Source organism: Neobacillus bataviensis LMG 21833, from assembly GCF_000307875.1.
GTDB lineage: Bacteria > Bacillota > Bacilli > Bacillales > Cytobacillaceae > Neobacillus > Neobacillus bataviensis.
In genome coordinates this window covers 1-57,671 of record NZ_AJLS01000058.1, presented here as the reverse complement: position 1 = coordinate 57,671, position 57,671 = coordinate 1, and the positions used below count along the sequence as shown (strand labels likewise).

Here is a 57,671-nt window from a genome sequence, read left to right as displayed (position 1 = left end):
GTGCCGGTAAATCAACGACCATCAGAACGTTATTGTCGCTCATTTATCCAACCAGCGGCAGTGCCGCCATTTTTGGCAAGGACTGCATCCAATTTGCCCCGGAAATAAAAAGGGAAATTGGCTACCTGCCGTCTGAGGTTTTTTATTATGACAATATGAAGGTAAAGGATTTATTAAAATACTCTGCGAGTTTTTATAAAAAGGATTGCAGCAAGCGAATCAAGGAATTGGCGGAGATTATGGATCTCGACCTTACTAAAAAAATTGATGACCTTTCACTGGGAAATAAAAAGAAGGTCGGAATTGTCCAGGGGCTGCTTCATGAACCGAAGTTGATCATTCTCGATGAACCTACGAGCGGGCTTGATCCGTTGATGCAGCAGAAATTCTTTGAATTACTTGAAGCGGAGAATAAGAAAGGTGCGACGATTCTCTTTTCCTCGCATATCCTTAGCGAGGTGCAGCGCTTATGTAACCGTGTTGCCATTATTAAAGAAGGTAAGATTGTTACCGTTGAAAAGATCAGTACCTTACAAGAAAACAACTATAAAAAGTTCAAGATTGAAACGAAGTCACCGCTTGACCCTAACCACTTCAACCTCAGCGGTGTTAATAATTTAGCGGTGAGCAACAACGTCACAAGCTTTATTTTTAAAGGAAATATTAATGAGGTGATGAAGCGGATTGCCGAGATTGAGATCGCCAATCTGTGGATTGAGGAGCCGGACCTTGAGGAGATCTTTATGCACTATTACGAAAAGGAGGACTAGGAAGCTATGAATATCTTTTTACATGAATTGAAGGCTTATCGGAAGTCGACGGTCATCTGGTCCATCTCCTTAGTGCTGATCATTGTTCTGTTTATGTCCTTTTATCCTTCATTTGCAAAGGATGCAGACGAATTCAACAAAATTATGGAGGGGTATCCAGAGCCGATTAGGGATGCTTTCAACCTGGGGGATTTATCTACACTCACTGGATTCTATTGCTTTCCCTTATCGTTTATTACCCTTTGCGGTGCGATTCAGGCGATGAATCTGGGAACCGGCATCGTAAGTAAGGAAGTTCGGGAAAAAACGGCTGACTTTCTGTTAACAAAGCCTGTTACCAGGTCAACTGTTTTGACTGCAAAGCTCCTTGCGGCTTTCGCCTCAATCGTGATCACGAATATTGTTTATATGGCGGCTGCGAGTATCATGGCATTTCAAGTGGAGCCGGATAATTTTAGCCTCAAACTATTTATCATGCTGTCACTGACGATGTTTTTTATTCAGCTGATTTTTCTGGCCGTGGGCATCATTATTTCGGTCATTGTGCCGAAGATTAAATCTGTATTAACTGTGTCACTTGCGACTGTTTTTGCGTTTTACTTTATTGGAATGCTCAGCAGTACGTCTGGCGAAGATGTGAAACGTTATTTTTCGCCATTTAAATATTTTGACACTGCCTATATCATTAAACACTCCGGCTTCGAAGCGTCCTTTTTGATAGCAGGAGCGATTGTGATGATGCTTGCGATTGCTGCGAGTTATTTCTTTTATACCAAAAAGGATATTCATGCCGTTTAAAAATGGAGGTATTCAACCGTGAATATATTTTTAAAAGAATTGAAGTCCCATCGAAAATCGCTCATCTTTTGGAGTATTGGTGTTTTCTTTATGGTAGTTTCAGGAATGGCCAAATATGATGCCTATTCTTCATCTGGTCAATCAATTAATGATCTGGTGGCGGATATGCCCCAATCACTGAGAGCCGTATTGGGGTTTGGTGCCGTGGATTTATCGAAGGTCAGCGGCTATTATTCCTTACTGTTTCTTTATTTATTATTGATGGCGACCATCCACGCAGCGATGCTGGGCGCCACTATCATCGCGAAAGAAGAGCGGGATAAAACATTTGAGTTTCTATTTGTAAAGCCTGTTTCCAGGACGACGATCATTACGGCAAAGCTATCAGCAGCCTTCGTCAATATCGTTGTTTTTAATCTCGTCACCTATGTTTCATCGATCAGCTTAATCGCTAGATACAACACCGGTGAAGCGGTGAATGGAGACATTGGCCTGCTAATGGTAGGAATGTTCATTTTACAGCTGTTGTTTATGGTAATAGGCAGCGCCCTTGCTGCAGTGAAAAAGAAGGCAAAAGCAGCGGCGTCAGCAGCCACAGGCATCCTATTACTAACGTATATGCTATCCATTGCAATCGATATAAATGAACAGATTGAAGGCTTGAAATACTTGACGCCCTTTAAATATTTTGAAGCAAAAGATGTGATGTTTGGCGGCGGTTTGGATGTCGTTTTTGTGATCCTATCCGCCGTCTTGATTACCGTACTTTCATTTGTGACCTATTCGTTTTATAAAAAGAGAGATTTACATGTGTAAAAAAGGGACCGGGCTATGCAGCTCGGTCTTTATTTTTCCCTCGACATCTTAACCAGTGTAAGGATATCGCTAGATAAAGAAGAATAGTTCGGTGTAGCCGATTTAATGTTTGCTTTAATACCGTCAATGAGCGGCAATGCCTGTGGATTGGTGATTGTTAAGATTTGAACCTGTCCGTTAAAGGCCTTGCCCATTACTTCTTTCGCCTTATCCAAATTATCATCCGTATTCAACTTCGCTGGGTCAACCCCATCAAGATCGCCTTTGCCGGAAGCCCCGGCCGTATTATTCAAAACCTTGTTTTGCAATTCATCATAGCTGGTGGAGGTAACTTCCTGCTTTGCCCGTGCCAGAATAATGGTGTCATCGATAACAAAAACCTTAATTCCAGGAATGCCTTCTCCTGATAACCTTGATTCTAAGTGGGAAGAAATTCCGCCGTCATGGAGGCTGGAGCTGCCAATTAAACTATAGACATTTGTTCCAACCCCACTGGTGGTTTGGTTATTTCGGTTGGTTGTTTTCTTCTTAGCCCGATCAACACTCGGAATGACGTTTGCACTATCCGTTTGCCCATGGACATTTCCGTTTCCTTTTTGATTGATGGACTGGTCATGATAACCCAGGTTTTCTGCTGTCCCTACCTTTGGTTCCTTCATCCCTTGTTGACCAGAACATGCCGATAGAACGAAAAACGCTCCAATTAAAGGCAAGCCCCAGATTTTCCATTTTTGTTTAAACATAAAGTACGCCTCCTTTTTAAAATTAATTTCCCCATTTCCTTTTCTAAGTATGAATGGATTATTTTGGGAACATAATAAGGTGGAAAAATCTCTAGTTGAATCAACTGAGGAGGTACAAAAATGGCTGAAGAAAATAAAGAAAATCCAGAATCATTATCACGAAGGAAGTTTATTCGTAATACCGGTTTTACTGTTGGCGGACTAGCAGTTGGCGGTATCTTGGGCAGTCTCCTCCCCTTAAATCGTGACAAGGGCAAAAAAGGAACACCTACAAAGGCAGAAAACTTTAATCAGGCGTTAATGTATTTTACACCTGAACAATTTCGGATTACCGAGGCAGCAACTGAGCGGATTTTTCCTCAGGATGACCTTGGTCCAGGTGCAAAGGCTCTTGGTGTGGCCTTTTATATTGACCATCAGTTAGCTGGTGATTGGGGCTTTAATGCAAGGGAATATATGCAGGCGCCCTTTTTTAAAGGTGAAAAGGTTCAAGGCTACCAAGGCCGGCTAAAGCGCCGGGATATTTTTGATATCGGCCTCAGGGAAATTCAAAATCACAGTATGGCGGTTCATAAAGCGGATTTCACAAAGTTAAAAGAAGAGGAACAAGATGCGATCCTTAAGGACTTTGAAGAGGATAAAGTGAATTTAACAACCATTTCCGCAAGCGGTTTTTTTCAAATGCTGAGAAGTGCGACATTAGAAGGGGCCTACAGTGACCCGCTATATGGCGGAAATAAAAATATGGAAGGCTGGAAAATGCGGAATTATCCGGGCAGTCAAATGGCCTATACAGACATTATTGATAAGGATTTTAAGAAAATTAATCCACAAAGTTTAGAATCGCATATGAATCACTAAGAAAAGCGCTTGCGCTGGATCATTCTCAAGTTCAAAGTTTTTACTTTTCACAAATCAAGGAGGCCGCAGACATGGCAAGGAAATTACCAAAAGTGGATGTTGTAATCATTGGCGTCGGTTGGGCAGGCGGAATCATTGCCTCTGAGCTAACTAAAAAGGGGCTTAAGGTGGTTGGGTTGGAACGAGGCAAGGAACGGAAAACGGAAGATTACTTCATGGTTCATGATGAGCTGCGCTATGCCTTGCGTTATGAGATGATGCAGGACTTGTCAAAAGAAACGATCACCTTCCGCAGCAATGAAAATATCCGGGCATTGCCAATGAGGCAATACGGCTCATTTTTGATCGGTGATGGATTAGGCGGTTCCGGTGTCCATTGGAATGGACAAACCTTCCGCTTCCTGCCCTATGATTTTCAAATTCGCAGCCAAACGATTGCAAAATATGGGGAAAAGAAAATCCCTGCTGAAATGAGCATTCAGGATTGGGGAATTACCTATGATGAACTGGAGCCTTATTATGATACTTTTGAAAAAATGGCTGGTATTTCCGGGGAGGAAAACCCGCTTGCTGGGAAGCGGTCGAGCAAATACCCTACCCCGGCGTTGAAAAAAACGAAGGCGATGGAGCTATTTACGGAATCGGCAAAAAAGCTGAAGCTCCATCCCTATGTCCAACCGGCAGCTAATTTATCGGAATCGTATAAAAATCCTGATGGGATCTCGAGGGCAGCCTGCCAATATTGCGGGTATTGTGAACGGTTTGGCTGTGAATACGGTGCAAAGGCGGATCCTGTTGTAACGGTTATTCCGGTAGCCCAGAAGACAGGAAACTTTGAAATTAGAACCCATTCGAATGTTAGAAGAATCCTAAAAACGGGAAATAAGGCAACAGGTGTGTTATATACCGATGTAACAACTGGCGAGGAAATTGAACAGCCTGCAGATATTGTTGTTTTAACTGGATTTGTGTTCAATAATGTCCGCCTTTTGTTATTATCAAATATCGGCAATCCATATAATCCTGCGACCGGTACGGGCTCAATCGGTAAAAATTACGCATATCAAGTGCGAAAAGGGAATGCTGTTGGATTTTTTGATAAGAAAAATTTCAACAATTTTGCTGGAGCGGGCGCGCTGGGGATGATTTTAGACGATTATAATGGCGATAACTTTGACCATTCAAATCTGGATTTCATTCATGGCGGTATGATTATCTTGGGGCAGACAGGTCAACGGCCAATCCAAAACAATGTGGTGCCAAAGGGAACACCTGCATGGGGGGCGGAGTTTAAAAAGACGTCGCTTAAATATGCGAATAGCACCTTGACGGTTGGCGGCGAGGGTTCATCAATGGCCTTTCGTCATCACTTTTTAGACTTGGACCCAACCTACAAAGATGCTTACGGTGACCCCTTGATTCGAATTACTTTTGACTTTGAGGATCAGGACAGGAGTATGTCAAAATTCCTTGCTAGTAAATGTGCCGATATCTTAAAGGAAATGGGCGCCGATCATGTGGATTATATGCAGGAATTGGGGCCATATGATGTTGCGACCTACCAATCCACCCATAATACAGGCGGCGTCATTATGGGAGCCGACCCGAATACATCTGCGGTAAATAGCTACTTGCAGATGTGGGATGTTGATAACTTATTTGTGGTCGGTGCATCCGCCTTCCCGCAAAATGCGGGCTATAATCCGACGGGGACTGTGGGCGCATTATCCTACCGTGCGGCGGAAGGAATTTTGAAGTATCATGAGTCAGGCGGCCAGGTCGTGTAAGTTATTTATCTCTAAGAATCGTTCTTGGAATTGGATTTTACTATACCACTAGTGTTAATATGGAAAAATAAACCGCACGAGGAGGAGAATATAAATGACAACGCAAAATGAAAATAATACGCTGCCGCCAAAAACCTGTTCTGTTGAGCGTTTGGTAACAGTGGAAGCGGATGTTAAAAAGGTTCTTTCAGGAGAAAAAACAGCGACACGTAGAAATGGCAGATATGCGGATCCAGGCGAAATCATGACGCTTGAAGGCCGTCAGTTCGTGGTCGACAAGGTTTACTCACAAAGCTTAGGTGAGCTGACTGATGATGATGCCCGCCGCGAGGGCTTCGAAACGGTGGAAGAGTATAAACAATCAATCCTTTCCTACCACCCGGGAATGCCGTGGCTGCCGCAAATGCGCGTCTGGGTTCACGAATTCCGCCCGGTAGAAGCTTAATAGAGATGCAATGCAAATGGTCCATTTTTTATGAATGGTCCATTTTTTTTTGGCTATGTGGTGTGGTTACTGTCGGAAGACGCTTTACTGTCGGATAAGCCGCCGTTACTGTCGGATAGCGCAGGGTTACTGGCGGATAAGACACTTTTACTGTCGGATAACGCAACCTTACTGTCGGAAGCCACTTTTACAGGTAAATCATTTGTTTAATCGCAGAAAACAAAATTATAATGGAAGTAGCTGACATGTAAAGGTGGGTTCCTCCTATGAAATTTCTCTCAAAATACATAAAGAAGTATTGGAAGTCATTTAGTATTGCCGTTTTATTTCTCACCTTTGAGGCAATTTGCGATTTGATGCAGCCAACGATTATGGCAAAAATAATCGATCAGGGGGTTGCCAATCGGGACATCCGCTATGTGTTACAAATGGGAGGTCTGATGCTCGCCATTACCGCTTTTGGTGCTGTGAGTGCGTCAACTAGAAGCATTATGGCAAGCATTGTTTCACAAAACTTTGGCACCGAGCTAAGGAGCGATTTGTTTAAAAAGGTGCAAACCCTTTCGTTCAAAAACCTCGATAAGTTTGACCGTGCGTCGTTAATCACGCGTCTGACAAACGATGTTACCCAAGTGCAAGTCTTTGTCAATGGCACGATGCGCATCTTCGTCAAGGCTCCACTCCTGGCATTGGGCGGGCTGGTGATGGCGGTGCGGCTGAACCTGCATTTATCAGTTGTATTAGCGGTGGTGGTGCCGATTGTAGCGCTGTTCATCATCCTAAATTTACGTTTAGGGTTTCCCCTTTTCTCGAAGGTACAGCAGGCATTGGACCGGGTGAACGGGGTGATGCGTGAATACCTGTCAGGCGTCCGTGTGGTCAAGGCGTTCAATCGCTTTGATGTCGAGATTGGCAAATTTACCAAGGCAAATGATCATTTTAAAAATCAATCCATCGCCGCAGGGCGACTTATGTCTGTTTTTAGCCCGGCGATTATGCTTACGGTTAATCTTGGCATCGTGGTCGTCCTGTGGATCGGCGGCATCGGTGTCGAACACGGAACTATTCAAGTGGGGCATATCATTGCCTTTACCAACTATATGACGCAGATTCTTTTTTCCCTGATGATGATTTCGATGGTCTTCAATATGTTTGTTAGGGCAAAGGCTTCGGCCGGGAGAATTGATGAAGTATTTATGCAAAAGGACGGTATTACCTGGGAAAATGGGATCGCCGAGCGGCCGCAGGCTGAAAAGGGAAGAATTGATTTTGAGAACGTCACCTTCTCCTACGAGGGGACAAGCGGCGAGCCTATCTTAAAAAATATTAATCTTACCATCCTTCCTGGGGAAACCGTCGGTGTGATAGGCTCAACCGGTTCGGGAAAAAGCACGTTAGTCGGGCTGATCCCCCGCTTCTATGATGTCACGAGCGGTACGATTAAAGTGGATGGGCAAGATAGTAAACTGGTGAATCCGAAAAAACTGCGTGAAGGAATCGCCATGGTGCCGCAAAAGAATATCTTGTTTACCGGAAGCGTGGCGGAGAATATCCGCTGGGGAAAAGAAACAGCCACACAGGAAGAAGTCATCGCCGCGGCAGCCATTGCCGGTGCCCATGATTTTATTGCGGCGGCACCGGAAGGCTATGAAACGCAAATTGGCCAAGGAGGCGTTAATTTTTCCGGCGGGCAAAAGCAGCGGATCTCGATCGCCAGAGCCTTAGTGAAAAAGCCGGAGATATTAATCTTAGATGATAGTACCAGCGCGGTTGACGTCGCGACGGAGGCAAAAATTAAAGAGGGCTTGAAGAAATATGCAAATGGGCTTACATGTATACTGATTGCCCAGCGGATTACCTCGATTATGGATGCAGATAAGATTGTAGTCCTTGACAAAGGCGAACTTGTTGGGGTCGGCACCCATGGACAATTAATGGCGGAATGTACGGTTTATAAAGAAATCTACCACTCACAGATCGGTAAGGAGGTCGTGTAAAATGGCAAAGCAAACTGCAACGACAGGCAACACCGCCTCCCCTACCCCTCCGCCATTACGGCCTGGCGGTGCCCACCGTCTTCGCGGCCCAGTTGTTAAACCAAAAAACTTTAAAGGGACATTAAAGCGCCTTTGGTCTTATTTTGGCAATGAGCGAAAAATGCTTACCCTGATCTTTTTCTTTATTATTATTGATTCAGTACTCATGCTGATTGCCCCGTTTTTAATCGGGAAGGCCGTGGATGCGATGAGTCTGCAGAATGGAAAGGTCAATTTTCATTTTCTTGAAATCGTGATGATTGTTCTGACCACCGCTTATGTGGCGGATGCCGTTCTTACTTTTTTACAAGGCTGGCTGATGGCCGGTGTCGCCGGGAGGGTTGTCAAGCGCCTCAGGGATGCCTTGTTTGCAAAACTGCAAAAGCTGTCCGTTTCCTTTTTCGATTCCCGAACACACGGGGAACTGATGAGCCGGCTATCAAATGATGTGGATAACGTCAGTAACACCATTTCGCAGTCCACCACGCAATTAATGTCCGGATTGATGGTTCTCACTGGATCCCTGATCATGATGCTGATTCTAAGTCCTGTCCTAACAGTCGCAAGTTTACTAACGGTACCGCTCGTTTTTTTACTGACGCGGACGATTGCGAAACGGACAAGTGTGTTATTTAAAAATCAACAAATTGAGCTTGGCAAATTGAATGGTCATATTGAGGAGACGATTTCTGGAATTGAGGTTGTTAAAGCCTTTAATCATGAAGATAAAGTGATTGAAGAGTTTGAAGCGGTGAATAGTAAGCTACGCGATGTCGGCCTCAAGGCGCAAATTTGGTCAGGCTTTTTAATGCCGATTATGAACGTGATTAATAATCTCAGCTTCGCGATAGTGGCAGTCATCGGCGGCATCCTTGCTGTAAAGAGTCTAATCACCGTGGGGGCGATTGCCAGCTTTCTAACCTACTCAAGGCAGTTTGGCAGACCGCTTAATGATCTTGCTAATATTTTTAATATCCTGCAGTCAGGTGTGGCTGGAGCGGAGCGCGTGTTTGAGGTTATGGATGAACAGGAGGAGCCGGCAGATGCGGCAAAGGCTACTGCTTTGGAAAAACCTAAAGGTCATGTCGTCTTTGAAAATGTCAGCTTTGGTTACCGACCGGATGTTCTTATTTTAAAAAATGTCAGTTTCGAAGCGAGTGTGGGCAGCAGTATAGCCCTTGTCGGCCCAACAGGTGCCGGGAAAACGACAATCGTCAACCTGCTGACGAGATTTTACGATGTGACAGAAGGAAGAATTCTGCTCGATGGCCGTGATATTCGCGATTACACAAGGGACAGCCTACGGAATTGCTTTGGCTTTGTGCTTCAGGATACGTATTTATTTTCAGGAACGATTAAGGAGAACATTAAATACGGGAAACCGGATGCCAGTGATGAAGAGGTAGAGCAAGCTGCCAAACTGGCGAATGCGGATGTGTTTATTAAACGGCTGCCGAACCAGTATGAAACGGTTCTATCAGAAAATGGCGGCAATATAAGTCAAGGTCAGCGCCAGCTATTAGCGATTGCCAGGGTCATCTTAGCAAAGCCGTCGTTGCTTATTTTAGATGAGGCCACGAGCAGCATTGACACCAGAACAGAGCTGCATATTCAAGAGGCTTTGCTAAAATTGATGGAGAAGCGGACGAGTTTTATCATTGCCCACCGGTTAAATACGATTCGCGATGCCGATACCATCATGGTAATTGACAATGGGCAAATCATTGAAAAAGGCAGCCATGATTTGTTAATGAGTGCAAAAGGCCGTTATTATCAGATGTTTTTTAACCAGTTTAAAAATGTCGAAGCGGCACTTGATTAGGAAGATGCCAGGGTCAACTTATATGCTTGGAAGAGAGAGTGCAATTTGCATTCTCTCTTTTTTGGGCTGGGGGTGGGTAAAATCCCACAAATAGTAAAAAAATGAAATTCGACATTATTAGTTCTTTACTAAGAACAAACAATTCTTTATAATAAATTCCAATGGGAAATAGGACCTAATTTTAGGAGGTTAAATATGCTGGGAACTCAGATTCAAAATTTAAGAAGGGGAAAAAGGCTGACATTAACTCAACTTGCTGAAAAGACTGGAATCTCAAAATCATACTTAAGTCATATTGAGAGAGATATACAGAAGAACCCATCAATTGATATTTTGATGAAGCTCTCACTTGCACTAGATGTAAATATTCAAACCTTAATTAAGTCAAATAATTCCTCCATTAATTTGGAGGAATCATCGGATATAAAAGGGTGGTGTCAACTAATAGAAAATGCACTTGAATCAGGAATTGTTGATGATACATTTTGGCTGCAAATACTTCAAGCAATTCGAAATTCTAAAACAGTGAAGTAAAAAGGGCAAAAATAAAACACAGAGGTGGAAACATGAAGATTCTTGTTACTGGTGGTTATGGATTTATTGGTTCTTTTGTTGCTGAGACATTTTTTAGAGAAGGTCATGAAGTTTACATAATCGATAACCTTTCAACTGGAAATAAGGAAAATGTAACGTTCAAACATAAGTTTTATCAAGTAAACGTAGAGGATCCATCTTGTGGAGATATTTTCCGATCCAATCGATTTGATGTTGTCATTCATCTGGCAGCACAAGTCAATGTCGGAACATCTATGGAAAATCCCTACTTAGATTCACAATCGAACGTATTAGGTCTGGCGAATATTCTCCAATTATCAAACAAATATGGAGTAAAAAAAGTAGTATTTGCCTCTTCAGCAGCAGTCTATGGTCTTAATGAAGATATTCCATTAAAGGAGGATGCTGTATGTGATCCTCTATCACCCTACGGAATCAATAAATTAGTGGGAGAGCTATACTGCAAAAAATGGAATGAATTGTTTGGGGTTGAAACGCTGTGCTGCCGGTTTTCAAATGTGTACGGCCCTAAGCAAGGAACAGTCGGTGAAGGCGGAGTAATTTCCATTTTTATTAACAATGTTTTAGACGGAAAGCCCTTACAGGTATTTGGTGATGGTGAGCAAACTAGGGACTTTATATTTGTTGAAGATGTTGCTTATGCCATTTATCGTGGTGTCGAATATGATCTGAAAGGTGTTTATAATTTATCAACTAATACAGAGACAAGCGTTAACGATTTTATTAATACTCTTGAAAACCTAGATGTGGTAAAGGACATCATCTATAAAGAGCCAAAGCAAGGGGATATCAAATATTCTAGATTAGATAATACAAAGATTAAACAGGATTTAGATTGGGTGCCGCTTCACAATTTCCAGGAGGGCTTAGCGAAAACACATGAATGGTTTAAAAATAATCGGGTTAAAAAAAAAAAGGACAGCACTGCTCAGACTAAATCAGGATGGGTTACAAAAATAAGACCATTCATTCCATACCTCGAAAATCTAGCTATTTTAACTCTAGCCATTTTGGTCAGTATGTTATTGGAAAATTCACTGAATTTAATAGATTATCGACTCTTCTACATTGTTACTGCCTCCGTTCTATTTGGGAGAAGCCAATCGATTCTATCAATCGGTTTAGCTACGTTCTGGTATCTATTTCAGAATGTTCTTAATGGTCGGGAAGTTATTTCCCAACTGATTGACCATAACACCCTTGTTCATGTTGGCCTTTATATCTTTATGGGTCTCACGATTGGCTATATTATGGACAAAAAAGAAAAGCTAATCCAAAGCTCTCGCGCTGAAGTTGATACGGCCCAGGAAAAGTTTCAATCGTTATCATCCATATACAAAGATACATTGATTGTTAAGGATGAACTACAGGAGCAAGTGCTCTACACCAATAATAGTATTGGTACGGTATACAGTATTATGAAGGAATTGGATAGTCTTGATTCAAATGATATTTACTCTGCATCTATCAATATAGTGGAAAGTGTCATGAAATCAAATGGAGCAGCATTATATCTGCTTGATGATTCACAAAAAAAGTTACTATTACAAGCTAAGACAAACATGCTGGTCATTCCAAGTTCCATGCAAATAAGCGAGTATAGAACGTTGTGGGAAGTGATGAAAACAAATACGGTTCAGGTAAACAAAGACTTAGATCCTAACCAGCCAACAATGCTGGCACCTATTTCAATTGGCGAAGATATTATTGGAGTAATATCCATGTATCATCCCGAATTTGAGTACCTGACATTATCGTATCAAAACTTGTTTCTCGTCACAGCCAATCTTATTTCTTCAGCATTAACTCGTGCATATGAACATGAAAGTCTACTAATATCTAAAGATATCAGTAGAGATAAACTCTTCAAAAATAAGGAAGAAGCATATGTTTAAACTATTTATCCTTTTGTATTATGTATTCTCTGCTGTATACAGCTTTAGTTTACTAAGAAGGAAAAAAGAGAATGGATTAATAAAAGTCTTACTAATTAACTTTCTGCCCGTAGCAGGTGTTGTCCTTACTCTTTATTTATTTAAACCAGTAAAGTCATCGGCATCTCATCAAGCGGTGGAAACGGGGGGAGCACTTTCACCAATTGATTTGGAGGAAACCGCAAGCGTATACCATTCCATTGATATTGAAAGTGAAATTAATTTAGTACCAATTCAAGATGCATTACTTCTAAATGAAAACAGGGTAAAAAGAAAGCTATTGATCCATAGCTTAAAAGAAAACTCAATCCAAAACCCAATGGTACTCGAAAAGGCATTGCAATCTGATGATTCAGAAACATCCCATTACGCTGCTACAGCAATAATGGAAATGAAGCGTAAACTGATGAATTCCATTCAGGAACTGGCTGCACAGCTAGAGGAAAATCCAGAGGATGCCCAAATATTGATGTCCTATGAAGAGGTGATCAATAGGTATCTAAGGAGTGGTTTTTTGGATGAAGGGACATATAAGCAATACCAGTACCTTCACTCCGAAATTTTAGAAAAAATACTCTTAAGCGGTCAAAGCCAAAAACAACATTACATCGATAAAATAAATTGTGATTTAGCTTTGAAGGAATATGAAACAGCGAAGTACCACAGTGAGAAATTTATAAATGAGTATCCGTATGAGGAAAAGGCTTATATTTTGGCAATGAAGCTGCATTACAATTTACGCAATTCAGGTCAATTACAAAGCATTCTTACAACGCTAAGAAAACAACCAGTTAGATTATCTGCAGATGGATTAAGAGTTATACGCTTCTGGTTGCAGGAGGAAAAAAGTGGGTTATGAATTTAAAATCAACAAAACCATTATGATCATTATCGGTTTCTTATTTCTTTTTGGAATCGTCATTCAACTATCAAGGTCTAACTATGTACTGCAATTGAACACTGGAAATGAACCGCTTCATAATAAGATAATTGAACGAACTTCTGCACTCTCAGCAAAGGAAGTGAAGGCGTTTAACGAAGATAAGTTCCTTTTGATTTATGATCCGGAAGACTCAGAAAGTATGGCATTAAAAGACAATAATGTAAAAACATTTGAGTATCTGAGAAAAGCATTAGAAGTGGTTCCAGTGTCGAACATACCCGATGATTTTACGGAATATAAGAATGTCATCATTGCTTTTTCATCTTTGGAAAAAGTGAGCGATATGAATAGGTTAACAAATTATGTGGATCAAGGCGGCAAAGTCTTTTTTGAAATCCGCCCTGAATTAACGGATGGTTTATTTGCAATCTATCGGAAACTCGGAATTTACGAGCTGGGGCATGATTTTGAAAAAATAAAAGGAATTCAGATGGATTCAGATCTTCTATTAAAAGGCAATCAGTTAAAAATCGAAGAAGGCTTTATTGTAAACAATTCCTTGTCAGTTCAAATAAATGAAGCATGCAAAGTGTATGCATCTTCTCTAAAGGGGTTACCACTGCTATGGAGTACACCATATGGAAAGGGTACTTTCATGGTACTAAACGGGACGATGTTGGGTGATAAGCTTAACCGCGGTTTGATTGTTGGGTCTCTTAGTTATCTAAATGAAGATTTTATTTATCCTATTATGAATTCCAAAGTTGTCTATATTGATGATTTCCCTGCACCATTTCCGGAAGGGCATAATGATGACATCTATAATGATTACAAACGGAATATAGCGAGTTTCTTCCGCGAAATTTGGTGGCCGGATATTGCGAAAGTAGCAGTCAAAGATGATGTGAAATATACAGGTGTTCTGATTGAGTCCTATAACGATCGCGTGAACGGCCCCTTTGAGGACCGTATTGGCAAAGAAACGTTAAAAATCTTTGGCCGGGAACTAATAAAATCTGGCGGAGAAATAGGAATTCATGGATATAACCATCAATCACTTACGAAAGATCAAAATCAAGTAAAGGAACTAGGTTATCGGGCATGGGGCAGTGAAAAGGATATGGCTGAATCCCTAAAAGAAGCGAAAAAATATTTTGATGAAATTTTCCCCAATTACACCCTTCGTACTTACGTACCGCCTTCAAATATATTAAGTGAGGAAGGGAAAAAGGCGATTAAAGAGGCTATTCCGTCGATTGATATTCTTGCTTCGTTATATGTAGATGATGAAGCTAAGGTCTCCTATATTCAAGAATATGAAGTGGGTAAACAATTTATTGAACTGCCGCGTTTATCATCTGATTATCATTATTCGGATATTAATAAATGGACGATTGCAAGTTCAGCAACCATGTTCGGGTCATTTTCACATTTCATTCATCCAGATGATGTTCTTGATGAGGAGCGAAATCGTGGTGACCACTGGAATGTGCTGTCCAAGCAATTTAGTCAAATGATGCATGATGTAAAGAAAAACTATCCATGGATGAGCAGTATGACCGCTTCGGAGAGCGCCGAAATACTGAAAGACTATTCTAGTGCACAGGTGTTTATTTCCGAGAAAAATAGTAAATTGAATGTTTATATTAATCATTTTTCGGGGAATCTCGACTTTTTACTTCGAACAGATAAAAAAATAAAGACGGCAAAGAATTGCGATGTTGAAAAAGTTAGTGAGGATCGTTATTTAGTCCATGCAAAGGCTAACAAGCTTGTCATTCAATTGGAGGGTAAGTAATGAGGATATGTATCATTGCAGAAGGCTCCTACCCTTACGTAACTGGAGGTGTATCGAGCTGGATTCAAACGCTGGTTTCGTGTATGCCTGAACACGAGTTTATCCTCTATGCAATCGGTGCACACGAAAAAACACGGGGGAAATTCAAATACAAGCTGCCTCCCAATCTAATAGAGGTAAAGGAAATCTTTTTGGATTCTTATTTATCTGAAACTGGAGAACCTGGGAAGGATTATCGCTTGAATCCCCTCCAAAAAAGGGCCATTAAATCCTTATTGGATAGTGGGACTACAGACTGGGATTTGTTATTTTCCTTATTTAGAAGCAGGAAAATGGATTCCGTTTCAAACTTTATCATGAGCCGGGATCTTTTTGATATCATCCATGAGCTATGTGTTGAGCGATATTCCCAAATTCCGTTCACAGAACTATTTTGGTCAGTGAGGGCAATGCTCCTGCCGTTATTCTGGCTATTAAGTAACCCTGTACCAGAGGCGGATCTGTATCATAGTGTATCGACTGGTTATGCAGGTGTTGTAGCAGGATACGGAAAATACCTAAATAAAAGACCTTATTTATTAACGGAGCATGGTATTTATACAAGGGAGCGGGAAGAGGAAATCATTAAGTCTGATTGGATCAAAGGGTATTTTAAGGACCTATGGATCCGATATTTTTATAGTTTATCTCAATGTGCTTATTCGAGTACTGACGGGGTTATCAGTTTATTTAATAAGAATAAAGAAATTCAGACCGAGATTGGCTGCGATGATGAGAAAATTAAAATCATCCCAAATGGAGTGGATCCCGAAGGTTTTGCTAACCTGCCCCAAAAGAGTCAAGAAGAAGAGGCTTATATTAATATTGGTGCAGTTGTCAGGGTTGTACCAATAAAAGATATCAAGACAATGATTCAAAGCTTTGCCATCGTAAAAAGGACAGTGACCCAAGCGAGGTTCTATATTTTCGGTCCATTTGAAGAAGATCTGGAATACTATGAAGAATGTTTGCAATTACTAGAATCACTCGGGACTAAAGATATTTATTTTACCGGCGCGGTAAATATAAAAGATTATATTGGAAGGATGGACATTCTTGTTTTATCAAGTATTAGTGAAGGTCAGCCATTAGCACTTTTAGAAGGAATGGCAAGCGGGAAACCGTTCGTCAGTACAAATGTAGGAAGCTGCAGTGAATTATTAAATGGTGTCAATGATGGAATTGGGCCAGCAGGTATTATTGTCCCTGTTATGCATTATGTTGAAATGGCAGAGGCAATTATTCAGTTAGCCGAAAATCCAGATATGTGCAAAGAAATGGGTGCTAATGGAGAGCTGAGAGTAAGAGAAATCTATACGAGAGAAAGATTTATCGAACAATATAAACAAATCTATGAAAGCATGGGGTTTTTACAATGGCAGGAATTGGCTTCCAACTAAAACATTTATTTAAGGACAATAGCTTTTTTTGGGGAATAAAAGCCTTCGCCTTTTCTTCCATTGTCATTGCAGGGCCGATGATTCTATGCATTTTACTAATTACCCTATCCCAATTCTTTCTTGAGTTAATGTATACGCCCTATTACGAGAAGGAAATATTTCTTGGAGGAACATTATATAGCTTTGTTTTTTCACAGCTGCTTACTGGCGGATTTACCATGTTACTCTCCCGCTATTTGGCCGATCAAATTTATGCTGACAAGGAAGAGAACATCTTAGCTTCTCTATATGGAATTCTAGCTATCTGCCTCTCTTTGGGCGGCTTGGCTGGGATTGTTTTCTACTCCTTTTCACCCTTGTCAATTGTCTTCAAGGTCTCTTCCTATTTTTTTTATCTTGAGTTAATGATGATCTGGCTGCTCTCGATTTATATTTCAGCATTAAAAAAGTACCTGCAGATCATAATGGGGTTTGTAATCGGTGTTGTCCTTTCAGCTGTCCTCATTTGGTTTAGCTTTATGTGGCTAAATATTAATACAGCTGCAAGTATCTTTGTTTGTATGGATATTGGGTTTTTCGTGATCATTATGCTTTTCTTTAGAAGTATTAAGGAGCATTTTCCAAAAAACAATCAACGCTATTTTGATTTTCTTACCTATATCGAAAAGTACCCTTCATTATTTCTAATTGGTTTATTCTACACCTTAGGTTTGTACGGCCATAGTTTTATCATCTGGGGCAGTGGGCTAAGGACGTTTGTGGGTGATACATTTGCTATGTCAATCATTTATGATACCCCAGTTTTTTATGCTTACTTAACCATCCTTCCAGCCATGGTCATGTTTGTTGTTTCAGTAGAAACGTCATTTTATGAAAAATATAAAAACTTTTATTCATTACTTATGGGACGCTCATCCTTAAATGAAATAAAGGATGCCCAGGCAAAAATGTTTAATGTTCTTTCCCGAGAGTTTGCCTTTATTATGGAGTTTCAGTTGTTTTTTACTATATGTGCCATTTCTCTTGGAACAAGATTATTACCTTTATCAAACGACCAAGTAGATATCTTTAATATTGTTACAGTGGGAAATTATTTTTTTATCATGATGTTTATCATCATCCAAATTTTGTTGTATTTTGATGATCGGAAAGGAGCTCTCTTTGTCATATCCAGTTATTGTGTATCTAGCCTATTGATAACAGTGATTACAGCAAGCATTGAAAGCTACGGGGTATCATGCTTTTTCGCAGGCTTTATTGGCTTAATACTAGCACTTAGCCGTATATCCCATTTCAGCAAAAACTTTGGCTATTATACCTTTTGTTCACAGCCAATTATGGTTAAAGAAGAAAAACTAGTTATTACAAGATTTATAGACAAATTAAATTTATTAAATGGTGTAGGAGGCAAATATGAAACAAAAGAATAAAAGCGGTCTTCTATTGCTCGCTTTAGCCATTACACTCACAGGTTGTTCTTTTCCGTTAGGGGCTTCAGATACAGTCAAGTCAGCAAATAGTGCAAAGGAACCTAAGCAGTCGATTAATGCAGAACCTCGTGTAGACCAATTAATGGAAGATAGAAGGGTATATGACAACGATAAAATGGATAGTGTTATAGATTTATATGTAACTGTTCTTAATAACGAAAGTAATGATACCTTTTATACAATTAATCATTGGTACGATAACGGTGGAAAAGGTGATCCACCGAAATTAAATGCGATTGTGCAAGAAGGCAGCCCGTCTGGACCACAAAAGGGGGATTGGGGTTACGGAACGGATATACCTAATTCAGTTATTAAAATCCGTGGCAATTCCAGCAGGTTTGTCCCGCAAAAATCCTATCAACTTAAGTTAGCCGAAAGTGCTGGTTTATGGCATGGTCAAACGGTAATTAATCTTAATAAACACCAATATGATGTGACAAGAGTGCGACAAAAACTAAGCTTTGATTTGTTTAGGGAAATACCTGATTTTACAAGCCTAAGAACTCAATTTGTACACCTGCATGTTAAGGATTTATCAGGACAAACGCCCGACCAGCAATTTATTGATTACGGATTATTTACCCAAGTTGAACAACCTAATAAGCGTTTTCTTTACGCCCATGGGCTTGACCCGAATGGCAACCTTTATAAAGCAAACTTCTTTGAGTTCCAACGTTATCCAGACCAATTAAAATTGGCAACAGATCCAAGTTACAATAAGGAGGAATTTGAAAGTATCCTGCAAATTAAAGGGAGCGAGGATCACGATAAACTGTTAAAAATGTTGGATGCAGTCAATAATTATAAGTTAAATATTAATGATGTAATCGACCAATATTTTAATCGCGAAAATTACATAACCTGGCTGGCTGTGAATTTATTATTGGGAAATATGGATACGGATGCCCAGAATTTTTATTTATATAATCCATTAAATTCAGAAAAGTTTTACTTCCTGCCGTGGGATTATGATGCCGCTTGGGGGCAGCAAGCCGAAGAGAATGAAAGGATTAAGGGCTTTACGGCAAAATGGCAGCTAGGAATCAGCAATTATTGGGGAGCAGTTTTACATCAACGATTTTTCAAAGATCCGAAAAACATTGATGACTTAAACAAAAAAATTGAGGTAGTGTCAAAAATCCTCAACAAACAGAAAATCCAAGAATATGTTGACCAGTATTACCCTATTGCCAGCTCTTATATCAAAACATCACCTGATTTACAAGGCTTGCCATATAAAATTGAAGATCTTGATAAGAGCTTTAAAAACTTAATCAATGTACCCGAACAGAATAAAGAATTTTATTATGCCAGTTTAGAAAATCCAATGCCAATCTACCTAGGTGATTTAGTGCAGAAGGATGATTCATATGAATTTACTTGGGATCCATCCTATGACTTCCAGGCGGACGATTTAACCTATGATTTCCAAGTCAGTCAATCGGCAGACTTTAGTTCCGTGTATATCGAACAGAAGGACCTTACAAACACAACATTAAAAGTCGAAGCCAATCAATTGAAACAAGGTAAGAACTATTGGAGAGTTACTGTGAAGGACTCCAAGGGAAATACGCAGATTGCATTTGATCGATTAAAGGGTGAAGACGACAGCTGGCATAATGGCGAGAGGGAATTTTATGTTAAATAAGGAAGATAGACAATGAATCAATTAAAGAAAATAAAAATACCAGCATTTATTATCGCCAGTCTACTGCTGGTAGTGGCAATTTTTAGATTAGACCCTGGAGGACAGGCTCAAAAGAAGGATCATAAAGTCAAGCAGGAAGAAAACGCTAAAGTGGTCTCTAAAAAGGGGAATAATAAGGCCGTTATTGAAAATGCTGCGTTACCAGCCTTTTCAATAACAACCGATCCAGATAATCTTTGGTCAAAGGAAAAAGGAATATACATTCTTGGCGATCACGCCTCAAGCAAGTATCCCTATAAAGGAGCAAATTACTGGCAGGATTGGAGTATTCCTGTGGATGTAGAATATATCGAACACAGTAAAGCTGTCTACAGCGTATCAGCTGAAATGGCGATTTTTGGGGGAGAAACAAGGACTCTTCCCCAAAGATCCTTTGCCCTGTTTGCAAAGAAGAAACAAGGAAGTAAAACCTTTAACTTTCCACTTTTTCCTGAAAAGGCACTCGATAAATATAAATCATTTGTTCTTCGCAATGGTGGCCAGGACTTTGCAAAGACACACATGCTTGATGGCTTAGTCTCCACCCTTGTCAGGGATACAACGATTGATCACCAGGCATATCGTCCAGTTGTTGTCTATTTAAATGATGAATATTGGGGCATATATGATCTACGGGAAAAGATTGATGACAACTTCCTTGCAGCTAATCATGGAGTAAAGAAAAAGGATGTTGATTTATTGGAAGCGAATGCCATTGAGAAAGATGGGAGTAACAAAGATTACTTACAACTTATTGATTTTATCAAAAAGAATCATGTAATGGATGCAGACAATTATAATCAAGTGAAAAAACAGATGGATATGGACAATTTTATCGATTATGTCATAACCGAGCTATATATTGCCAATACGGATTGGCCCAGTCATAATATCCGCTTTTGGAAGGCGAAGGGTGAATTTGATAAGTGGCGTTGGATTCTTTATGACAGTGATTTAAGTTTCGATAACTATCAAGAAAATACAGTAGATAGATTATTTACTTATAAAGGAAAAGGAGACGACTCCTTATATATATCCTTTTTATTTCGTGAATTAATGAAAAATGACCAGTTTCGGAAGGAATTTCGCAGTCGTGCAGATTATCATCTAGCTGAAACCTTCCAACCAGAGCGTGTTATCGCAACGATTACTAAGCTGCAAAAACAAATCGAGCCCGAAATGCCGAACCATTTAGAAAAATGGGGAGGAGAAATGGCGGAATGGGAGCTAAATGTTAGCAAGTTAAAAGAATTCGCCGAAAACAGACCACACTACCTCAAGAAGGATCTTGAGAAGCTTTTTGATACCCTTCAATAAAAAGGAGATCTATATGAAATATGGAAATAAAAAATTAAGGCATGAATTGAAATACTATATTTCCTATCATGTATTTGAAGAACTGCGTTCACGATTACGTTATGTTGTACAGCCGGATAAGAACTCAGTCAATGAAGATGGCTACCATATTCGGAGCCTTTATTTTGACAATTTTTTCGATACTGCTCTGTATGAAAAACTCGCAGGCGTACATCGGCGGGATAAGTATCGTATCCGAATTTATAATGAGAGCGATAGGCATATTAAGTTAGAAAGAAAGAGTAAATTTGGAGATTATATTTGCAAGGAATCTATGAATCTCACACGTGAAGAATATGAAAAAATCATGAATCGTGACTTTGAGTTTTTAAGAGTGAGCGATTCACAGCTTGGCAAAGCCTTTTATATTAAATGTACGAGCGAAAACATGCAGCCTAGAATCATTGTGGACTATGTGAGAGAAGCTTATACATACGAATTTGGGGATGTACGGATTACCTTTGATAAACGTTTGATGGCAGGAGTAAGCTCATTTGATATCTTTAATCCAGAATTAGTAACCGTCAATGCAATCCATGACAAATTTATGGTATTGGAAATAAAATACAATGAATATTTGCCATCCCATATTCGCGGTATACTGCAACTGGAAAGCCATCAACGTTCAGCCATCTCAAAATATGTCATCTGCAGAGAAGAAGGCATGTATTACTATAAAAATTAATAAATAAAGGGGAAGAAACATGAACAATCAAGTGACTATTAATGATGTTCTAAAAAAGAGTTTTTTAGAACAAGGGATATTCGGAAAATTGCCATTGCAAAATATTATCCTTGGAATGCTCATCGCTTTTGCGATTGGACTATTTATTTTCTATATCTATAAAAAGACATTTCGGGGGGTTGTCTATAGCCATAACTTTAACGTCACTCTCATTCTAATGACTATGATTACAACACTCATCATCATGACAATTAGTACAAATGTCGTTCTCTCACTTGGAATGGTTGGCGCTTTAAGTATTGTTCGTTTTCGTACAGCGATCAAGGATCCGCTGGATGTCATTTTCATGTTTTGGGCCATATCAGGAGGGATTACAACTGGAGCAGGTGTCTACTCCCTGGCGATTCTCGGATCACTCTTAATTGGATTAGTTGTTTTTATCATGACTCGAAAAAGAGGGAAAGATTTCATCTTTTTATTAGTAATCCATCATGATGAATCAGCTGCAGATTCTATTAAATATCAACTAGCAAAACTGAAACACAGCCTAAAATCAAAGATTGTCAGAAATGATATTACCGAGTTGACAGTAGAATTAAAAATAAAAGGCGATAATACCGCCTTTGTCCATCAGTTGTCTGCGGTGGAAGGGGTTAGGGACGTTTCATTAATCAATTATAATGGCGACTATGCAGCATAAAGGAATTGAGATAAATAATGAAAAAGCTGATACTAATCCTCATAGCTGTAATTCTGTTAATCATAGTAGCCTTCACTGTGTCAAAAAGGAGCAGACAGGTTACCTTCCAACCGGAAAGAGCTGTTAACAATGTAATCGTAAATCCCTATACAGGCTTTGCGCCGCCTGCTGACGGTGGTCCATACACACAGCCCCATTCATTAGTGTATGCAAATTTCACATGGAGGGATCTAGAGCCGAAGAAAGGTCATATTGACTTTGCAGGAATTGAGAAAAAATATAGGTTAGACTATTGGAAAGAGAAAAATATCAAGCTTATATTTCGAGTAGTTATGGATACTCCAGGAGATAAAAAGCATATGGATATCCCGGATTGGCTGTATAAAGAAATTAATGAGGAGGGCACTTGGTATGACCATAAGTGGGGAAAGGGATTTAGTCCCAACTATTCGAATAAAAAACTTATAGCCTATCATAATAACTTGATAAAAAAGTTGGCGGAACAATATAATAACGATTCGGAAATTGCCTTCATTGAAATAGGAAGTATCGGGCATTGGGCAGAATTCCACACATTGCAGCAAGATGGTATTTATATACCATTTCCTAAGCTGCCCGTCGTTGAAACATATGTAAAACAGTATATAAAATACTTTGATAAAAAGATCCTTTTAATGCGAAGGCCTCATCAAATTGCCATAGATAATAAGATGGGTCTGTTTAATGATATGTTTGGAAAAAAGCCAGATACGGTTGATGAATTTTGGAAATGGGTAACAAAGGGGTATACGTTTTGGTTAACAAATGAAAAAAACCCTTCAATGGAAGGGTTTTGGAAGTATGCACCAACAGGAGGGGAATTTGCGCCAACACATTATTGGGAGGATTATTTTTCTTCTGCCCATTTTTCAAACACAATGGAACAACTGGAGCTAACACATGTAAGCTGGTTAGGCCCCAGTTCCCCCGCTGATTATCCTATGAACGGTGAGATGCAAAAAAGGATGAATCAATTTATGAATAAGATGGGCTATCATTTTTGTTTATTGAATGAAACCCACCCGGAATCCGTCACAGCTGGCACGACTTTTAGGCTAAGCATGGAATGGGAAAATACAGGAGTTGCCCCATTCTATTTTGATTGGCCGTTAGAAATATCACTAGCAGATCAAAAAGGGGAAATTGTTTACAAACAACAATTAAAGGCAGATATTAGAAAATGGCTTCCGGGTAAACATCAAATTTCTGAAGATATCTCGCTTCCTACTAAACTGAATTCAGGGAAATACAATATGTTAGTAACGATACTAGACCCTGCTACTGGGAAGCCAGGAATTCAATTTGAAATGGCGGGCAGGAGAGATGATGGAAGATACACTTTAGGTGAAATAATGGTGAAATAATGGAAGTAAATATTAAAATATAATGACAGGTGTAAAGACAACTGTTAGAATACTCTTATGTTAATAGATTTACTTTTTTTCTCTAAAAATCACGGATTATGGGGAATAATGTAAATAGTGATGGTACATAGGAGGATCAGATGAATAAGAAAAGGGAATTATCAAGTCGAAAATTGCTGGGAATTGCCGGAATGGGCTGGATGTTTGATGCCATGGACGTCGGCATGCTCAGCTTCATTATTGCGGCATTAAAGGTGGAGTGGGAGTTAACGCCGGGTCAGATGGGCTGGATTGGCAGCATCAATTCAATCGGTATGGCCGTAGGGGCACTCGTATTTGGCCTAATGGCTGACAGAATCGGCCGGAAATATGTCTTTATCATTACGTTATTGTTATTTTCAATTGGCAGTGGTGCTTCAGCCTTTACTACTACCTTGACTGCTTTTTTAGTGTTACGGTTTTTCATTGGAGCGGGTTTAGGTGGGGAGCTTCCGGTTGCTTCTACACTTGTGTCAGAGAGTGTTTCCGCAGAAAAGCGCGGCAGAATAGTTGTCTTACTTGAAAGCTTTTGGGCGGGGGGCTGGCTGGTTGCTGCGGTCATTTCTTATTTTATCATTCCGAGGTTTGGCTGGCAGGTTGCCCTGTTGATTAGTGCCGTTCCGGCATTATATGCGTTGTATTTACGGATGGATCTGCCGGACTCGCCGCGTTTTACAGCGGTGAAGAACAAGGAGAAAATCTCAGCCGTTCAAAGTATGAAGAAATTATGGTCAAAGGAGTACGCACGGCCAACCGCCATGCTCTGGATTGTCTGGTTTTGTGTGGTATTCTCCTATTATGGGATGTTTTTATGGCTGCCAAGTGTGATGGTTATGAAGGGCTTTAGTTTAATTAAAAGCTTTGAATATGTGCTCATCATGACGCTGGCACAGCTGCCGGGCTATTTTACGGCTGCCTGGTTTATTGAGAAATTTGGCCGGAAATTTGTCTTAGTTGTCTATTTAATTGGAACAGCTGCAAGTGCGTATTTGTTTGGCGCCGCTGAATCAACAGCCATGTTGATGACAGCAGGTGTTCTGTTATCGTTTTTTAATTTGGGTGCCTGGGGTGGACTTTATGCCTATACCCCTGAACAATATCCAACCATTATTCGCGGGACGGGAACAGGTATGGCTGCGTCCTTTGGCAGGATTGGCGGTGTTTTAGGGCCTTTATTAGTTGGTTATCTAGTGACTGGAAAGGTATCGATTTCGACCATTTTTATGATCTTCTGTATTTCCGTCCTCATTGGTGCTTTTGCCGTCTTCTTTTTAGGGAAGGAAACAAAAAACAAAGAATTAGTATAATAATTTGAACGGAGAGATCCCTGATTTAGGGGGTCTCTTTTTCGGAAGGCAAGAAGAAGAATCATATGTAGACAAAATATTTAAAAAAGTAATTTCCATTCGATTTACAGGAAAATCCTTCTTATCTTTACAGTTATAAAGCGTTTTCATCAAATAAAAAAATAATTTTTGTTATTTTGCAAATTATTTTAAAATAGCTCGTAAATAGACTAGACGAACTAAGAAATATTGGGTACAATGTTTTCAGAATATTATCTTTTTTGGCAACAGTGGGACAATTGGTTCAGAAAAATTTTTATAAAAACAGGGGGTATTGCCATGAGAAAGAAAAAAACAGCTGGTATTTTTATGTCGCTCATGTTAGCGGCAGGTGTAATGGCGGGATGTAATTCTTCTTCAACTTCTTCAAGTAATGGCGGGGAATCGGACAAGGGCGGAACGATTAAAATTGGTGCCAACCTGGAGCTTTCTGGCGGTGTAGCATCTTACGGCCAATCGATTAAAGAGGGTATTGATTTAGCACTGGAGGAAATTAATAAAGACGGCATTGACGGCAAAAAAATTGAGCTTGTTCCATTTGATAATAAGTCTGAAGCACCTGAGGCTATTTCTGGTGCGACAAAGCTGATCAGTCAAGATAAGGTTGTCGCCATTATCGGTTCTGCTACTAGCGGAAATACAAAGGCACAAATTGAAATTGCACAGAGTAATAAAATACCACTTTTAACACCAAGTGGAACAGCAGAAGACGTGACATTTAAAGATGGCAAATTGAATGATTATGTTTTCCGTACTTGTTTTATCGACCCGTTCCAAGGAACGGTAGCGGCGAACTTTGCTTTTAAAGATTTGAAGGCCAAAACAGCGGCTATTATTCTTGATAGCGCCAGCGACTACTCAAAAGGTTTAGCTGCTTCCTTTAAGGAAACGTTCACAAAGCAAGGTGGGAAAATTGTGAAGGAAGAGGCCTTTGTGGCCAAGGATACAGACTTCCGTGCGCAGTTAACCAATATTAAGGGTGCACATCCTGACTTTGTTTACGTACCGGCCTATTATGAAGAGGTTGGTCTAATCATCAAGCAGGGTCGAGAGTTAGGAATCGATGTGACAATGATGGGCGGCGAAGGCTGGGATTCTCCGAAGCTGGTTGAACTTGCCGGCAAAGACGCTTTGAACAATACATTTATTACTAACAGCTATTCTCCTGCTGACAATGATCCAAAGGTACAAGAGTTTGTAAAAGCATTTAAAGCAAAATACAAGGATAAAACTCCTGATGCGTTCAATGCCTTAGGTTATGATTCTGCATATTTCATTGCCGATGCAATCAAGCGTGCCGGCAGCAGTGATTCGACAAAGATCCAAAAGGCTTTGGCTGAAACAAATGGCTTAGAGCTAGTAACAGGAAAATTGAAGCTGGATAAGAACCACAACCCAATCAAATCTGCGGTTATCTTAGAGTTCAAAGACGGCGAGCAAACATTTAAATCGAAAGTAGATCCAGAATAAAATACTAAAAGAATAGGGAGAGCTCTTCTCCCTATTCTCGTCTTAAAGAGTCCTTTCTAAGGAGTGTCTAAACATGGAACAATTTATCCAGCAGCTAGTGAACGGTATTTCCCTAGGGAGTATTTATGCGTTGATTGCCCTAGGCTACACAATGGTTTACGGTATTGTAAAATTAATTAACTTTGCCCATGGGGACGTCTTCATGGTCGGTGCATTTATTGGATTTTATTCTATTACTATACTAGATTTAGGTTTTTTCCCTGCATTACTTATTTCCATGGCTGCCTGCGCCCTTTTCGGTGTGTTAATCGAGCGAATTGCGTACAAGCCATTACGAAATGCCACTAGGATTGCAGCTCTGATTACAGCGATTGGTGTCTCGCTCTTTATCGAATACGGGACCATTTATATTCGCGGCGCCCAGCCGGAAGCCTATCCAAATGGGATCGTTCCTTTAAAAAGTTTAGAGATTTTCGGTGTTAAAATTAGCGGCCAGTCGATCCTAATTTTAGCTGTCTCGCTCTTCTTAATGATTGTCCTCCAGTTTATCGTTCATAAAACCAAGATTGGTAAAGCCATGCGTGCCGTTTCACATGATATGGATGCAGCCAAATTGATGGGGATTAATGTGAATAACACCATTTCTGCCACCTTTGCGATTGGCTCAGCCCTTGCAGGTGCAGCGGGAGTAGTGTTCGGGATGTACTATACAAAAATTGAACCATTAATGGGGATTATTCCAGGGCTTAAAGCTTTTGTTGCCGCAGTACTTGGCGGTATCGGGATTATCCCGGGGGCAATGGCCGGCGGATTATTACTGGGTGTCATTGAAGCCCTTGTGAGCGCGACAGGCGGCTCACTATGGCGCGATGCTGTAGCCTTTATTGTTCTAATTTTAATCTTAATTTTCCGTCCTGCTGGCCTTTTTGGTAAAAATGTCAGGGAAAAGGTCTAGGGGGGTGCAGAGGGAATGAATAGTTTGAAAAAAGCAAAAGGTTTTTGGAGCACAATGGCTGTTGTCGTTATTTTTTCAGTGGTTACTCAATTTCTGATTAATGGCGGGACATTAAACTCCTTTTATGTAAATGCCTTGTTTTCCATCGGAATCAATATTATCCTTGCTGCTTCGCTCCATTTAATTATCGGGATTACCGGACAGTTTTCGATTGGACATGCCGGCTTCCTTGCTGTTGGTGCCTATGCCTCAGCGATTGTGACGATGAAATTGGGTCTGCCCTTCCCAGTTGCTATCATTGCTGCCGGTTTAGCCGCAGCGATTGCCGGATTAATTATCGGGATTCCAACTTTAAGACTGCGCGGCGATTATCTTGCAATTGCGACTCTCGGCTTTGGCGAGATTGTCAGGATTGTCTTTTTGAATTTTGATTATGTCGGCGGTGCCAGCGGTATGACTGTCTCTCACTTAACGACATGGCCTTGGCTGATTGCCTGTGTGGCTATCACGATTGTGGTGATTGTAAACTTCACGAATTCGACGCACGGGCGAGCTTGTATTTCGATTCGCGAAAATGAAATTGCGGCAGATGCGATGGGGATCAATACAACTTTTTACAAAGTAATGGCCTTTGTCATTGGCGCCTTTTTTGCCGGTGTAGCCGGTGCCTTGCATGCCCATAACTTTTATATTATCCAGCCGACAAACTTTGGTTTCTTAAAATCCTTTGATATTTTGATTTTAGTCGTAATAGGCGGCCTGGGAAGTATGTCAGGTTCCGTTATTGCGGCGATTCTGTTAACGATTATTTCAACCTTCCTTTCTAATTATCCGGAGGTTCGGATGGTGATCTACAGCCTTGTGCTGATTGTGATGATGCTGTTCCGCCCGCAAGGATTGATGGGAACAAAAGAAATCACCTCTTTCTTAAAAATTGGCAAATCCGCTAAAGGAGGAGTGCACCATGACGGCAAAAACACCACTGCTTAAAGTTGAAAATGCCGGCATCCGTTTCGGCGGTTTAAAGGCTGTTTCGGATGTGAATGTTGAATTAAAACAAGGTGAACTTGTCGGTTTAATCGGGCCTAATGGCGCGGGAAAGACGACCTTTTTTAACCTGTTAACGGGTGTATATGTTCCGACTGAGGGCAGCATTTCATTAGCCGGCGAAAAATTAAACGGCCAAGCTCCCTATAAAATTAACCAAAAAGGGATCAGCAGAACGTTTCAAAACATTCGTTTGTTCGGCGATCTATCGGTACTCGATAATGTAAAGGTCGCCTATCATTCGCTTGCCAAGCATTCTATCTTAAGCTCGATCTTCCGCCTCCCTTCCCACTTTTCCGGTGAGAAGGAAATGGAGGAAAAGGCAATTGAGTTTTTAAAAATCTTCAAGCTTGATGGGGTTATGCATGAGATGGCAAAGAATCTGCCGTACGGACAGCAGCGCCGCCTCGAAATTGCCCGGGCATTAGCGGCAAATCCCAAGCTACTCTTGCTGGATGAGCCGGCAGCGGGGATGAATCCGCAGGAAACAGATGAATTAATGAATTTGATTTCCTTGATTCGTGAAAGGTTTGACCTGACGATTCTCCTCATTGAACATGACATGCTCCTTGTTATGGGTGTATGTGAGCGAATCTATGTACTAGACCATGGTCAATTAATTGCCGAAGGTACACCGGAGCAAATCAGAAATAACCCTAAAGTCATCGAAGCGTATCTCGGCGAGGAGGTCTCGTAACATGCTAAAAATCAGTGATATTAACGTCTATTATGGAAATATTCATGCCTTGAAGGGCGTTTCCCTCGACATCAATCAAGGGGAAATTGTTACTTTGATTGGGGCCAATGGTGCCGGAAAAAGTACGCTGTTGAAGACGATCTCCGGGTTGCTTAAGCCTAAAAATGGGGAAATCGCCTTTGAAAATGAGCACGTTGCTGGTAAGGTGGCGCAGGCGATTGTAAAAAGGGGTATTTCCCAGGTACCGGAAGGCCGCAGAGTGTTTGCCAACATGTCAGTAGAGGAAAACCTTGAGTTAGGTGCTTACCTAAGGAAGGATAAGAAAGGTATTAAGGAAGACTTTGAAAAGGTGTATCAGTTGTTCCCCCGCCTTTATGAGCGCCGGAAGCAGCTGTCAGGAACCCTTTCAGGCGGTGAGCAGCAGATGCTGGCAATGGGTAGGGCGTTGATGGCCAGACCGCGTTTATTGCTGCTGGATGAGCCTTCAATGGGTCTTGCACCGTTATTAGTCAAAACCATCTTCAATATTATTGCAGAAATTAATAAAACGGGGACAACCATTTTGTTAGTTGAGCAAAATGCCAATATGGCGCTTTCCATTGCTGACAGGGCTTATGTCATTGAAACAGGAAAAATTGTCGCTGCCGGTACGGCGGAAGAATTAAGCCAAAGTGATCAAATACGAGCTGCCTACTTGGGTGGGCATTAAAAAGGTGTTGGGGAGCCCCCAACACCTTTCCGTGTCTAGCTTCAGCGCCTAGGGGCTCGGGGTCATAAGCCAATCCGTCAAGAAGGTTAAAGAACAACCTTCTCGCCGGCTCGTCTTATGCCTGTCGCCCCTGGGCAAGGCGCTTCCGCTTTTCATATTTATATTTTCATTTTCCTTTGCTCAGGATCAAGCTGGAATTGTTGCCGTCTTTGTGGGCTTAGGCGATGTCTGATTTTGATCATATAATCCTCATAAAGCTGTTCGATGCCCACCGTTGCAAGCGAAAAGAAGTTAGCATAATTCTTTTGAACTTCCCACTTTAATTCGTTCTTCCCGCAAATGCTATATTCATTTACTTCTTTAATCTCCTTTTGAATCTTTGAAAGTTCGACAGCTTGTGCATCTTCAGGCAAGGAAAGGACATGATCAATTTTTTCAATATAGTCCCTCGACTTCCCAATCTTTTCTTTAATTTCTTGATAACCTTCCTGGTCAATTAAATTGTATCTTAGTTTAAAATCATTTAGTTTTTCAGCTGCTTCATAGGTGGAATTGACAATATCATCGCGTGTCATATCCCTTGTTTCATAACTGAGCATATGCTTCCAAGACGGCTGGGTGATCGCTTTGCGGTGATCCTCGAGTGTATGGCAGTGTTTATTATAGCCATGGATTTCCGGATGCTCGAATGCCGGGCTTGCCGGGTCAAGGAACGGTGCAAGCGGTGCGACGAAGTAAAAGATCCTTGGATCCTTGCTACAGGCAAGATGAATCGTTTCGCAAAAATCAATATTTTCAATGGCGCTTTGGTAGGTTTGCCCCGGAATCCCGACCATGAAGAACAGATCGATCTTTTTACAGTCATTTTTCAAGGCGAAATTAAGTGTATCAATCACTTTTTGGTTAGTGCAGCTGAACTTCCCATTGTAACGTCTGATATTCTCATCATGGGTTTCAAGGGTAATTTCAATGCTGTATTTTGGGACACTGTCATTCATCTGTTTAAAAAATTCCTCGTCTGCATATTGAAAAAGTTCAAAGACAATTTCATTTTTAAGATTTAGTTTTTTTAGCCGGCTGAAAAACTCTGTAACATATTCGCGTCCGCCCTGCCTTAGATCATGGAGTATGAAAATCGGCGCTCGGCTGAAGCGGGAAATAAATTGAATATCCTCCACTAATTTTTTCGGTGACCGCAATGCCAGCGAATTGCGGTTGCAGTTTTGGTCATATGCCTCCCTCGAACCACCGCAAATCAGACAGTTTTGTGTACAGCCTCTTGCGGTCAACAGCGCGGTGTTCGGATATTGCAGCCAGCCGTTGTATGGCAGTGGGTCAAGGAAATTGCGGTATTTAAATACGGAGCGGATGGTGTAACGATACCCCGGCACATCAATATCATCTAAATCCTTTGGTACATAAGTAATCGGGTTGCAGCCCACTTCGCTGCCCTTTTTCCAGGTAAGGTTGGGAATGTCGGCATAATGGGTGTTGCCTACCTCAATTTTGTTCATCAATAGGAGCATCAATTTTTCTGTGGAGTCGCCGCGCATGACGAAATCGATAAATGGGTAGTCAATTAATTCTTTATGATAATAGGTAGCGGACAAGCCCCCGAAGATCATCGGTGTTTCCGGATGGAGGGTTTTCACGATTTTGGCAAGTTCAATACTGCCATGGGCATGCGGCAGCCAATGGAGATCAATCCCGAAGGCCTTCGTTTTGATTTTCCTTAATTTTTTTTCAACATCGAATTTTTCACTCATCAGCATGCGGTTGGCGATATTGATAATTTTTACCCGCAGCCCATAGCGCTCCAAATAATCGGCGATACTTGTCAGCCCAATCGGATACATTTCAAATACAGGCGATGACGGGACAACATCACTAATTGGGCCAGCGAGCAAGGAATTTTTTCGAAAGTCATATACACTTGGTGCATGTAACAGAACTAGGTCGTATTTCATTTACAATCACCTCTGATATTGGTTTCTTAAATTTTGTGATATTTTTCACATATAGGGATTTGATGGTAAGTATTTTAAGATAATTTAAGTTTACTATAATCATGGACTAAGAGAGTGACAATCGGGTGACAAATTTTGGGTGAATTTGTGTATGGTTTTGGTACAATAAAAGGAAAAAATAGAGGGATGATCAAAATGGCACAAGTAAAAACAAATGCAATGCGCATTCTGGATGCAAAAAAGGTCAATTATGGCATGCTTACATATGAAAATAAAGATGGAAAAATTGATGGGATTTCGGTAGCGGAGAAAATTGGCCGGGATGTGAAAGAGGTCTTTAAAACGCTTGTCGCTCAGGGCCATAGTAAGGCGATTTATGTCTTTGTTATTCCTGTTGCAGAAGAGTTGGATTTAAAAAAGGCAGCAAAGGCGGCGGGCGAAAAGAATGTGGAGATGATTCCCGTGAAGGATATTCAAAAATGGACGGGATATATCCGGGGCGGCTGTTCACCGATTGGAATGAAAAAGGACTATAAGACCTTTATTGATGAAACCAGCCTGCAGATTGATTCGATCATTGTCAGTGCCGGTAAAATTGGTGTGCAAATTGTACTTGCCCCCGGCGATTTAAAGGAACTAACGAAAGCGGAAATCATCGATCTTGTGAAGTAAGAAATTTTAATAGGCACTCACCCATAAACAGCAAAAGCATAGTATAAGGTGAAATGAACTTAGCGATTGTCATGTAAAAGGGAGTGTTGATGAGTGGCAGGGAAAGTTAAAAATTATTTTGCCGGCGGGAATACTGCGAGAGGCTTCCATAGCCTTTACGACTCTAATCTCCAAGGCTTAGACCGGATATTTATTCTAAAGGGCGGCCCTGGAACAGGCAAATCATCACTGATGAAGAAAATTGGCCATGAGTGGATGGAACAAGGATACGATGTCGAGTTTCTTCATTGTGCCTCAGATAATAATTCAATAGATGGTGTTCTGATCCCAAGCCTGAAGGTGGGGATTGTCGACGGAACGGCGCCGCATGTGATTGAGCCGAAAGCACCCGGAGCGGTCGAAGAATATATAAACCTTGGCGAGGCCTGGGATGCCCGCGCCCTTAGTGTTCAAAAAAATGTAATTCAGAAGCTGACCGACCAGATTAGTGCGTCCTTCCAGAAGGCTTACGCAACATTTAAGGAAGCGCTAGAGATCCACGATGATTGGGAAAAAATTTATATTAATAGCATGGATTTTAAAAAGGCAGACAAACTGACGAACAAGTTAATTGAAACCTTTTTTGGAAAAATGAAATTGCATAAGACTTCGGATGTGCGCCATCGCTTCTTAGGGGCAGCGACACCGATGGGGGCAGTTGATTTTGTTCCCAATTTAACCGAGGAAATTCCGAAGCGCTATTTCGTTAAGGGGCGTCCGGGGTCTGGTAAATCGACGATGTTGAAAAAATTAGCCGCGGCGGCCGAAGAGCGCGGCGTCGATATCGAAATTTACCATTGCGGTTTTGACCCGCATAGCCTTGATATGCTGATCTTACGAGAGCTCGGTATTGCGATTTTTGACAGTACGGCACCGCATGAGTATTTCCCAAGCCGTGATGGCGATGAGATCATTGATATGTATGAGATTTTGATTGAGCCGGGTACAGATGACCTGTTTGCGGAGATCATCAGTAAAATTGCCGCAAGATATAAAAGCAAAATGACCGAGGCAACTAGCTATCTTGCGAAGGCAAAGGATCTACATGATGAGCTGGAGGAGATTTATGTGGCCGCGATGGATTTTTCTGTAGTGGAAAGGATTCAAGGGAGGATTGCGGAGGAAATAAAGGAATTAGCGAACGCTAAGGGGTAATAATATGGGTGCCGGTTATGAAAAATACCGGCACCCATTGTTTATTACTTCTTCTTTTTCTGTGTGTGATTGCTCTTTTTCCCCTTGCTGTTATCACCGCTGACAAACTCCGTAGCAAATTCAGCCTCAGCATGCCCGGCCTGCGGGGAATTTTGATTTTGGCTTCCCTTATTGAACTTCTTGGTCATCTTGTTTCCCTCCTTTTTAAGCTAATGTTAGTGTGGCAACTGGCGATTGGTTTATGCCGTTTAAATAAAGGAGAAAATGGAAGAAAGTAGAACTAGTACAGAGGATCTCTTTTAGGAGGACGGGTAATGGTAACATCAAGTATCGATTTATTAACAAAGCTTTTCAGGGAAAACCGCAACGAAGCAAATGCCGAACCGATGAAGAACTATATGAAAGGCCATTTTCCTTTTCTAGGAATCAAGTCGCCTTTGCGGAAGCAGTTAGAAAAGCAATTTTTTAAGGAACCGGGGGTTTTACAGGAGCCGTTTAACAAGGAATTAGTTGCTGAACTTTGGGGGAAAAATGAAAGAGAATACCAATATACTGCCTTGACTTATTTAGAAAAAATGATGAACAAGCTGCAGAGAGACGATTTGTCCTTCATGGAGCAGCTCATTACTTCAAAATCATGGTGGGATACTGTTGATGCGATTGCCCCTAAACCTGTAGGTAAAATCGCGGAGAAGTTTCCAGAGGTGGTAGGGGAAACGATTGATGGCTGGGCCGTTCACGATAATATGTGGCTCAGGAGGGCGGCAATTCTTTTTCAATTAAAGTATAAACAAAAGACAAATGAAGAGAAGCTTTATCAATACATACGGCAAAACGCTGACAGTAAGGAATTTTTTATCCAAAAGGCAATTGGTTGGGCATTACGGGAATACTCGAAGACGAATCCGTCATCGGTGAGGGTGTTTATTGAGGGTCAGTCTTTGGCGCCGTTAAGTGTTCGCGAAGGCAGTAAGTATCTGGATCGAGCGTTACGCTAATAATGTTCGGAGGTTCATGTTAGAATGGCGATAATGGAAAAAATAGTGAAGGTGGATCAGCATGATTAAAATGATAGCATCAGACATGGATGGGACATTATTAAATTCGGTTCAACAAATCAGTGAGGAAAATAAGCAGGCCATTTTAAAGGCACAGGCACAAGGGGTTGAATTTGTCGTTGCGACGGGCAGGTCGTATCAGGAGGCCACCTACGTCCTGGGAGAGGCGGGTCTGAAGTGTCCGATTATTTGTGTGAATGGCGCAGAGATCCGTTCGAAGGAAGGAGAGATTCTTTCTGCGACTCCGATAGCGAAGGAAATGGCGCGTGAGGTAGCGGCAAAGCTTAATGAACTTGATATTTATTTTGAGGTATATACGGACAAGGCTGCCTGTACTGTCGATGGTGATAAGGCGGTATCAACGCTTGTCGACATTATCCTCAGCGCGAATCCTGAAGCAGACCGCGATGAGATCATGTATGCTGCCGGGGCGAGGTTGCGCGATGGTTTGGTCAAGGTTGTGGAGGATTATGAAACTCTTTTTGCCGACGAATCCGTTCAAATCTATAAGATGTTAGTCTTTTCGTTTGATGCGAGTAAACTTGCAGCCGCAGGCAAATCGCTTGCCGAATTTTCGGAGATTGCTGTTTCTGCATCAGGCGATGAAAATCTGGAAGTTACCAATAAACAGGCACAGAAAGGGATTGCGCTTGAGTCCCTCGCAAGGTTGAAAGGGATCGATATTTCCGAGACAATGGCGATTGGCGATAATTATAATGATGTATCGATGTTTGAACGTGCCGGCAGATCAGTAGCAATGGGAAATGCAAACTATGAAATTCAGGCATTATGCGATGTGATTACGGATACGAATAATGATCATGGTGTAGCGACGGCCATTTTAGAAGTGTTATAGGAGAGTTGGTGGCTAATGTACCGGGTTGGTTCCGTTTTATTGGTGCTAATTTTGTTGCTTTCAAGCTGTTCTTTTTTTGAAAAAGATAAAGATAAAAGGCAAGCGGAGTTGCCCGTTCATCGTCAGTTGGATTTAGAAGTAATCGCGGAAAATTTATCCGTCCCATGGTCAATTGATAAGGTGGGGGAGACCTTCTATCTTAGTGAACGAACTGGAAGCATCGTCGAAATTGATAACGGTAAAATAGAACGCCAGCATGTTCAGTTAGAAAAGCCGCTGTCCGGGGCAGCTGAGGCGGGATTGTTGGGTTTTGTGTTGGATCCAGATTTTGCGCAGAACCAGCAGGCGTTTGCGTATTATACATATGAGGATAGCAGCGGGGGCGGGCAATTTAATCGGGTTGTGGTGTTACGGTATAATGGTGGTGCATGGACGGAGGAGCGGATTCTTCTTGACCGGATCCCAAGCGCCGCCTATCATCATGGCGGCAGACTGAAGATTGGCCAGGATGGGAAGCTGTATATCACTACGGGTGACGCGACAACGCCTTCGGTCGCTCAAAAGCTGAATTTATTAAATGGAAAAATTCTGAGGATGAATGTGGACGGGACGGTTCCTCCGGATAATCCGTTTCCGAATTCCTATGTGTATAGCTATGGCCACCGGAATCCGCAGGGACTGGTGTGGATTGGGAAGACCTTGTATGCGAGTGAGCACGGGCAATCGGCCCATGATGAAATCAATCGGATTGCGGCCGGCGGGAATTACGGCTGGCCTGTTATTCAGGGTAAGGAAAAGAAAGCTGGAATGAAGATACCTATTTTTGAATCAGGTATGGCTGAAACGTGGGCACCATCCGGAATGGCAGCCGCTGGCGGCAAGCTTTATGCGGCGACATTAAAGGGAAATGCCGTTCGGGAGTTCGATTTGGAACGGAAACAAACTCGCGTGGTGATTAGCGGTTTTGGGCGGATCCGGGACGTGTTCGTTGACGGCGAGTTTTTATACTTTGTCAGCAATAATACCGACGGCCGAGGGAATCCGGACGAGAAGGATGATAAGTTTTATCGGGTTCAGTTGGGGGAATTGAAATAAGGAGATTAAAGACATTTTAGGCCAAATAACTGAAAAGATGTCTTTAATAAGGGGTCTTGAAGACATTTTGGGAGGAAACTCGAATAGTTTTGTCTTTAATAAGGGCTCTAGAAGACATTTTTGGGGAAAACCGAACAGTTTTGTCTTTAATAAGGGCTCTTTGAAGATAGCTATTGGGGAAAACTGAGAAACTCCCTAAAGAATTTCGATCTTTAAGGAGTTTACTTGGGAGACGAGGAGTTCCTCGTATTTTTTTTGCGCCTGGAAGTAGACTTCCTGCTCGCCCATTGTTGGATTTTCCTTTTTGACTTGGTCAACTAAATCCTTTTGTACCTTTTGCGCGAGAACGATCATCTCATATTGCTGCTTTTCCGTTGCCCAGAACTTATCTTCGCCGTAGTCACCAATCAACTTCCGGGCGGATTCGTACCCATTATATTGGTCACGTACTTTCCCCAAGGCCGCATCAACCTCCGCCACATCCGCTTTGTGGCCCTTTTCCTCGGCAAGCAGTGCCATCGAACGGAGGCGGATAATCTGCGTGACTAATTGATTTTTATCATCGATGACTTTCTCTTGTGATTTTAGATAGGCTAGTTCTTCCTCTAATTGTGCCCCGCTGTATTTCTTCTGCGCTGTTTCCAGTGAAATCGCTAGCTGCAGCTGATTAATCAATTTATAAAAAGAAACATCGTCATTCGTAATCCATTCACCATTCAATTTTGCGACACCCTTGGCCTTCACGACGTTGATGTCAATGACCTTTTCGGATTTCTTCCCGTCCTTTTCCAACGTAAACGCCACTTCATATTTACCGCTCATCGGAAGCGCAACCTCACCAGAATAGGCTCCGTCTTTTCCTTCGGTTAATTTCACATCGGTTGTGCCATGATCCATATTGGCCATGGAAAATTCCGCGGAAACCTCAAGCCCCTTGACAGCCTTTTTCCCCTCTGTTACTTTAATTTCAAACTTTGCTGCCGTATCCTTTTGGTAAAAAAGCTCCTTTGTCACTTTGACCGTATAGTCAGGCCCGGATCCACAGCCGGCGAGCATCGCGACTATCAGCAGTAAGGCGAACAAGAGTCGTTTCTTCATGAGTCAATCCCCCCTAAAAACAAATAATCGCAGAGGATGAGGCAGCAAAAGGGGTCTACTTTGTGGTTTCCGGGGCGGTCAAACTGACCAAACAGGATGAAAATGGGAATGAAATTATTGTCTGTATTAAGCAAAAAGGGGATATATTTGCGGAGGCATGCTTGTTTACACGAAAGACAGAGTTCTATCCGGCGACGGCAACGATGCTGGAAGATGGAGAGATTCTCTTTTTGGATAAGCATGAATTGGAACAGGATTTATATAATTATCCTGAACTATCGATGCAATTGATCAGTTATATGAGTGATGCGCTTAGGGAAATGACCTCGCAGCTGCGAGATGTTGCCTTGCTGGATGTATATGCGAAAACGGTAAAAACGCTCGAACGGCTGGGGAATAAATTTAATACAGGGAAAAACCGATGGGAAATTGAAATTCCGTTGACCGTACAGGAATTTGCTACGGTTGTCGGTACAACCCGGGAAAGCGTCAGCCGCGTTTTTTCGAAATTAAAAAAGGATGGAATCATCGATATGAAGTCGAGAAAGATCATCATCCTTGACTGGTGCAGCCTGTGCACACTACTGCATAAGGAATACTAAGATAGAAAAAAGCCCTTCGCTGAGAAGGGCTTTTAATCTGTAAACTTATATGTCCAAAACCGTTCATTATTGATCCATACCATCGTTTGCGGATCTTGATTTTTCAATTTCTCTTCCATCCCGACCAACATTTGCTCTGTTTGTGAGCGGTGGGCGCGAATGGCGGCCAGCTTTTTGTCGGCAACAGGGGTTATATTGATGATAATATCTGCTTCGCCAAGCTCCTCGATGCAATTATTCGAGAATGCCACACAGTGTAGGGTTGGCCGTGCGGCGGCAGGCATTTTTTCTACAGCCCTCACGACTGCCGCACCGGTGGCATCGTGGTCAGGGTGGACTGAATAGCCCGGATAAAAAGTAATAATGAGGGAAGGATTTACCTCCTCAATGATTGCTAGCATGGTGTTCGTCATATAATCTTCATCTTCAAATTCAATCGTTTTATCACGGAAGCCAAGCATGCGAAGATCCTGGATCCCTATAGCGCGGGCAGCTGCCTTTAATTCTTCTTTTCTAATCTTTGGTAGATTTTCCCGATTGGTAAATGGGGGATTCCCCATATTGCGTCCCATTTCCCCTAAAGTTAAACAAGCATATGTGACGGGAGTTCCGTTCTGTACATGGGTCGCAAGGGTTCCGGAGACACCAAAAGCCTCGTCATCCGGGTGCGGGAAAACGACTAAAACATGGCGTTCTTTTTCCATTATTTATTCTCCTTTCCGATTATTCAAATGGAGTCGTACTAATCTCTAAAGCAACAGCCAGCTTGCCACTATGGTCATGGCCCGCCATTAATAGATGATTTTCTTCATCAATTTCAAAATGGGTAATCCCTTCAGCGTAAATCCAGCCAAGATCTAGTTTAAGACCCACACGGTGCGGTCCATTTCCAGTGATTTTCCCCAAGTCATATCGAACAAGGGCATTGCGGATATAAGCCCCCGCGGAAAAGAATTCTTGATTATGGTGCGATGCATAGGCACCGTTCGTGGTTTCAAGGTGAATGTATACATCCTTATTAGCAAAGTCATTAATCGCCTTCTGGACGCGTTCCAACTCAATTATCTGCAAAACCAAACAACTCCTTCCCCATTAAAGTCCATTATCGAAGCTATAAACTATTTTTCATTTATAATGTAACTATCATACTAAAATCAGTAAAAAAATGCTAAATCCATGCTTGAAATGTGAGAAACGGTGCCTGACACCATGAATGACACATGAAACGAAGAGCCAATCTGGTGATTGGCTCTTCGGCAATATATTATTCGTTACAATCTTCGCAGTATTCCGTGACATTTTTAGCGTTGCGGTAAGCACCATGCCATGTCGAGCCGACATATTCGTTCAAACGGAAGCCTTGCTTAATGCCTGCTGAAACAAATTCCTTGGATACTTCCACTGCTTCGTAAACTGATTTTCCTTTTGCCAGCTCGGCAGCGATGGCAGCGGAGTTGGTACAGCCTGCCCCGTGTGTAAAGGTAGTATCGATTTTTTCTGATTCGTACACTCTAAACTCTTTTCCGTCATAGAGAAGGTCAAGCGATTTTTCCTCTGTTTGCAGCTTGCTGCCGCCTTTGATAAGGACATTTTTTGCTCCTAACTCATGAATTTTCACAGCAGCTTGTCTCATCTCTTCTAATGTGTGCGGTGTTTTCATACTGGCAAGCTGTCCCGCCTCAAAAAGGTTCGGAGTGACAACGAAGGCGCGGGGCACAAGAAGTTCCCGCAGCGCATCGGCTGTCTCTGGATTTAGGACTTCATCTTCCCCTTTACATACCATGACAGGGTCGATAACAACACGTTCTAATTTATGCTCATCGATTTTTCTAGCGACTAATTCGATGATTTCAACGGTTCCAAGCATACCGGTTTTCATGCCGTCAATCCCGACAGAAAGAATCGTTTCCAGTTGTTTTTCTAAAATATCTACCTCAATTGGAAACACATCGTGGTGCCAATTATCTTTTGGATCCATTGTTACGATGCAGGTGAGGGCATTCATCCCGTAAACGCCAAGTTCTTGGAATGTCTTTAAATCTGCCTGAAGCCCCGCCCCGCCGCTTGTATCAGAGCCAGCGATGGTCATTACTTTTTTAATGGTCATTATGTCTTCCTCCTTCTAAATCCTCGTTATTATTATAAATCATTTTTGAAAAATTAACAGAAATCAGTAATCATTTACGCCTAGGATTCTACCCGAACAAATGTTGACAGAAAAATGACAAATCCTCCATTTGTACTAGATACATGCATTTTCCGTGATAAATATTACTTTCAAATAATAAAAGGAAAAGTACGATTGATTCAGAAGGTCATCCATTTAATTAATGAAACCGTTTACTATACGTTGCGAAAATTCGAGTTGCTGAAATTGTAGGAAATTTGTCACAAATACGTGGTCTATTGTACAGGTACGTTCTTTGTTAAGTGAATGTTAGTAAAAACTGAAAGATGTTACTACCATCATTCGACAAAGTGACAAATGTCGCTGAGCGTTATTGGTACTATTTTTACAATGAATAAATAAGGAAAAATAATTTCCCGAGGGGATGTGAAAAGAATGAACCGTAAAGGGTGTCCTGATGAATATCCCATTTCCTTACTAATCAACGGTTATGAAATTGCTGTATTTCAGCTGACAAAATTCGACCTAGAGGATTGGACATATGGATATTTGTTTTCGGAAGGATTTATTGAGGATGCAAGTGAGATCGAGTCAATTCTGGTCAACGAAGAAATGGGCAGGATCCATGTCGAACTCCGCTCCCATTTTGACGAAGAACAAGTCTTTTCTAAAAAGAAACACTACACAGCCGGCTGCGGCAGAGGTGTCACATTCTTTTCGATGACAGATGTGAAGAATTTTGCCAAGGTGGCGTCAAGCCAAACCTGCAAATTAAGCTATCTATTAAAAAAGAGAAGTGAGTTTGCCCAAAATTCCCGTTTTTATATCGAAACAGGCGGAATGCATGGGGCATGTATTATCGAAGAAGACGGCTCGATTACCATCAGGGAAGATATTGGCCGCCATAATGCTGTCGATAAAATTATTGGTCATGCACTTAAAAATCGTTTACAGCCCGAAAGGTTAATCTTGCTGACAACCGGCCGGGTTTCATATGAAATGCTATCAAAGGCTGCCAAATTTGGCTTTCCTGTCATTGGCTCGCGTACGGCCGCTACTAAGCAGGCTGTGCAGCTGGCAAAGTACTTAAATATCGAGGTCATTGGCTATTTACGAGGGAAAATGGCTACTGTTTATACCGACGGAGAAAGAGTCGAAAATGATGTAAATGCCGAGTCAGCTGTAGAGATGTACTGAAAGGGGGAATTTAAGGCTTTTAAGACGTAGAGAGAAAAATGGGATGTTCTAATCAAATTCTGGGAAGGAGAATAGTGATGGTTGAAATGAACTTAAATCGTCGGCAATTTTTAAAACTATCGGGCGCCACTGCAGCAACACTTGCGGTTGTCGAACTCGGCTTTAACGAGAAAAAGGCCTATGCGAAAACGAAAGAATTCAAAATTGCCAAAGCTACTGTAACACCAACCATTTGCTGCTACTGCGGTGTCGGATGTGGAATCCTTGTCCACACCAAAGACAATACTGTGGTTTATACGGAAGGGGATCCGGATAACCCAATTAATGAAGGTAAGCTATGCAGTAAGGGTACAACTTTAAGACAGTTATATACATCGGAGAAACGCTTAACAAAACCGCTTTACCGTGCTCCTGGAAGCAATAAGTGGGAGGAAAAAGACTGGGAATGGATGCTTGACACCATTGCCAAGCGCACAAAAGAAACACGAGACAAATCGTTTGTTGAAGTGGAAAACGGTATTACTGTTAATAAAACAGAGAGAATTGCCAGCCTAGGCGGCGCAGCACTTGATAATGAAGAAACCTATTTGCTTGCGAAACTAATGAGAGGGCTTGGTGTCACTTACTTAGAGCACCAGGCACGAATATGACATAGTTCAACGGTTGCCGGTCTGGCACCTACATTTGGTCGTGGAGCAATGACTAACCATTGGAATGATCTGCAGCATACCGATTGTGCATTGATTATTGGCGCAAACCCTGCGGAAAACCATCCTATCAGCTTTAGATGGCTGACAAAAGCAAAGGAAAACGGCGGCAAAATTGTGTCTGTTGACCCGCGGTTTACAAGAACATCGGCACAGGCTGACGTTTACGCAGCACTCCGCTCCGGTACGGATATCCCGTTTATCGGCGGAATGATCAATTATGCGCTTGAAAAAAATCTTATTCACAAAGAGTATGTGGCTAAATATACAAATGCTTCCTTTATCGTGAAGGAGGGCTATGACTTTAACGATGGTCTTTTCTCAGGCTATGACGAAGAGAAACGAGCATATGATAAAACAAAATGGGCGATTGAAGCAACGGAAGACGGCAAGCCTGTCGTCGATGAATCTTTAGAGCATCCGCGCTCTGTGTTTCAACTAATGAAAAAGCACTATTCCCGTTATGATATAAAAACCGTAACAACGGTGACAGGGACAGCAGAGGAAGACTATCTAAAGGTTTGTAAAACCTTCTGTGAAACAGGTAAGGTTGGAAAGTCCGGTACAATCATGTATGCAATGGGAACAACCCAGCATACAGTCGGTTCCCAAAACGTCCGCATTTATGCCATCCTGCAGCTATTGTTAGGAAATATCGGAATCCCTGGCGGCGGAATCAATGCCATGCGCGGTGAATCCAATGTTCAAGGCTCGACAGACTTTGGATTATTATTCGATAACCTAACAGGCTACCTTGGTGCACCTAAAGCGACCGTTCCAGAACATGCCACCCTTAAAGGCTATTTGGAAAAAGAAACACCAAAAACAGGTTATTGGAGCAACAAGCCAAAGTTCGTTGTTAGCTTGCTGAAATCTTGGTATGGCGCAAATGCTACAGCAGAAAATGAATTCGGCTATCAATTTTTACCAAAGGGAAATAAAAACTATTCCCATATCAATCTCTTTAAAGCGATGTACAATGGCGAACTTGACGGTACCTTCCTGTTCGGAACAAACCCGGTTGTCGGCGGCCCGAACGCCGGAAAGGAAAAAGAGGCTCTTGGAAATCTGAAATGGATGGTAGCAATTGACCTTTGGGAAACAGAAACATCGGCATTCTGGCAAAAAGAAGCCGGCAGCGACCCAGCAAAGATCAATACAGAGGTATTCCTGCTCCCAGCTTCTGCCTCCTTCGAAAAAGAAGGCAGTATCTCCAACAGCTCACGCTGGATGCAATACCGCTGGAAAGCGATTGATTCAAGAGGCGAAGCAAGACCAGACCTTGATATCATTCATGAACTAGCCTTAAAATTGAAAAAACTATACGCTAATAGTCCTAAATCAGCGGATCAACCGTTCTTAGCGCTTGATTGGAACTATGGCACCGGAGAAGAACCGGATATCGACCTTGTGGCCAAAGAAATCAATGGCTATGACTTGAAAACAGGTAAATTAATCTCCGGTTTTGGGGCCTTATTAGATGACGGTTCGACTTCAAGCGGTAACTGGATTTATTCCGGCTTCTATCCCGAGGAAGGAAAAAATAAATCGAAGAACCGTGACAATAAAGACCTAGGCGGCGAGCATTATTTGAACTGGTCCTATTCATGGCCAATGAACCGCCGGATTCTTTATAACCGTGCCTCCGCCGATCCAAGCGGTCAGCCATGGAGCAAGGATAAGGCTGTTATTTGGTGGGATGATGCCCAGAAGAAATGGGTTGGCAATGATGTCCCAGATTTTAAGGCCGTAACCGCACCAACAGAACCGGGTGGTACAGGTGCCTTTATGATGAATAAAGACGGTGTGGCGTTATTGTTTGCCCCGACCTTAAATGACGGTCCGTTCCCAGAACACTATGAGCCATTTGAAAGCCCTGTTCCAAATGCTTTCTCCGGACAGGAAATGAACCCGGCAACAGTGATCATGGACGGTGACTTTAATAAGAAGGGCTTTAAAGCGGATTATCCAATCGTGGCCACAACCTACCGTCTAAGCGAACACTGGCAGTCCGGTTCGATGACAAGGAACCAAGAATGGCTTTCAGAGCTTGCTGGTCATATGTTTGTCGAATTAAGTGAAGATCTTGCAAAAGAAAAAGGCATCAAGAATAAAGACAAAATCATTGTCAGCTCAGCACGCGGCGAAATCAAGGCCTATGCAATGGTCACAAAACGGTATAAGCCATTTGCCGTGAGAGGGAAAAAGGTGCACCAAATCGGAATGCCATGGCATTTTGGCTATAAGGGCTTTGCCACTGGGGATACAGCAAACCGCCTAACTCCACATATTGGGGATGCGAATACGATGATTCCTGAATATAAAGCATTCCTCTGTAACGTTAGGAGGGCTGATGTATGAGTAAGTATGTAAAATATGTCGATGTAACGAAGTGTGACGGCTGCCGTGCTTGTATGGTTGCCTGTAAAAACTGGAATGACCTGCCGGCGGAGCCGACAGATTTCCTGGGCAGTGTCCAATCACATGCGAAAACAACAGCGGATACATGGAATGTTCTTCAGTTTATTGAGCACGAGAATGGCAAAGGTGATTTGGAATACCTTTTCCGCCATTCCTCCTGCTTCCATTGTACAGATGCCGCCTGTGAAAAGGTTTGTCCGGAAAATGCTATCAGCTACACTAAGTATGGCACGGTTGTTATCGATCAAGATACCTGTGTAGGCTGCGGCTATTGCGTGCAGAACTGTCCGTTTGAGGTCATTTCCCTAAAGGAATATAAAGACAAAAACGGGAAGGAATATCGCAAGGCGCACAAGTGCACCATGTGTACCGACCGGATTGATGAAGGTTTACAGCCAGCCTGCGTAACGACTTGTCATACTGGGGCAATGGAGTTTGGCGATCAAGATGCGATGATCAAAAAAGCAGAACAGCGAGTGAAGGAAATCAAAGACCGTTATCCAAACGCCATGGTCTATAATCCACAAGGTGTTGGCGGTACGCACACGGTTTACGTATTAGCAGAGCGTCCATCTGTATACGGTTTGCCTGAGAACCCGAAAGTTCCAACATCAGCAGTTGTATGGAAGGACTATGCCCAGCCAATTGGGAAAGCCATGATTGGGGCAACCACAATGGCGGTTGTCGGCGCATTTGTGGCTAATAAGTTTTTTAGTAAAAAAGCCAATGATGAGGACGAAAATGGAGGTGGCAGCCATGAGTAATGATCAGAAGCACCCGAAAGCGGATGTAAAGATTCAACGCTTTCCGAAGGCGTTTGTTTGGGCGCACGCAATCAATGGAATTGCCTTCTTTGCCCTTTACATCACGGCCCTGCCAATGTATACCGAATTCTTTGACTGGCTGTATCCGGTTTTTGGCGGCCCTGCCATGGCACGGTTGTTACACCGAATTTTTGCAGTAGCGTTCATAACGCCTACTTTCATCTTATTGATTTTTAGTCCGAAGTTCTTTATTAAATGGATGAAAGAATTAGTAACATGGAAGAAGCGCGATCTTCAATTCTTTGGTGAATTCGTGAAAGAATTATTCGGCTTCAAGTTTAAGCATGTAAGACAAACCTTCTTTAACGCTGGGGAAAAAATTAACTCGATTCTTCAGATTTTCTGTGCCATCTTGGTTATTGCTTCAGGTTTCACCATGTGGTTCCCTGAGTATTTCCCAAGAGCGCTTGTGCAATGGGGCTACCTCCTTCATAACATTGGTTTCGGATTAGGCATCGCTGTTATTGTCGGACACGTTTACCTCTCTGTTGTCCATAAACATTCAAGACCTGGCTACTCCGGTGTTGTAACCGGAAAGGTTCCGGCTTGGTGGGCAAAAGGCCACTATGCCGACTGGTATGACGAAGAAGCGAAGAAGGGCAACTTCCCTGATTTAGATGATCCAAAGCATAAAAAAGGCGCTTAAACCATTCGTTTTCAATACTATAATCAAAAGGAATGGCTGTCATAGTTTACGACAGCCTTTTTCTTTAAAAAGTCATCTTTTTTGAGACATAAATCGGATGTATGGGGATTCTTTCGTGAGTTTAGATAGTCAATGAGCGGATTTTAAGCTTCAATGAGCGAATTTAGGCAGTCAATGAGCGAATAAATAGTTTCAATGAGCGAATTTAAGCAGTCAATGAGCGAATCAAAAAATATCAAAAAAAGAGGTGCAACAACGATGATTAAATCCGTTGTTTCAAAAGAATATCAGGAACTTCAAAAAGAAATCGTTAAGCTTCAGGAACAGTGGAAGCTTCAAATAGATCCGGAAACGATTCGGCCGATTCTTGATAAGGCTGCGATGCAGGCAGGAGTGCCGGCTGCCGCCTTAACGACCATTGATTTTGAAATTTCACTATTCTTACAGTGGATAGAGGAAATAAATACCACACTTGTTAAATTTAAACCTGAACTTGAAGCGAAACTTGCTAGTATTCCGAGTCTTCTTACTGAAGAAACAGCAATTCGCTGGATTGACGAGGCTTTTTCCTATAACCACTTGTATTTTACTAGTTTTGCCGAAGGGCACGGCCTCGAAGAATGGATTCCGCAATTCTTGGCAGAAACCGCCCTTCGCCCATACTTACAATTAACAGCAGAAATGGTTCAGCCCATGATTAACCACGCTGTGCCGGGAGCAGGCTGCCCCGTTTGCGGCGAACCCGTACGACTGGCTATCCTAGAAGAAGAGGGAAAAAAAGCCATCCATTGTCCTCGCTGCCTCGCTAACTGGCATGCTAAGCGCTTAGAATGTTCTCATTGCGGCAATGAAGACCATAAGACGATCCAGTTTTTGACGGTTGAAGGCGATGCCATCTCACAAATTCAAGTTTGCGAAGAGTGTAAGGGCTATATTAAAATTATAGATACGAGGCAATATATCACGAAACCGTCAGCAGGATTACTAGATTTAAATTTCATTCACCTCGATTTTGTGGCACAGGAAAACGGTTATAATTCGCTAGGTGAAAAAAAACAGACAAATTAAGAAGGTGTTTTTTCAAATGAAAGCTGCAGCGATTATTTTAGCAGGCGGAAAATCAAGCCGAATGGGCACAAATAAAGCGCTGCTAAAAATAAATGAGAAAACGAACATTGAAAGAATAGCAGATACACTTAAACTGCTTTTTGATGATATAATTCTAGTAACGAATGATTCTGAACAATATGAATTTTTAGGACTGAGGATGGTTCCGGATCAATTTCCGGGGATGGGCCCGCTTGCCGGGGTCCATGCCGGCCTGTCCGCATCCGATTACGATGTAAACTTTATTGTCGCCTGTGATATGCCGTTTGTTTCAACGGAGCTTGCCGAGGCGCTGGTCAACAACTGCGGACATTATGATGCGGTGATTCCTGTTATTAATGGAAAACAGCATCCGTTATTTGCCGTTTTTCAAAAGAATTTGGTCGAAGAAGTTGCCGCATGTATTGAGGCAGGACGGCTGCGCATGAAGCATTTGCTTGACCAATTAAATGTCCTGTACGTAACAGAAACAGAACTGCAGACTTACAGTCATCTTGATATGGAACGGGTCTTTTTTAATATGAATCGCCCGAATGAATACGAAGAGGCGAAAAAGTGGGCTGAGAAAGATATATAAGGGGGAGTAAGGGAACCATGCAATTTTTCAAAGTGAAAACAGTTGAAGAGACATTTGCCTTAATCGAAGAAAACATACCGGCGATCGAACAAACAGTGGTTAGGGAGCTTGGCGAGGCATTAAATGATATTTTAGCGGTGCCTGTAGTGGCGAAGGAAAATGTGCCAAGCTTTGATCGCTCAACTGTCGACGGATATGCCGTTCGCGCGAAGGATACGTATGGTTCCTCTGAATCCATGCCCGGCTTCTTAACAGTAGCTGGAGAAGTAAAAATGGGCGAGGTTCCTGATGCTGTTGTCCGCCACGGCGAGGCCGTTTATGCACCGACAGGCGGGATGATGCCAAAGGGCAGCGACAGCGTGATTATGATTGAACACTGCGAGGACGTAGAGGGCCTCTTAAATACATATAAGCAAGTCGCACCCGGTGAAAATGTGATTCGCGCCGGGGAAGATATTAAAGCAGGGGAAACTCTTTTAGCAGCGGGAACGAGACTGCGGCCGCAGGAATTAGGGGCACTTGCGTCTTTAGGGATTGCAGAGGTGCCAGTTTTTCGTAAATTGAAGGTGGGTTACCTTTCATCAGGTGATGAAATCGTTCCTTATCAAACGAAAACACTTGTAGAAGGGCAAATTCGTGATATTAACTATTTAACGATTGCCGGACTTGCGAACGAATGGAATGTCGATGTCGTGTACGGCGGCATTGTCCGCGATGATTTTGAAGAATTTCGCGGGCGGGCGCGCGAACTCTATGACCAGGTCGATTGTTTGGTTCTTTCCGGCGGCAGCTCGGTCGGGGCAAAGGATTATACAACAGATGTGATTCAATCCTTAGGAGATCCTGGTGTTTTTGTGCATGGGATTTCGATTAAACCGGGGAAACCGACGATTCTAGCGATGGCAAATGGCAAGCCGGTTATTGGACTGCCAGGACATCCTGCAAGCGCGATGATTATCTTCAAGCTGTTCGGCGAGCGGATTTTGCGAAAGCTAAAGGGTGAAAAAATCGAGCGCAAACCGGAGAGGATTTTTGCAAAAATCACTAAAAACATTCCGTCTTCGATGGGACGAGCTGATTATATTCGCGTTCGCCTATTTGAAAAAGAAGCCGAATGGTGGGCAGAGCCGATTATTGGAAAGTCTGGCTTGATTACAACATTGGTCAAAAGTGATGGCATTGTGGAGATTAGTTCAGAAAAAGAAGGGGTTTCACAGGGGGAATATGTACCTGTGATTCCCTCAAGGTAGGGGGCAGCAAGAATCATGGAACAGTATAAGCGGAAAATTTATTTAGAAGATAAACCCCGAGCGGAAGCACTAGAGCAAATCCTGGCAGCTTGTGAGCTGACACCCGAAATTGATTATCTCGGGACGGTTGACGCTTTGGGGCGTGTGACCGCTGAGCCAATTTTTGCTAGGGTCTCGATGCCGCACTACCACGCCTCAGCAATGGACGGGATCGCCGTTGTTGCTGAAAGCACCTACCAAGCGCATGAGCAACATCCGCTTTTTCTAAAAAAAGAGACGGAATTTTGTTTTGTTGATACCGGGAATGCCATTCCTTCCCCGTTCAACGCCGTTATTATGATTGAACATGTTCATATTGTGGATGAGGATACGATTGAAATCATTGAACCGGCCACCCCTTGGCAGCATATCCGCCCAATTGGCGAGGATATCGTCCAAGAGGAAATGCTCTTCCCGCAAGGACATACCTTGCGGCCGGCGGATCTAGGTGTGCTGCTCGCCGCGCAGCAGCTCGTGATTCCTGTTGTCAAAAAACCGGTGGTCACGATTATCCCGACAGGTAACGAGCTTGTCGAAGCAAATGCGGAGCTTTCCTCCGGAAAAATAATTGAATTTAACGGTACGGTGTTTTCCGGTTTTATCAAGGATTGGGGCGGTGAGCCGAAGCTCCATTCGATCGTGAAGGACGAGCCGGAGAAAATTAAGGAAGTGTTGTTGGAGGCGGCTGAAACCTCCGATATTATCGTCATCAATGCTGGTTCATCGGCAGGCAGAAAGGACTTCACGGTCCACATCATCGCTGAACTCGGCGAGGTCTATACCCATGGGGTCGCCGCGCGGCCTGGGAAACCAACCGTTTTAGGAAAAATAAATGGGAAAATCGTCGTTGGTGTTCCGGGGTACCCTGTTTCCGCCTACCTGGCACTTGAGTGGTTCGTACGGCCGCTTGTATGTCAGTATTTAGGAATACCGGAACCGCTCAGGCAAACCGTTACAGTAAAACTTGGGCGCCGCATTGTTTCATCAATGGGAGCTGAGGACTTTGTCCGAATGAATATCGGCTATGTGGATGGCCAATATGTCGCCAATCCGCTGACAAGAGCGGCAGGGGTCACGATGTCTTATGTCCGAGCAGACGGCTTGTTAATCGTGCCGCCAAACGTGATCGGCTATGAGCAAGGGGAAACGGCAGAGGTTGAATTGCTGCGCCCGCTTGAGGAAATCAAACATGCCATCGTCTTTTGCGGCAGCCACGATTTGACGATAGACCTGTTATCTTCTGGGCTGAAACGAGCGCGGACAGATATGAAAATTGTCTCCTCCCATGTCGGCAGCATGGCCGGCATTATGGCAATTCGTAAGGGAGAGGCCCATGTGGCGGGCATTCATTTGCTTGACCCAAGCACAAAGCAATATAATGTATCATACGTAAGGAAAATGTTAGCCGGGCAAGACGTGGTTCTCTACCCCTTTTTAAAAAGAAAGCAAGGCTGGATTTTGCCAAAAGGAAATCCTCTTGAAATTGCTGCAGTTACAGATTTAGTCCGGACGGAGGCCAACTTTGTTAACCGCCAAAAAGGAGCCGGAACGCGTATCCTGTTTGATTTGCTTCTGGAAGAGGCTGGTTTGGAGCCAGAGGCGATTACCGGCTATGAACGGGAAATGTTCTCTCATTTAGCGGTAGCAGCTGAAGTGAACGGTGATGCAAATTGTGCCGGTCTTGGGATTTACCCGGCGGCAAAGGCGATGGGCTTGGACTTTGTTCCTGTTGCAGATGAAGAATATGATTTAGTGATGACACGCAGCTTTTATGAAAGTGAAAGCGGCAGACAGCTTCTGGCGATTATTCAATCGGCCGCCTTCCGGGAGCAGGTTGAACAAATTGGCGGCTACCAGGTGGTTGAGAATCCGGTATTAAAATGTTTGGCCGAAGAGGTGAAATCATGAAGATGTACGAAATCTCCAAAGAACCGATTGATATTCAAGCGGTGATTGATAAAGTGGTTCAGCGTGAGGCCGGTGCGATTACGACCTTTATTGGAACCGTCCGCGAATTGACCCATGGAAAGAAAACATTGTTTTTAATCTACGAAGCTTATGAAGCGATGGCGGTGAAAAAGCTTGAGCAGATCGGTACGGAAATTGAACAGCGCTGGGCGGGCTCCCGTGTTGCGATTACACATCGGGTCGGGCGCTTAGATATTACTGATATTGCCGTTGTGATTGCTGTTTCAACGCCGCACCGCGCTGATGCCTATGAAGCCAACCGCTACGCGATTGAACGGATAAAGGAAATTGTCCCAATTTGGAAAAAAGAGCATTGGGAAGACGGCGAATCGTGGATGGGAGATCAGCTTGAAAAGGTTGCTTATCCAAGCGGCAAGCCTGAGGCAGGTGATTTAGATGAATAAAGTATTGTTTTTCGCTCATTTGCGTGACGCAGTTGGCTCGGAGTTTTTGTCATTGGATGCCAGCGGGAAAACAGTATCCGAACTGAAGGCTGAGCTTTCGGTGAAGTATGATTTGCCACGTTTGGAAACTGTGATGACGGCAATTAATGAAGAGTTCGCTTCAAATGATGAGATCATCCATGAAGGGGACGAGATTGCGTTTATTCCGCCGGTTAGCGGCGGTTGATGTTACTTAACGCCCTAAAAGCTCGCCACTCGGCGAGATTTCTTAAAATATAAGAATCTATTAGTTACGGCTTTGAGAATTGTCTAGCTCCAGCACCCTAGAGCTTTTCTTTCGAAAGGGGTCACGTATATATGAATGAACGATATTCTAGGCAGATTCTTTTTCCGGGAATCGGCAAAGAGGGCCAAGAAAAGATAAGTAGAAAGCATGTGCTTATTATTGGTGCCGGTGCTCTCGGCTCAGGCAGCGCCGAGATCCTTACTCGTGCCGGCGTCGGCAAAATTACCATTGTTGATCGTGATTATGTCGAAGCGAGCAATCTTCAGCGTCAGCAGCTCTACACAGAAGAGGATGTTGCCTTGAAGCTTCCAAAGGCGGCAGCAGCGGAAAAACGCCTCCGGGCGATTAATTCCGATGTGGAGATCCGCGCGGTAATTGGCGACGCCACCGCGGAGATGATGGAAGAACTAGCCGCCGGTGTCGATTTGATGCTGGATGCAACAGATAATTTTGAGACAAGAATGCTTATGAATGATATATCGCAAAAATACAGGATTCCATGGATTTACGGGGCTTGTGTTGGCAGTTTTGGCATGAGTTTTTCGATTCTTCCTGGGAAAACCCCTTGCTTAAATTGCTTACTAAGGACAATCCCGCTACAGGGGATGACCTGTGATACCGGCGGGATTATTTCACCAACCGTGCAAATGGTTATTTCCCATCAGACAGCTGAAGCGCTAAAAATGTTAGTTGAGGATTGGGAGGCAGTTCGCACCACCTTTGTTAGTTTTGATTTGTGGAGGAACCAATATACAAGTTTAAAAATGTCGAAGGCAAGGTTTTCCGGCTGCTTGTCGTGCGGTGAGGAACGAACATATCCGTATTTGGATCATGAAAATAGGACGAAGACAACAGTGTTGTGCGGCCGCGATACGGTGCAAATCCGCCCGTCCACGATTGGTGAATTTTCTCTTGAGCAGCTTGCCGGTCAGCTTAGCGCCTTAGGATACACGGTGAAAGGCAATCCGTATTTGTTGTCGGTGGATATTGGCGCAGAACGGATGGTTATTTTTCAAGATGGCCGTGCGCTCATTCATGGGACGAAGGATTTGACTCATGCCAAATCACTGTATCAGCGGATTTTAGGGTAAAAACCCGTACCAATAATGGTACGGGTTTAACTTTTCCTTTTCGCAAGCTGAATGAAGGAAATCATCAAGAAGGAAATCCCGATCATGCATAGCACCCATAACCAGGCCAACTGCATGTTGCCGGAATCGATCGCAACATAGATGGCGGTAGGGATGGTCTGTGTTTTCCCGGGAATATTGCCCGCGAACATGAGCGTCGCGCCAAATTCACCTAACGCACGGGCAAAACTTAAGATTCCCCCCGAAATAATCGACCGGAGCGCAAGTGGGATGGAAACGAGCAAAAATAGCTGAAGGTTGTTCGCTCCATCCACACGGGCGGCGTCCTCAACATCACGGTCTACTCCTTCAAACCCGGCCTTCGCTGATTGATACATAAGCGGAAAGGCTACAACCAAAGCTGCGAGCACCGCCGCCCACCACGTGAAAATAATAGGCTGATGAAAGAGCCACTCGATGAATTGGCCTACAGGACTTTTTTTTCCAAAGACCACTAGTAACAAAAAGCCGACAACGGTTGGCGGTAAAACTAATGGTAAGAGGAAGAGCGTTTCGATTACGGCTTTTCCTTTGAAGCTAGCCTTCGCCATCCAGTGCCCAATAAATAATCCTAAAACTAGTACAATGCATCCTGAAACAACCGCGACCTCGAGCGATAGTTTTACAGGATCCCAAAAGTGGTCTGTCATGTTTATCGTTTACAGTCCTTTAAATCCGTATTTTTCAAACACTTTCATGGCTTCTTTCGTTTGCAGATATTCATAGAATAGCATGGCTTCTTTCGGATGGCTACTAGCCTTAATAATCCCCACGGGGTAAACGATTGGCGTGTGGGTCTTTTCCCCGGCAGTTGCCGCAATCTCCACTTTTGTAGAGGTTAACGCATCAGTTTTATACACCATGCCGGCATCGACATTACCGGTTTCTACGTATGTAAGGACTTGACGAACATCCTTGGCAGGGACGACCTTTTCTGCAACGGAGTTCCAAACTTTCAAGTTCGTTAATGCCTCTTTCGCATAACTGCCTGCTGGTACAACTTCTGGAGTCCCTATCGAAAGTTTATCCGCTTTAGGCAGGTCTGCAAATGATTTAATTTCCTTTTTTGCCCCTTTTGGCACAACGAGCACTAATTCATTTCCGACAAGATTAACCCCACTTTCAATTAATCCTTCCGAGACTAATTTCTCAAATTTATCTTCTGCTGCCGAAAAGAAAAGGTCAACTGGTGCGCCTTGTGAAATTTGCTGCTGCAGCGCCCCGGATGCACCGAAATTATAATTGATTATAATCTGTTTATTTTTTTCAGAAAAATTATCCGTAATCTCAGTCAAGGCATCCTGCAAGCTTGCCGCTGCGGAAATCGTAAGTTCAACGTCTTTTTTAGGGGCACCCTGCGTATCATCCTGCTTAGCAGAACAACCCGTAAAAACAAACAAAATGGCAGCTAAAAACAGATAACCTTTTTTCAATGACCTCGCCCCTTTTACCTCATTATCGAAAAGTAGAGTAAAACCCCTAGCTTTAGACATTGGGATATAGCTGTTTTTTTGTTGATTATTTACAAGAAAATCATGTGTTCTCACTATACTTTTTAGTATAATCTCTGCTATAATTAAATTAAATAGGAACATTAGTTCTGACAAAAAGAGGTGAAGACTATGTATCGTACCTATAAAATACAAATTCATCCTCAACATGAGTTGTTCAATTACTGCGATTTACTTTGTTTTAAGGCAAAAAATTTGTACAACATCACCAATTACTATATTCGTCAAGTTTACACAGCGTTAAGAAAAGAAATAAAAAATGAAAATCAACTTCAAGTGTTAATCGATATTGAAACCTATTTACCCCAAATGAATGGGATTCGAATGAAAAGCTATGAAAGGGCAAAAGCGAAACCTAAAAAGATAGACAAAAAGGGCAAAATAATTGAACCAAAGTTAAAGCTCTTTGAAATGCCAACCCAAGAGAGATCATTCATAAGCTATGCCTTTGTAGAAGCGTTATTTAAGGTCATGAAACAAATCGATTACACCACTATGTCCTCCCAGTCCAATCAACAAACGATGAAGAAAGTATATGATGATTGGAAAAGCTTTTTTGAAGCCTCTAAGAAGTATAAAATCAATCCCGCCAGCTTTTCCGGAAAGCCAAAGATTCCAAAATATAAACCGAAGAATGGCCGAACAATTTGCTATTTAACGAATCAAATTACTGAGATAAAAGATAGGATATTGAAATTACCAGGGACTCCTCTTCAATTAAACCTTGGAAAGATTGCTCATTTTGAAGGGAAATTACAACAGGTTCGGGTTGTACCGTCCTATGGTCGCTATGTAATTGAGATCGTTTTTAAGGGTGAACAAGAAAAAGAGATCAAAAGAACGGATAAACGAAAAAATGAATTTGTTTTTCCGCCAAAATGGGTAATGGGTATTGACCTAGGCGTAGATAACCTTGCAACTATCGTCGATAACACGGGGCATAAGCCTTTGCTTATCAAGGGCACAGGGTTAAAATCGACAAATCAATACTATAACAAATTAAGAGCAAAATACATGTGTATTTTAAGAAATGGTAAGAATCCAAGAGAGGGGAGGTTTACCACAAACCGCTTGATTTCTTTGGATCGAAAAAGGAATAACCGCGTTATGGATTATTTACATAAATCAAGCGCAAAAGTGGTAGAAATTGCCCTAGAAAGAAACATTGATACCATCATCATAGGAAGAAATATTGGTTGGAAATTGGAGGTCGAAATGAAAAAGGCTAATAAGCAAACCTTCATCCAAATACCACATGCGACATTCATTGAAATGATTCGCTACAAGGCGGAACGAAAAGGAATTCAAGTCATCGACCGAGAAGAAAGCTACACCTCCAAGTCTAGTTTCTTGGACCGTGATCCCATTCCAACTTTCGGAGATGATAAACTTCCTAATTTTAGTGGGTATCGGAGTAGCAGAGCATTTTACAAAATAAAAGGGTCAAAAGTGCTCATTCATGCAGATGTAAATGGCGCCTTTAATATAGTTAGAAAGTATGTAAAGGATGCCTTTGAAGGACTTGAAAGAAAACGGTTCCTTCAAGCCCCCGAGAAAATCATCATCATGGAGAAAAAACATGCAAAGCTGAAGGCCTCGGCCTGATGTATTAGCGGGACTTGTGGTAGCCCACGTAAAGACAATGCGGCTTTATAAGCCTATTCTTTCGAAACCCCTAACTTTAGTTATGGGGATACTCATAACGAGGGATAATACGATATGGAATGAAAAACATCACAAAATGCTTTTTTAAAAGTTATGAGATACAATAAGAGGTAGAAAAAGTAAATGGGGATTTATTTGACAATTATTGACTTGTTTCACGTGGAACATTCGAAAGTTGCCGAAGCCTCAGGTGAAATAAGAGAAATGGAAAGGAAATGTCGAAGTGAATATCTCCATCCAAACATTACTTGCAAAAATTGACGAAGAATTGAAGCTGGCGAAAAGCAGTACCAAGCAAGAACGCTTGCGGGAAAAAGTGTACTCTATTAAAATATTATGCGAATTGATTTTAGATGAAAAATCAGAAATGCCATTAAATCAACCGGCACCCGCCATCTCGCAGCCGGTATTTCAACAGCCCATGATGGCTCAGCAAGTTTTTAAGCAGCCGGCGGCGCTACCGCAGGCGAAAAAAATAGAGATGGACGATGAAGCCAATGGCGATTCGTTATTTGACTTTTAAAAAGGGGGATTTTAAATGAAAACATTTATAATTGTGGGCGCTATTAATGCCTTTTTGGCCGTTGCCCTTGGTGCCTTCGGTGCGCACGGATTAAAGGACAGGCTCGATGCCCATTACCTGGAGATTTGGAAAACGGGTGTAACCTATCAAATGTTTCATGCTACGGGGATCTTAATCCTCGGGATTCTGCTTGGGAAAGCCGGGGTCAGCTCTTTATTCAGCTGGTCGGGCTGGTTAATGCTTGCCGGGATTATTTTGTTCAGCGGCAGCTTGTACCTGTTGAGCTTGACGAAGGTAGGGGTGCTGGGTGCGATTACCCCGATTGGCGGTGTGTGCTTTTTAGCCGCATGGGTGCTGATGATTGTGGGAGCGGTGAAACATTTTTAAGAAAAGCGCAAGCGCCCTGGTCAGCGGCGTATGGCCTGGAGCGCTCCAACTGAGATAAAGGAAACAC

54 protein-coding genes and 1 pseudogene (1 of these 55 running past the window's edge) are annotated in these 57,671 nt (G+C 42.3%); 46 read left to right on the top strand and 9 right to left on the bottom strand.

Features of this window, described 5'->3' with window-relative positions:
* The 3 genes in view from BABA_RS10890 to BABA_RS10880 are tightly spaced (at most 18 nt apart) and all read left to right on the top strand, a layout consistent with a single transcriptional unit that may run on beyond the window.
* Nucleotides 1-770: the 3' portion of an ABC transporter ATP-binding protein gene (locus BABA_RS10890; protein ID WP_007085238.1), read on the top strand. The gene continues 115 nt to the left of window position 1, outside the view; the window shows 770 of its 885 coding nt (coding positions 116-885); the start codon falls outside the window, past its left edge; its stop codon occupies nucleotides 768-770.
* A 6-nt stretch (nucleotides 771-776) separates the two neighbouring features.
* Entirely contained in the window at nucleotides 777-1,568 is a 792-nt protein-coding gene (locus BABA_RS10885) for an ABC transporter permease subunit (RefSeq protein ID WP_007085237.1), read from the top strand.
* Nucleotides 1,569-1,586: 18 nt separating this feature from the next.
* A complete protein-coding gene (locus BABA_RS10880; protein WP_007085236.1) occupies nucleotides 1,587-2,384 on the top strand; it encodes an ABC transporter permease subunit in 798 nt (265 codons plus the stop codon).
* 29 nt (nucleotides 2,385-2,413) lie between these two features.
* On the opposite strand, the gene BABA_RS10875 is transcribed toward BABA_RS10880, so the two are convergent.
* Complete coding sequence (locus BABA_RS10875; protein WP_007085235.1) at nucleotides 2,414-3,127, bottom strand: hypothetical protein; 714 nt, start codon at nucleotides 3,125-3,127, stop codon at nucleotides 2,414-2,416.
* Between the two features lie 120 nt (nucleotides 3,128-3,247).
* Here BABA_RS10875 and BABA_RS10870 point away from each other — a divergent pair, with 120 nt between their 5' ends.
* The 22 genes from BABA_RS10870 (at nucleotide 3,248) to BABA_RS10765 (ending at nucleotide 30,292) form a co-directional block, all read left to right on the top strand.
* Nucleotides 3,248-3,988, top strand: a complete 741-nt coding sequence (locus tag BABA_RS10870) for a gluconate 2-dehydrogenase subunit 3 family protein (protein ID WP_007085234.1) — start codon at nucleotides 3,248-3,250, stop codon at nucleotides 3,986-3,988.
* Nucleotides 3,989-4,059: 71 nt separating this feature from the next.
* Complete coding sequence (locus tag BABA_RS10865) at nucleotides 4,060-5,775, top strand: GMC family oxidoreductase (protein ID WP_007085233.1); 1,716 nt, start codon at nucleotides 4,060-4,062, stop codon at nucleotides 5,773-5,775.
* A gap of 94 nt (nucleotides 5,776-5,869) precedes the next feature.
* A complete protein-coding gene (locus BABA_RS10860; RefSeq protein WP_007085232.1) occupies nucleotides 5,870-6,220 on the top strand; it encodes an ASCH domain-containing protein in 351 nt (116 codons plus the stop codon).
* A 266-nt stretch (nucleotides 6,221-6,486) separates the two neighbouring features.
* Nucleotides 6,487-8,217, top strand: a complete 1,731-nt coding sequence (locus BABA_RS10855) for an ABC transporter ATP-binding protein (RefSeq protein WP_007085231.1) — start codon at nucleotides 6,487-6,489, stop codon at nucleotides 8,215-8,217.
* A 1-nt stretch (nucleotide 8,218) separates the two neighbouring features.
* Nucleotides 8,219-10,078: an ABC transporter ATP-binding protein gene (locus BABA_RS10850; RefSeq protein ID WP_007085230.1), complete on the top strand. Its 1,860-nt coding sequence runs from the start codon at nucleotides 8,219-8,221 to the stop codon at nucleotides 10,076-10,078.
* Between the two features lie 195 nt (nucleotides 10,079-10,273).
* Nucleotides 10,274-10,612 (top strand): helix-turn-helix domain-containing protein, encoded by a 339-nt coding sequence (locus BABA_RS10845; RefSeq protein ID WP_007085229.1) that lies wholly within the window; start codon nucleotides 10,274-10,276, stop codon nucleotides 10,610-10,612.
* A gap of 32 nt (nucleotides 10,613-10,644) precedes the next feature.
* Nucleotides 10,645-12,549: an NAD-dependent epimerase/dehydratase family protein gene (locus tag BABA_RS10840; RefSeq protein WP_007085228.1), complete on the top strand. Its 1,905-nt coding sequence runs from the start codon at nucleotides 10,645-10,647 to the stop codon at nucleotides 12,547-12,549.
* Nucleotides 12,542-13,447 carry a hypothetical protein gene (locus BABA_RS10835; protein ID WP_007085227.1) on the top strand — a complete coding sequence of 302 codons (906 nt, stop codon included), beginning with the start codon at nucleotides 12,542-12,544 and terminating at the stop codon, nucleotides 13,445-13,447. The genes BABA_RS10840 and BABA_RS10835 overlap by 8 nt, the downstream gene beginning before the upstream one ends.
* Nucleotides 13,437-15,269 carry a DUF2194 domain-containing protein gene (locus BABA_RS10830; RefSeq protein ID WP_007085226.1) on the top strand — a complete coding sequence of 611 codons (1,833 nt, stop codon included), beginning with the start codon at nucleotides 13,437-13,439 and terminating at the stop codon, nucleotides 15,267-15,269. Before BABA_RS10835 ends, BABA_RS10830 begins: the two co-directional genes overlap by 11 nt.
* Complete coding sequence (pelF, locus tag BABA_RS10825) at nucleotides 15,269-16,708, top strand: GT4 family glycosyltransferase PelF (RefSeq protein ID WP_007085225.1); 1,440 nt, start codon at nucleotides 15,269-15,271, stop codon at nucleotides 16,706-16,708. The genes BABA_RS10830 and pelF overlap by 1 nt, the downstream gene beginning before the upstream one ends.
* Nucleotides 16,684-18,138, top strand: a complete 1,455-nt coding sequence (gene pelG / locus BABA_RS10820) for an exopolysaccharide Pel transporter PelG (protein ID WP_007085224.1) — start codon at nucleotides 16,684-16,686, stop codon at nucleotides 18,136-18,138. Before pelF ends, pelG begins: the two co-directional genes overlap by 25 nt.
* A complete protein-coding gene (locus BABA_RS10815; RefSeq protein ID WP_007085223.1) occupies nucleotides 18,122-19,846 on the top strand; it encodes a CotH kinase family protein in 1,725 nt (574 codons plus the stop codon). The genes pelG and BABA_RS10815 overlap by 17 nt, the downstream gene beginning before the upstream one ends.
* A gap of 12 nt (nucleotides 19,847-19,858) precedes the next feature.
* Entirely contained in the window at nucleotides 19,859-21,202 is a 1,344-nt protein-coding gene (locus BABA_RS10810) for a CotH kinase family protein (protein WP_007085222.1), read from the top strand.
* A gap of 13 nt (nucleotides 21,203-21,215) precedes the next feature.
* A complete protein-coding gene (locus BABA_RS10805) occupies nucleotides 21,216-21,926 on the top strand; it encodes a polyphosphate polymerase domain-containing protein (protein ID WP_007085221.1) in 711 nt (236 codons plus the stop codon).
* A gap of 19 nt (nucleotides 21,927-21,945) precedes the next feature.
* A complete protein-coding gene (locus tag BABA_RS10800) occupies nucleotides 21,946-22,626 on the top strand; it encodes a DUF4956 domain-containing protein (RefSeq protein WP_007085220.1) in 681 nt (226 codons plus the stop codon).
* A 17-nt stretch (nucleotides 22,627-22,643) separates the two neighbouring features.
* Nucleotides 22,644-24,029, top strand: a complete 1,386-nt coding sequence (locus tag BABA_RS10795) for a DUF4832 domain-containing protein (protein ID WP_007085219.1) — start codon at nucleotides 22,644-22,646, stop codon at nucleotides 24,027-24,029.
* A gap of 140 nt (nucleotides 24,030-24,169) precedes the next feature.
* A complete protein-coding gene (locus BABA_RS10790; RefSeq protein ID WP_007085218.1) occupies nucleotides 24,170-25,375 on the top strand; it encodes an MFS transporter in 1,206 nt (401 codons plus the stop codon).
* Nucleotides 25,376-25,693: 318 nt separating this feature from the next.
* On the top strand, nucleotides 25,694-26,884 hold the full coding sequence (locus tag BABA_RS10785; protein WP_007085217.1) for an ABC transporter substrate-binding protein: 1,191 nt from the start codon (nucleotides 25,694-25,696) through the stop codon (nucleotides 26,882-26,884).
* A gap of 73 nt (nucleotides 26,885-26,957) precedes the next feature.
* Complete coding sequence (locus tag BABA_RS10780; RefSeq protein ID WP_007085216.1) at nucleotides 26,958-27,839, top strand: branched-chain amino acid ABC transporter permease; 882 nt, start codon at nucleotides 26,958-26,960, stop codon at nucleotides 27,837-27,839.
* Between the two features lie 15 nt (nucleotides 27,840-27,854).
* Complete coding sequence (locus BABA_RS10775; protein WP_007085215.1) at nucleotides 27,855-28,829, top strand: branched-chain amino acid ABC transporter permease; 975 nt, start codon at nucleotides 27,855-27,857, stop codon at nucleotides 28,827-28,829.
* Nucleotides 28,804-29,583, top strand: a complete 780-nt coding sequence (locus tag BABA_RS10770; RefSeq protein ID WP_007085214.1) for an ABC transporter ATP-binding protein — start codon at nucleotides 28,804-28,806, stop codon at nucleotides 29,581-29,583. The genes BABA_RS10775 and BABA_RS10770 overlap by 26 nt, the downstream gene beginning before the upstream one ends.
* A gap of 1 nt (nucleotide 29,584) precedes the next feature.
* Nucleotides 29,585-30,292, top strand: a complete 708-nt coding sequence (locus BABA_RS10765) for an ABC transporter ATP-binding protein (RefSeq protein WP_007085213.1) — start codon at nucleotides 29,585-29,587, stop codon at nucleotides 30,290-30,292.
* 158 nt (nucleotides 30,293-30,450) lie between these two features.
* On the opposite strand, the gene BABA_RS10760 is transcribed toward BABA_RS10765, so the two are convergent.
* Nucleotides 30,451-32,259 (bottom strand): TIGR04190 family B12-binding domain/radical SAM domain protein, encoded by a 1,809-nt coding sequence (locus BABA_RS10760; RefSeq protein ID WP_007085212.1) that lies wholly within the window; start codon nucleotides 32,257-32,259, stop codon nucleotides 30,451-30,453.
* Nucleotides 32,260-32,454: 195 nt separating this feature from the next.
* Between BABA_RS10760 and ybaK the strand changes: the two genes are divergently transcribed.
* Complete coding sequence (ybaK, locus tag BABA_RS10755; RefSeq protein ID WP_007085211.1) at nucleotides 32,455-32,931, top strand: Cys-tRNA(Pro) deacylase; 477 nt, start codon at nucleotides 32,455-32,457, stop codon at nucleotides 32,929-32,931.
* Between the two features lie 93 nt (nucleotides 32,932-33,024).
* A complete protein-coding gene (locus tag BABA_RS10750) occupies nucleotides 33,025-34,125 on the top strand; it encodes a PRK06851 family protein (protein ID WP_007085210.1) in 1,101 nt (366 codons plus the stop codon).
* Nucleotides 34,126-34,169: 44 nt separating this feature from the next.
* On the opposite strand, the gene BABA_RS27695 is transcribed toward BABA_RS10750, so the two are convergent.
* Entirely contained in the window at nucleotides 34,170-34,313 is a 144-nt protein-coding gene (locus BABA_RS27695; RefSeq protein WP_162829839.1) for a hypothetical protein, read from the bottom strand.
* A 126-nt stretch (nucleotides 34,314-34,439) separates the two neighbouring features.
* Between BABA_RS27695 and BABA_RS10745 the strand changes: the two genes are divergently transcribed.
* The 3 genes from BABA_RS10745 (at nucleotide 34,440) to BABA_RS10735 (ending at nucleotide 37,134) form a co-directional block, all read left to right on the top strand.
* Nucleotides 34,440-35,123, top strand: coding sequence for a DNA alkylation repair protein (locus BABA_RS10745; protein WP_007085209.1), 684 nt, complete (start codon nucleotides 34,440-34,442; stop codon nucleotides 35,121-35,123).
* A gap of 61 nt (nucleotides 35,124-35,184) precedes the next feature.
* Nucleotides 35,185-36,039 (top strand): Cof-type HAD-IIB family hydrolase, encoded by an 855-nt coding sequence (locus BABA_RS10740; RefSeq protein WP_007085208.1) that lies wholly within the window; start codon nucleotides 35,185-35,187, stop codon nucleotides 36,037-36,039.
* 15 nt (nucleotides 36,040-36,054) lie between these two features.
* Entirely contained in the window at nucleotides 36,055-37,134 is a 1,080-nt protein-coding gene (locus tag BABA_RS10735; RefSeq protein WP_007085207.1) for a PQQ-dependent sugar dehydrogenase, read from the top strand.
* Nucleotides 37,135-37,329: 195 nt separating this feature from the next.
* Here the strand turns inward: BABA_RS10735 and BABA_RS10730 are convergent, their stop codons facing one another.
* Nucleotides 37,330-38,232, bottom strand: a complete 903-nt coding sequence (locus BABA_RS10730; protein WP_007085206.1) for a FixH family protein — start codon at nucleotides 38,230-38,232, stop codon at nucleotides 37,330-37,332.
* A gap of 23 nt (nucleotides 38,233-38,255) precedes the next feature.
* Here BABA_RS10730 and BABA_RS10725 point away from each other — a divergent pair, with 23 nt between their 5' ends.
* Nucleotides 38,256-38,834 carry a cyclic nucleotide-binding domain-containing protein gene (locus tag BABA_RS10725; RefSeq protein ID WP_083865359.1) on the top strand — a complete coding sequence of 193 codons (579 nt, stop codon included), beginning with the start codon at nucleotides 38,256-38,258 and terminating at the stop codon, nucleotides 38,832-38,834.
* Nucleotides 38,835-38,866: 32 nt separating this feature from the next.
* Here the strand turns inward: BABA_RS10725 and bshB2 are convergent, their stop codons facing one another.
* The 3 genes from bshB2 to pdxK form a co-directional block, all read right to left on the bottom strand.
* Nucleotides 38,867-39,538 (bottom strand): bacillithiol biosynthesis deacetylase BshB2, encoded by a 672-nt coding sequence (bshB2, locus tag BABA_RS10720; RefSeq protein ID WP_007085204.1) that lies wholly within the window; start codon nucleotides 39,536-39,538, stop codon nucleotides 38,867-38,869.
* Nucleotides 39,539-39,557: 19 nt separating this feature from the next.
* Nucleotides 39,558-39,905, bottom strand: a complete 348-nt coding sequence (locus BABA_RS10715) for a YojF family protein (RefSeq protein WP_007085203.1) — start codon at nucleotides 39,903-39,905, stop codon at nucleotides 39,558-39,560.
* Between the two features lie 193 nt (nucleotides 39,906-40,098).
* Entirely contained in the window at nucleotides 40,099-40,941 is an 843-nt protein-coding gene (pdxK, locus tag BABA_RS10710; RefSeq protein ID WP_007085202.1) for a pyridoxine/pyridoxal/pyridoxamine kinase, read from the bottom strand.
* Nucleotides 40,942-41,397: 456 nt separating this feature from the next.
* Here pdxK and fdhD point away from each other — a divergent pair, with 456 nt between their 5' ends.
* From fdhD to BABA_RS10650, 12 genes and pseudogenes are all read left to right on the top strand, one after another.
* On the top strand, nucleotides 41,398-42,159 hold the full coding sequence (fdhD, locus tag BABA_RS10705; RefSeq protein WP_007085201.1) for a formate dehydrogenase accessory sulfurtransferase FdhD: 762 nt from the start codon (nucleotides 41,398-41,400) through the stop codon (nucleotides 42,157-42,159).
* Between the two features lie 77 nt (nucleotides 42,160-42,236).
* Nucleotides 42,237-42,809 (top strand): twin-arginine translocation signal domain-containing protein, encoded by a 573-nt coding sequence (locus BABA_RS28590; RefSeq protein WP_007085200.1) that lies wholly within the window; start codon nucleotides 42,237-42,239, stop codon nucleotides 42,807-42,809.
* A 12-nt stretch (nucleotides 42,810-42,821) separates the two neighbouring features.
* Nucleotides 42,822-45,227, top strand: a pseudogene (gene fdnG, locus BABA_RS10695) (formate dehydrogenase-N subunit alpha); the annotation flags it as partial.
* Complete coding sequence (locus BABA_RS10690; protein ID WP_007085198.1) at nucleotides 45,224-46,051, top strand: 4Fe-4S dicluster domain-containing protein; 828 nt, start codon at nucleotides 45,224-45,226, stop codon at nucleotides 46,049-46,051. The pseudogene fdnG and the gene BABA_RS10690, both read left to right, overlap by 4 nt.
* Nucleotides 46,044-46,757, top strand: coding sequence for a formate dehydrogenase subunit gamma (locus tag BABA_RS10685; protein ID WP_007085197.1), 714 nt, complete (start codon nucleotides 46,044-46,046; stop codon nucleotides 46,755-46,757). The genes BABA_RS10690 and BABA_RS10685 overlap by 8 nt, the downstream gene beginning before the upstream one ends.
* Before the next feature lie 258 nt (nucleotides 46,758-47,015).
* Nucleotides 47,016-47,825, top strand: coding sequence for a formate dehydrogenase accessory protein FdhE (locus tag BABA_RS10680; protein WP_007085196.1), 810 nt, complete (start codon nucleotides 47,016-47,018; stop codon nucleotides 47,823-47,825).
* A 16-nt stretch (nucleotides 47,826-47,841) separates the two neighbouring features.
* Nucleotides 47,842-48,441, top strand: a complete 600-nt coding sequence (gene mobA, locus BABA_RS10675) for a molybdenum cofactor guanylyltransferase (protein WP_007085195.1) — start codon at nucleotides 47,842-47,844, stop codon at nucleotides 48,439-48,441.
* A gap of 17 nt (nucleotides 48,442-48,458) precedes the next feature.
* Entirely contained in the window at nucleotides 48,459-49,691 is a 1,233-nt protein-coding gene (locus BABA_RS10670) for a molybdopterin molybdotransferase MoeA (protein ID WP_007085194.1), read from the top strand.
* Between the two features lie 15 nt (nucleotides 49,692-49,706).
* Nucleotides 49,707-51,638, top strand: coding sequence for a molybdopterin biosynthesis protein (locus BABA_RS10665; protein WP_007085193.1), 1,932 nt, complete (start codon nucleotides 49,707-49,709; stop codon nucleotides 51,636-51,638).
* A complete protein-coding gene (locus BABA_RS10660; RefSeq protein WP_007085192.1) occupies nucleotides 51,635-52,102 on the top strand; it encodes a molybdenum cofactor biosynthesis protein MoaE in 468 nt (155 codons plus the stop codon). Before BABA_RS10665 ends, BABA_RS10660 begins: the two co-directional genes overlap by 4 nt.
* Entirely contained in the window at nucleotides 52,095-52,328 is a 234-nt protein-coding gene (moaD, locus tag BABA_RS10655) for a molybdopterin converting factor subunit 1 (RefSeq protein ID WP_007085191.1), read from the top strand. Before BABA_RS10660 ends, moaD begins: the two co-directional genes overlap by 8 nt.
* 131 nt (nucleotides 52,329-52,459) lie before the next feature.
* The gene (locus BABA_RS10650; protein ID WP_007085190.1) at nucleotides 52,460-53,479 is read left to right on the top strand and encodes a MoeB/ThiF family adenylyltransferase; all 1,020 of its coding nucleotides are present in this window, start codon (nucleotides 52,460-52,462) and stop codon (nucleotides 53,477-53,479) included.
* Between the two features lie 26 nt (nucleotides 53,480-53,505).
* Here BABA_RS10650 and modB read toward each other — a convergent pair whose 3' ends face one another.
* Nucleotides 53,506-54,168: a molybdate ABC transporter permease subunit gene (modB, locus tag BABA_RS10645; RefSeq protein WP_007085189.1), complete on the bottom strand. Its 663-nt coding sequence runs from the start codon at nucleotides 54,166-54,168 to the stop codon at nucleotides 53,506-53,508.
* A gap of 9 nt (nucleotides 54,169-54,177) precedes the next feature.
* Nucleotides 54,178-54,951, bottom strand: coding sequence for a molybdate ABC transporter substrate-binding protein (modA, locus tag BABA_RS10640; RefSeq protein ID WP_007085188.1), 774 nt, complete (start codon nucleotides 54,949-54,951; stop codon nucleotides 54,178-54,180).
* Between the two features lie 189 nt (nucleotides 54,952-55,140).
* Here modA and BABA_RS10635 point away from each other — a divergent pair, with 189 nt between their 5' ends.
* The 3 genes from BABA_RS10635 to BABA_RS10625 all read left to right on the top strand — a co-directional run bounded on the left by BABA_RS10635 (nucleotide 55,141) and on the right by BABA_RS10625 (nucleotide 57,604).
* Nucleotides 55,141-56,634 carry an RNA-guided endonuclease InsQ/TnpB family protein gene (locus tag BABA_RS10635; RefSeq protein WP_007085187.1) on the top strand — a complete coding sequence of 498 codons (1,494 nt, stop codon included), beginning with the start codon at nucleotides 55,141-55,143 and terminating at the stop codon, nucleotides 56,632-56,634.
* A 283-nt stretch (nucleotides 56,635-56,917) separates the two neighbouring features.
* A complete protein-coding gene (locus BABA_RS10630) occupies nucleotides 56,918-57,217 on the top strand; it encodes a YwdI family protein (protein WP_007085186.1) in 300 nt (99 codons plus the stop codon).
* A gap of 15 nt (nucleotides 57,218-57,232) precedes the next feature.
* The gene (locus BABA_RS10625; RefSeq protein WP_007085185.1) at nucleotides 57,233-57,604 is read left to right on the top strand and encodes a DUF423 domain-containing protein; all 372 of its coding nucleotides are present in this window, start codon (nucleotides 57,233-57,235) and stop codon (nucleotides 57,602-57,604) included.
* Nucleotides 57,605-57,671: the final 67 nt, after the last annotated feature.

Coding starts and splice junctions, on each gene's coding strand:
- modB (WP_007085189.1), bottom strand. CDS start 54,168: ATGACAGACCACTTTTGGGATCCTGTAAAACTATCGCTCGAGGTCGCG.
- pelG (WP_007085224.1), top strand. CDS start 16,684: ATGGCAGGAATTGGCTTCCAACTAAAACATTTATTTAAGGACAATAGC.
- BABA_RS10730 (WP_007085206.1), bottom strand. CDS start 38,232: ATGAAGAAACGACTCTTGTTCGCCTTACTGCTGATAGTCGCGATGCTC.
- BABA_RS28590 (WP_007085200.1), top strand. CDS start 42,237: ATGGTTGAAATGAACTTAAATCGTCGGCAATTTTTAAAACTATCGGGC.
- BABA_RS10680 (WP_007085196.1), top strand. CDS start 47,016: ATGATTAAATCCGTTGTTTCAAAAGAATATCAGGAACTTCAAAAAGAA.
- fdhD (WP_007085201.1), top strand. CDS start 41,398: ATGAACCGTAAAGGGTGTCCTGATGAATATCCCATTTCCTTACTAATC.
- BABA_RS10735 (WP_007085207.1), top strand. CDS start 36,055: ATGTACCGGGTTGGTTCCGTTTTATTGGTGCTAATTTTGTTGCTTTCA.
- BABA_RS10850 (WP_007085230.1), top strand. CDS start 8,219: ATGGCAAAGCAAACTGCAACGACAGGCAACACCGCCTCCCCTACCCCT.
- BABA_RS10770 (WP_007085214.1), top strand. CDS start 28,804: ATGACGGCAAAAACACCACTGCTTAAAGTTGAAAATGCCGGCATCCGT.
- BABA_RS10885 (WP_007085237.1), top strand. CDS start 777: ATGAATATCTTTTTACATGAATTGAAGGCTTATCGGAAGTCGACGGTC.
- BABA_RS10690 (WP_007085198.1), top strand. CDS start 45,224: ATGAGTAAGTATGTAAAATATGTCGATGTAACGAAGTGTGACGGCTGC.
- BABA_RS10865 (WP_007085233.1), top strand. CDS start 4,060: ATGGCAAGGAAATTACCAAAAGTGGATGTTGTAATCATTGGCGTCGGT.
- BABA_RS10845 (WP_007085229.1), top strand. CDS start 10,274: ATGCTGGGAACTCAGATTCAAAATTTAAGAAGGGGAAAAAGGCTGACA.
- moaD (WP_007085191.1), top strand. CDS start 52,095: ATGAATAAAGTATTGTTTTTCGCTCATTTGCGTGACGCAGTTGGCTCG.
- BABA_RS10780 (WP_007085216.1), top strand. CDS start 26,958: ATGGAACAATTTATCCAGCAGCTAGTGAACGGTATTTCCCTAGGGAGT.
- BABA_RS10810 (WP_007085222.1), top strand. CDS start 19,859: ATGAATCAATTAAAGAAAATAAAAATACCAGCATTTATTATCGCCAGT.
- BABA_RS10855 (WP_007085231.1), top strand. CDS start 6,487: ATGAAATTTCTCTCAAAATACATAAAGAAGTATTGGAAGTCATTTAGT.
- pelF (WP_007085225.1), top strand. CDS start 15,269: ATGAGGATATGTATCATTGCAGAAGGCTCCTACCCTTACGTAACTGGA.
- BABA_RS10775 (WP_007085215.1), top strand. CDS start 27,855: ATGAATAGTTTGAAAAAAGCAAAAGGTTTTTGGAGCACAATGGCTGTT.
- BABA_RS10785 (WP_007085217.1), top strand. CDS start 25,694: ATGAGAAAGAAAAAAACAGCTGGTATTTTTATGTCGCTCATGTTAGCG.
- BABA_RS10790 (WP_007085218.1), top strand. CDS start 24,170: ATGAATAAGAAAAGGGAATTATCAAGTCGAAAATTGCTGGGAATTGCC.
- BABA_RS10835 (WP_007085227.1), top strand. CDS start 12,542: ATGTTTAAACTATTTATCCTTTTGTATTATGTATTCTCTGCTGTATAC.
- BABA_RS10670 (WP_007085194.1), top strand. CDS start 48,459: ATGCAATTTTTCAAAGTGAAAACAGTTGAAGAGACATTTGCCTTAATC.
- BABA_RS10665 (WP_007085193.1), top strand. CDS start 49,707: ATGGAACAGTATAAGCGGAAAATTTATTTAGAAGATAAACCCCGAGCG.
- BABA_RS10685 (WP_007085197.1), top strand. CDS start 46,044: ATGAGTAATGATCAGAAGCACCCGAAAGCGGATGTAAAGATTCAACGC.
- BABA_RS10860 (WP_007085232.1), top strand. CDS start 5,870: ATGACAACGCAAAATGAAAATAATACGCTGCCGCCAAAAACCTGTTCT.
- BABA_RS10740 (WP_007085208.1), top strand. CDS start 35,185: ATGATTAAAATGATAGCATCAGACATGGATGGGACATTATTAAATTCG.
- BABA_RS10815 (WP_007085223.1), top strand. CDS start 18,122: ATGAAACAAAAGAATAAAAGCGGTCTTCTATTGCTCGCTTTAGCCATT.
- BABA_RS10800 (WP_007085220.1), top strand. CDS start 21,946: ATGAACAATCAAGTGACTATTAATGATGTTCTAAAAAAGAGTTTTTTA.
- bshB2 (WP_007085204.1), bottom strand. CDS start 39,538: ATGGAAAAAGAACGCCATGTTTTAGTCGTTTTCCCGCACCCGGATGAC.
- mobA (WP_007085195.1), top strand. CDS start 47,842: ATGAAAGCTGCAGCGATTATTTTAGCAGGCGGAAAATCAAGCCGAATG.
- BABA_RS10650 (WP_007085190.1), top strand. CDS start 52,460: ATGAATGAACGATATTCTAGGCAGATTCTTTTTCCGGGAATCGGCAAA.
- BABA_RS10875 (WP_007085235.1), bottom strand. CDS start 3,127: ATGTTTAAACAAAAATGGAAAATCTGGGGCTTGCCTTTAATTGGAGCG.
- BABA_RS10805 (WP_007085221.1), top strand. CDS start 21,216: ATGAAATATGGAAATAAAAAATTAAGGCATGAATTGAAATACTATATT.
- BABA_RS10760 (WP_007085212.1), bottom strand. CDS start 32,259: ATGAAATACGACCTAGTTCTGTTACATGCACCAAGTGTATATGACTTT.
- BABA_RS10840 (WP_007085228.1), top strand. CDS start 10,645: ATGAAGATTCTTGTTACTGGTGGTTATGGATTTATTGGTTCTTTTGTT.
- BABA_RS10625 (WP_007085185.1), top strand. CDS start 57,233: ATGAAAACATTTATAATTGTGGGCGCTATTAATGCCTTTTTGGCCGTT.
- BABA_RS10745 (WP_007085209.1), top strand. CDS start 34,440: ATGGTAACATCAAGTATCGATTTATTAACAAAGCTTTTCAGGGAAAAC.
- pdxK (WP_007085202.1), bottom strand. CDS start 40,941: ATGACCATTAAAAAAGTAATGACCATCGCTGGCTCTGATACAAGCGGC.
- BABA_RS27695 (WP_162829839.1), bottom strand. CDS start 34,313: ATGACCAAGAAGTTCAATAAGGGAAGCCAAAATCAAAATTCCCCGCAG.
- ybaK (WP_007085211.1), top strand. CDS start 32,455: ATGGCACAAGTAAAAACAAATGCAATGCGCATTCTGGATGCAAAAAAG.
- BABA_RS10765 (WP_007085213.1), top strand. CDS start 29,585: ATGCTAAAAATCAGTGATATTAACGTCTATTATGGAAATATTCATGCC.
- BABA_RS10660 (WP_007085192.1), top strand. CDS start 51,635: ATGAAGATGTACGAAATCTCCAAAGAACCGATTGATATTCAAGCGGTG.
- BABA_RS10635 (WP_007085187.1), top strand. CDS start 55,141: ATGTATCGTACCTATAAAATACAAATTCATCCTCAACATGAGTTGTTC.
- BABA_RS10795 (WP_007085219.1), top strand. CDS start 22,644: ATGAAAAAGCTGATACTAATCCTCATAGCTGTAATTCTGTTAATCATA.
- BABA_RS10870 (WP_007085234.1), top strand. CDS start 3,248: ATGGCTGAAGAAAATAAAGAAAATCCAGAATCATTATCACGAAGGAAG.